This window comes from Mucilaginibacter sp. SG564, from assembly GCF_013149275.1.
Classification (GTDB): domain Bacteria; phylum Bacteroidota; class Bacteroidia; order Sphingobacteriales; family Sphingobacteriaceae; genus Mucilaginibacter.
Genome location: NZ_JABGNA010000004.1, coordinates 173,015 through 230,685, shown reverse-complemented (window position 1 = coordinate 230,685; position 57,671 = coordinate 173,015). Strand labels below are relative to the sequence as shown.

The window sequence follows — 57,671 nt, the reverse complement described above, 5'->3', positions numbered from 1 at the left end:
CCACTTCCAGTGGGTGCATCAGCGAGAAGGTGATGCCATCATTCAATTGCTCGCGGATGGCATCATCAACAGCAGGGTAGGCGTAACCCAACGAAATAGGGCCAATAGCCGAGTTATAATCGATAAATTCATTGCCATCAACATCCCAAACGTGCGAGCCTTTGCCTTTTACCAGGTATTTAGGCGCTACGCCTTTGCTAAACTGACCCGGACCTTTAGCCAGGGTTTGGGTTACCGGTTTTTGAACTTTTAAAGCGCGCTCATATATTTTGTCCGACTCGGTGATGTCGGGATAGTTGTTGCTTAACTGTATTTTATTAGCCATGGTGAAATCTTTTTTATTCTGAAAACTCTGGGGTTAATATGGATGGTTGTGAGTACCCGGTTTGATAGCCTAAGATCCTTTCGGCTATTTGTTTGCCCGAGAAACCTTCGTTTTGTAATACATCGGGTAATAATGCTGGTTTGAACCATCTTTCTTTCAGGGCGATAGGCATAACTTTAGCGGTTGTTTGGTATTGCAGCAAAACCTCCGCAACAATAGTATACAGGCCGCCGGTCAGGAAATGGTCTTCGAGGGTAACAATGAGATTGCTGCTGGCGGCTACCTGTAGAATGATGGCTTCGTCAACCGGTTTAAGGCTGCGCATGTTCACCAGGCCAACGGATAAACCTTCGTTCTGTAATACTTCAACTGCGATAAGTGCCTGCTCAAACATCAAGCCATAGGTTAAAATGGTTACATCGCTGCCTGTACTGATCACTTCGGCTTTGCCTAATTCAAAAGGCTCATGCACGTGACTGGTTTTGCGTGTGTTGATGCGGGTATAGGCCGGGTTTGGCGATTTCCAGATCTCCGGCAGCATTTTTACCAGGTCGTCCTCATCCGCCGGGGCAAAAACGGTTACATTGGGGATACCCCGCATAATAGAAATATCTTCGATAGCCTGGTGGGTAGGGCCATTGGCATCTGATAAAAAGCCGGGAATAAAGCCGCTTAGCTTTGCCGGTAAATTGGCAATCCCCAAATCGGTACGTACAAACTCAAAGGCGCGCATGGTTAAAAAGGCAGCCAGGGCATGTACTACAGGTTTGCGGCCACGCAGGGCCAAACCAGCTGATGCGCCGATCATTGTTTGCTCGGTAATGCCGGTATCAATAAAACGTTTACCCAAAACCGCAGGCAGGTTACGCACCAGTGCCCGGTTCTCGGCTGTCATCACTATTACCTGTTCATCGTTCAGGGCCGTTTCGGTTAATAATTCTTCGTAAGTCATGGGATTATCTGACAATTAAAGTTTCTGATGTTAACGAGGTGGTATGTTCACCATGCAATTCCAATAAAAGCTGCTCAACTTCATCGGCCGAGAAGTTACAGAACCAACGGTCGGCGCGCTCCTGTATGCTGGGCAGGCCTTTACCTCTTACGGTATCGGCTATAACCACATTGAGTTTGCCTTGCTGAAAAGGATAGGCGCTAAAGGCATCATGTAATTCTGTATAGCTATGGCCGTTGATGCGTTTCACCGCCGCGCCAAAGGCTTCAAATTTTTGTGCCAAAGGCTCCAGCGGTATCAGATCCTCGGTGCGCATATTAGCCTGGAAATGGTTACGGTCGATCACAAAGATCAGGTTATCCAAATTGTAAGCATTGGCTACCAATACAGCTTCCCAGCAGGTGCCTTCGTTAAGTTCGCCATCACCCATAATGCAGATCGCTTTGTTATCGCTGCCGCTGATCTTCAGATCCAGAGCCACACCGATAGCTACCGAGGGTAGATGGCCCAATGAGCCTGAATGGAATTCAACTCCCGGGATATGGGTATTGGGGTGCCAGTAAATATGATCGTTCAAAGAAAGATGATTTTCCAGCCGCTCTTTTTCCAGGAAGCCCAGTTCAACCAATGTGCCGTATAAAGCAGGCACATCGTGGCCTTTGGAAAGGAACAGATAATCTCGGTTAACGTCTTTTAAGTTCGAGGGCGTCAGGTTCAGGAATTCGCCATACAGGTAAACAATCATGTCAACTGCCGATAAGGAGGCGCCGGTAAAGCAGCCGCCTGCGGTTGACATACGCACAATATGTTCGCGCACTTTTAGCGCTATGGCCTGTAATTCCTGCTCGCTATGTTTTGTGTTTTCCACGGGGTAATGGTTATAAATTAAATATTTTATTGGCTAACCGGCGCTTGTTTGGTTTGCTCCGGTTGTATGGTTTTTAACTCGTTTAAATGGTTGCGGTACCAGTTTACACCAGCATAACCGGCATTGATCTGGTAGATCTCGGGTTTGCGTTCCAACAGGTCTAGTATGTCGTCACAGGAGAAATTTTTGTTTATCGGGTAAAGCTCCTCAAACACCCTTTTGATAAACAGATAATCCTCCTGATAGTCGATCGTAAAACGATGCGACATGGAATAATCCAAACCCGTTTCCCAGGTAACATTACCAATATTGAACAGTTGCGGGTTTTCCCAGATATAAGGGGTGGTATGTTCCAACTCCAGATTTTTCTCCGCGTTTTCCCAGGCTTGTTTTAAGCAGGCCATAGTCATGATCTCCACATCGTTGCCATCGGGCCAGGTAGCGGGGTGCAGGTTGCTTACATAGTCGGGTGTAACGGTTTGATCAAAAAAGTAAGTAAGCACGCGGTCAATGGCCTGTGGATCTATCAGCGGGCAATCTGAAGGGATTTTTAATACAACATCGGCGTTGTGTTGCAAGGCCGCCTGGTAATGACGATCGAGCAGGTTGTTCTGATCGCCCCGGTAACAGGGGATGTTCAGCGAGTGGGCTTCCTGCTCAATAATATCATCCTCCGGGTTAACAGATGTAGCTATTACCACTGTGGCCTTATGCTGTATCATCTGCAGGCGCTCTATCATCATAGCCAATATAGTTTTACCCAAAACAGGTAACATCACCTTCCCGGGTAAACGGGTCGATGCCATTCGGGCCTGTACGATGATCACCATTTTTTAATTATTGAATTAGTGAGTTAGCGAATTAGTGATTTATTGAATTTGTCTTTGATCCAAAAGCCTTTGTTCCCAAAATCCTTGCTCTTTGCTCCCAAAGTCCTTGTTCCCTTAATAATTAACTACCAGTTGCTCGGTGTAAAAAGGGATACCTTGTGTATTTAAAGCCTTTTGTACATCAAAATTTTCCTGTGCGCCTTTATGGCTGATATATGCCCGGCATAACTGGGCTATTTTATTTGCCGATATACCTCCATTTTGAACGGGAGCGAGTCTTTTAAGCTCATCCACATCAAACCAGGAGTGTACCTTTTTGCCTAAAGCTATACCGGTATACACTACGGTTGAGTATTGGGTGATGAGTTCGCAGCAATTGGCTATCATATGGTTGGTATTACCTGCTTTGAAAATCATGGTACCTGCCGGTGCATATTTCCTGATCTCTTTTTCGGCGCGTTCTGCGTCTTCGTTTGGGTGTAGTTTAAACAGCAGTGGCCGACCGTTTGCTATTTCAACCGCACTTTTGATAAAAGCCGGCCGGTTCTCGAAACGATAGGTTTCACGCATATCGGTAGTTGCTACCATTACGTAATCATGGTGCGGAAAGTCGTTATCCCGAAATTGCTCCAGGTTATCGTAATTAGGCATGCCGGTAACCGCTATTTTATGACTATCCGTGCCGTTTTTAATAAAGTATTGGCGGTAGCCGGATGAGGCAGAACAATAAATGTCGCAAACATTTGCTGAGCCGTTTAATGAGGTGTTACCGCATAGAAAAGTAGGCAGCTTCAAGGTTTTTACTATTTTACTCAGCAGGGTATATTTATCAACCATGCCTTCCTGTACCCATACTGTTTTGGTTTTGCGCATGCGGTGGGGTACCAGTATGTCCGAGCAAAAAACTACCAGGTCGTATTGGTTTAACCGCGCACCATAATCAATTTGCAATCCGTGTTGATGAAGATATTTTTCGGAATTGGTACGGTAATAATTTGAAAGTATGGTGCCGTTAAGTAATGAAGTATGATTGATCAATAAATTTAATATATAGCTATCTGTAAATAGCTGACTAAACCAGCAATCAAACTCGGGCAGCTCGTTTGCTATCTGGTGCATTTGTGATGTTTGGTTTACAGAACCGGTAATGAACAGTATTTTCTGCATTTATAGTTTGATCACTAATTGTTAAGGCAAATGTTGTATGTTCTGGTATGCTTAACTTTATGGATATAAAATATTATAATAAATTATACACTAAATATTAAAACCATCGCAATGGATTAAAAGTATGGCTGTTACTTTTATTAAATGCTAATTTAAAGTTATGAAATAGTTAATTGTGCATTAGCTTAATTTTAACTTAACGCATTATATACTAATGATTTAAGTTTATTTGGCATTTGCCGAAAAAGCTACCCGCCTGGTTAAAAAGTTTTTAAGTTCGGGAAGTTTATCTGTATTGATCAGGTCGACGCCGCAGTCGAGCAATTCGTTCCAAACCGCCGGATTTTCGGGCGAAGCCCAAAGCCTTACTTTTTTACCGTACCGGTGTGCCAGGCTCACATATTTGCACAAACGTTGCTTTTGTAAAACCGGGAAAGCTCCACTGCCATTCCAATTAACCAGCCGGGAGTATTTACAGCTTGCGGTGCGGTAGATATTGGCCGATGAGGTATCCTGCTGAACCTTCATCAGATCTTCGTCAATAAAGGCCAAACGGTTTTGTTGGTTTTTAAGGATCTCCAAAGGTTTGTGTCCGGTTATTACTATCGTGATCTGGCGCTGAACAAATACACCATCCTCGTAACCCGAAAGTATGTTTTTGTATTTTTCGAGCACGGCCGACAGGGCTTGGTATGTTTTAACTGCGTTTGATTTAATATCGATCATCAGCGTAATGGGGTAAACAATACGTGATTCCTGTTCGTTTGAGCCGTTGATGCAGCTGGCCAGCGGATCGAGATAAAGACGTTCCAATGTACGGTGTCTTTTAAAAAACGGGAGCAAATGAGCTACAACGAGCTTTCCGCGCCTTAAATATATATCAGCTTCAATATGGGTATATCCGTTGTCCAAAGCATCGTACAAAGGGCGTTTGTGCCAGTAATCATTATGGGCAAAGGCATTGGCGAGCGGGACATTTTGGGAGTAGGCATTAAAGGCAGTAAATACCAGGAGTGTTACGAACAATAATTTCAGGTGCTTTAGGCAAAAGCTTGCTGCTTGCATCATTAATTGTTTTGTTGCCCGAAGGTACCTTTTAAATATGTTGTAAATATTAGCATATGGTTAACAAATTTTTTATTAATGTTTCTTAAGGAACAAGGATTTTTGGATCAAAGAGCAAAGACTTTGGGAGCAAAGGTTTTTGGATCAAGGAATAAGGACTTTTGGATTGGGGACTCTGGGATAAAGGGTAGGTACAAAAAAGAACAAGGAGCAAAGATTTTTTATCTTTGCTCCTTGTTCTAAAATTATGTATCAGGAAGAGGGAATCCTTGTTCTTTGCTCCCCTCATCCTTGCTCTAAGAATTAATAACCAGGGTTTTGAACCAGGTTAGGATTGGTTTTTAGTTCGGTTGATGGAATAGGGTATAACCTGCGGGTTGGATCTGTGTTCATTTTCAGATCGTCCGTTTTTCCACCCATTACCGGCAGCGGGTATTCTTTTTCAAATAGGCCGTAGCGGATCAGGTCATTACGGCGCCATGCTTCCCATGAAAGTTCGCGTGCACGCTCATCCAACAATCCATCCAGATCAATTGACGAGGCAGCTTGTGCATGCGCGCGGGCACGCAGTTTGTTTACTAAAGTAAGCGGAACTTGTAGGTCGCCGTTTACAGAGGTTGGTGTGGCTCCACGTAATATGGCTTCGGCTTTCATCAGGTAAATATCCGCTAAACGGAATACCGGTACGTCGTTACTGTTTAAACGTGTTGCCTGGATGATGTTAACATCCGGATAATATTTAATAGATCTTACGCCTTCGGCTTGTGAGGTAAGCACGTCGTTACCCAAATCCATAGGTTTCTTTCCGGTAAGGGTTAGTGTAGGTATAATGTTAATTTGTGTATTTGCGGGAACTCCTACAGTTCCTGCAGGATAGTAAACTGGCTGATTAGTAAAGCCGCCATTACCGTCAGGGTAAAATTGTGGACCTGCCAGCCAGGTTTTGGTACGGTCATCTCCAGGGATGTTAAAGCGGTTGTAAAACTCAGGTGTAGTGCTCATGGCAATACTTAAATTTACATTGAAACCGTATGCCTGTACCAGGTAGTAAAAGAAACCAAAACGGGTAAACTGGTTACCTGGTATTTGCTGGTCATAAGGAACAGCAAATATGGTTTCGTTGATCGCAGGGCCGTTGGTTGGTAAAAATATATCCCTGTATTTAGCATCCAGAAAGTAATTGGTGTTAGCCTGTACGCTATCGCACATGGTTACGGTTTCCTGGTAGCGGTTAGTGCCTACATATACCCCGGAGTTCAGGTACATTTTTGCCAATAAGGCAAATACCATCCCTTTTGTTGGGCGGCCGTATTGTGATACGTTTGTTGCCGCGTTACTGCTTTTGGCTGGTAATAAAGGTAAAACAGCTTTTAACTCGCTTTCAATAAAGGCGTATACTTTGGCACGTGGTTGTGTTGCTGGCTGTGTGGTCACCGGGAAATCAGTAATGATAGGTACATTACCGTACAGGTCCATCATGAAATACAGGTACAGGGCACGCATCGCTTTAACCTCGGCAATTGATGATTGTTTTTTTGCCTCAGATGACGGAGATGAGTTAATAACGCTAATGATACGGTTACAAGTGTTGATACCACCAAAACCCCATTGCCATACTCCTATTACATTTGGATGGTCAAAGGTCCAGGTATGGTAATGTAACTGCCTGTATTGACCGCCATCGTCAAAGTTACCATCACGGGCCGGTAAAATAGCCTCGTCTGTTGCCATGTCTTGCATGCGCCAGTACGGCACTGCATAACTTGATGACAGGTTGGAGTAAATAGTACCCAATAATGCGATATAATCTGCATCGGTTACCGGGAAGTTTGATTTTACGTACTGCGATTCAACAGGTACATTTAGTTTTGTACAGGAGAATGTGCCCATCGTCACAACTATCGCGGCACATAATATGAATATCTTTTTCATTTTTGTTTGTTTAACTGTTATTAAAATGATGCGTTTATACCTAAGCTAAAGGTGCGTGTTTTAGGATAAAAGTTCTTGTTATCGATACCCGGGGTTAAACCACCCATATCAATTTCCGGGTCAACACCGCGATATTTGGTGATGATGAAAATGTTATTACCTGAGGCATAAAAACGTAAGCTCTTAATAGCCTGAATGTGTGGTTTAATGGTATAACCCAAAGTAGCATTATCCAAACGCAGATAGGAGCCGCTTTCCAGGAAACGATCCGAGATCAGGTAAGCATTAACATCATTGAAGGATTCGCCTAAGGTAAATCTTGGGATATTTTGCAGTTTAGTGGCGGCAGGGTTATTCAAACCCGCAAGCGTCGCGTTTAAAATTTTATTACCGTATACACCACGAACTAAAAAATTAAGATCAAAGTTTTTATAAAAAAAGCTGTTGCTCCAACCATAAATTAGCTTAGGCTGTGCATCGTATTTAATAAACTGATCGTTGGTAGATGGTTGGGCAGCTATAACCGAGCCATTGGCAGTTTGAAAAGTACTCACACCATTGGCGTTTTTGCCCATATAATGCCACAGGTCAAATGTGCCAATAGCATAATCTGGCTGAATGATCTGGCTATAGTTACCAGATTGCCCTTGACCACCTAATTGGGCGGTTTGAATAAAGTTTAGCCCGAAATTACTGTTTGATATACTCTGTACAACGTTTTTGTTATGTGAAAAGTTTAATGACGTGCGCCAGGTAAAGCTTTGTGATTTTACAGGGATAGCGTTTAGAACAACCTCGATGCCACTGTTTTTTATTTTGCCTACGTTGGCCGTATAAAATGGGTAAAAATATTTTGTGGTTGATACGGGGTATGTATAGATCAAATCGGATGTTTTTTTTATATAATAATCAACAGAACCGGTAATGCGATTGTTGAGTATACCAAAATCCAAACCAATGTTGGTAGTAGCGGTACTTTCCCATTTCAAGTCTGGGTTATCATTACGCACTGGACCTATAGGGTTAACAATATTACCGTTGCTTAAAAATTTACCGCCACCTGGAGGCACACCGTAAATTAACTGGGCAGTAAAGGCGTCGAATCCTAAACTATTACCCGATACACCGTAACCAGCTCTTAATTTCAAATCACTGATAACCGGAACTGATTTCATGAAATCTTCGCTGGTGATCTTCCATCCGGCAGAAACCGCAGGGAAATAACCATGGCGTTGATTAATACCAAATGCTGATGAACCATCTTCACGGATCGACGCTTGTAAAAGATATTTATCTGAGAATTGGTATTGTGCACGTGTATAAAAGGATATTAAGCGTAATGTAGATATATAAGTTGGCGGTGTAGTACCGTTAACATTATAATTAGGGTTAAAAATAATCTGTGAAAGTTGAGTTGGGTTGGAGAATGCTAAATAATTATAAGCCAGGGCGTCATTAGAGAAATTTTGGGTTTGTACACCAAAGCCATCATTATCACGATTTTGTTGATAAGAATAACCGCCTAATAACTTCAATGAATGCTGGCCAAAAGTACGATCGTAATTAAAATAAGCTTCTACAACGTTACTGGTATTGGTATAAGCACTGCGCACGGCTACACCATTTTGGTTAACGTATATGGCCGATTGGCTGTTAGAATAGGTGTTAACGTTGTTTTGTTCTTTTTGGGTTGATCCTGTTATGGTAAACTTTAAACCGTTTATGATATCAACCGAGGCAAAACCATTGATCAGGGTTTTGTTATTTTCTGTTCTGGTAAAGTTATTATCTATTAACGACAATGGGTTTAATGGGCCACTTCCGGTCCTCTTTAGATTTTCTTTATAAGTGCCGTCTGGATTAAAAGGGCTTACTGTTGGTAAATAGAATAATATACCTGGTAATACCTGGCTTTGAAATATATCGTTATTCTTAGTAACGCTATTGGTTAGGGTGATGCCCAGTTTTAAACGATCGTTAAAAAAGCGCTGATTGATATAACCCTTGTAAATAGTGCGTTCAAGGCTGGTATTTTTTAATATACCATTGTTTTTCATATAATTTACACTTGCACCATACTCAGAATTGGTACCTGCGCCACCATAAGAAAGGTTGTGGTTTTGAGAATAGCCGGTTTTTTCGGCTAATTTTTGCCAGTTGGTGTTTGATCCATCGTCATCTATTGGTTTTAATAAGGGAGATACTTTATTGTCAGCTAAATATTTACGTAATTCGTCGCCTGTAAGTACATCAATATTTTTTGATACATTTTCAACGGCTGCATAAGCGCTGTATGTTAAGCGGGTTTGGCCAGCCTTAGCCTTACGTGTAGTAACGATGATTACACCATTAGCTGCGCGCGAACCATAAATAGCCGTTGAAGATGCATCTTTCAATACGTCGATACTTTCGATATCAGCAGGAGCTAAAAGGTCAATGGATGCCCCAGGTACACCATCAATCACATAAAATGGCTGCTGAGCAGCGCCTTCGCGTAAAGTTGATGGCCCTCTTAATATAGTTGATGGTTGTTTGTTGGGGTCGCCGCTTTTGGTAATGTTTAAGCCGGCTACCTTACCTTGTAACAACTCGGCAGGGGTGGTTAATACACCCGCGTTAAAATCTTCGGCTTTTACCGAGGTTATGGCACCGGTAACGTCCTTGCGGCTGGCTGTACCGTAACCAATAACTACCACATCTTTCAACTGTTTGGTATCAGTTACAAGCGTAACGTTAATTGCGGCTTTATCGCCTGTGGTAACCTCTTTAGGTACCGAACCCAGAAATGTGAATTTTAAAACATCATCTGGCCCGCTAACGGTAACCGAATAGCCACCATTGCCATTAGTGGTTGTGGCTTTGCCTGTGCTTTTAACAGTTACAACAACCCCTGGTAAGGGAGCGTTGGTTTCGTCGGTTACGGTTCCTTTCACAAGCCGGCTAGTTTGTGAAAAAGCTTGTAATGCGGTCAATAATATTGCGCAGGCAATGAGCAAGGCATGCCTGGATAAGTGATGTGTTTTCTGGAAAAAACAGTGGTAAATTTTTTTCATAATGTGTGTTTGGGACAATTAATTTAACTAAACTCAGGAATCGCATTTTTCCGCTGCAAAGGAATGATGCGCATGTTAGGAAATCATCAAGTGAACATTAGCTTTTTTCTTTAGGTTAAGGTTAGTGATTTGGTTAATTAGTTATATTTTTTGTATTAATTTATTGATTTTTAGTGTTTTAATACTTAAAATAGATTAGTTGAGCCATAAATTGGTTATATGGGAAAAACTAATTATTAAAATTAGTTTAATATCAGTTTAAACAACTTTAATAAGGTAATAAATAGGTTTTATTGCCTGTAGTTGAAGCTTATAAATTCAGTAAGTTTATTATTGGTTTGCAACGTAATAGTTAAAGAAGTAACCGTTACAATGGATTAAAAATAGATTTTAATTAATTGATTTATCATTTACACTAAATACTTAAACGTTTTTGTTTAAAAGTAATTTCCAATTAGGTTCATCTTGAACCCTATTAGCCTAATTGGAAAAATCGTGGTTTGAGAATATTTCAGGGCTCAATCCGCATTCGCGCAAAGCTTTGGAGTTGTTATAAGCCAGTTGTTTATAAAAAGCTTCATCCTGGTTTACAATTGCGGGGTTATTGATTAATAAGTTTATCGTAAATATCTTTGAAAACTTGTTCCCTGATTTTTCTGTTGCCTGGTTCAGATATTTGAAGTACCCGGGAATGGTATTGTATTCATTGTTAAGAATAGCTTTTTTAATCTTGAGGCTATAAAAGGCTTGTTTCATATATGGCGTAAACAAGCTCTCTTTAGTTTTAAACAACTCAGAAATGTGATCGTTAATAGCTTTAAACTCTTTTACCCTGCCTAATAAAAAGTACGAGTCGGCCATTAATATTTTTAAAAAGAAATTATAACCAACAGCTTCCGTTGAATGTATTTTTTGGAGCGCGTTGATATACCTGATCATTTTCCGGGGTTTCTGGCATATCACAAGGGTAAAGCCTGCCAGTAAATAAGTAAGATCATTCCGTTGACTATAAGGCTGGCTACCGGTTTGTTTTGGTGGGTTAAAATAGAACCGGGTAATGGTTACAAAAAAGTCCTTTTTTATAATGCCGTATTTGAAAAAATAATACACCGTATTAAGGCACTCTAAGGGGCTTATAGTAAATTCCTGATAATCCTCGTGCGAAAAAGCGCTGAGCTTTACCAGGTATGCCTCTAACGAGGGTAGGTCTAGTTGGAGTACCGATATAATAGCTAATGTACTGTAGGTTAATATCTTTTTATAATTAGATAACTCGAATTTTAACAATGATTGTAAAGCTTTTTTATAATCGGTGGTTATCAGTTCAAGCCCCAAAAAATAATAAAACAACCCGTCGTTGCAATCCTGCTTAAAATAATTGGTCATAGCACCTGCACTACTTTGACCCGAATAAGCTTTATGTAGCAGATCACCTAAAAAAACAATCAGATCTGACTTTTCTCTGGGATTAAGATCGACCCCGGAAAGTGCCGAAAAATTTTCCTGCTGCCCATTTTTCATGGCATGCATAACGCACCACTTCATAACGGCAACTTTAAGCTCGTTGTTTGAAAATAATAGGTTAAGGGCTTTAACCAGGTTTTCGTCAAAGATGTTGTTATTGTCGTATAATAATTTTTGTGCTATTGCCAGTTCTAAAAAGTTATTATTTCCGAATTGTACGTGTGTATTAAATTGAGCATCGTTGCTTGTATTGGTTTCTTTTAAAAAACCAATACTTAATAATTCTTTGTAAGCCTGGTTATATTGGCTAAACAGATCATTTACTTTTAATTTGGCCACATCATACTCACGCTTTTTAAAATCCATATTTTCAATAAGGCCTTTTAGTAACAGCGTTTTGTCAGCGGCATGATGCCCCATATAAATTTTATTGAATATAAAATTGGAGATCAGATCGTAAATAGAAGTATGATCAACGTTACTAAGAGAAAAATTATCTTTGTATTGTTTATAATAAAATTGAAAGTACAGTGGATGATTAAAGCTGTTGGCAACATCTACAGGTATTGGTGTCAACACTTCCGGATTGATGTTAAGGCATAGGTCTTTTATCTCCTGTAAATTAAATAAAGGTACATTGCTGTATAATTGCTGATCGGTAATAGCTCCTGTAAACCATTTTGGGTGATCATGATCCAGTACATACCGGTTATTGATCCAGTTGGCCGATCGCATCGTTAAAACCATTTTAAACCATTTGTTCGATTGATAAAATGAAAAAATATCCATTAACTGGTCAAGCAATAACTGGAACCAGTTATTTTTAAACATATGTTCATCCAGGCCATCAATAACCAGGTAAAAATTGCCTTCTTTTGGCTTACTACTATCCAGCAGTGAAAGGATGTCTTCTTCAGTGGTATAACCCAACAGGGCCAATAGCCAATCATTAAAATCCTTGCCACTGATCAAAACGTTCATTAGCGCATTGCTGCTAAAAAACAAGATAATATCATTGCTGCCAGATGTAATGTTTAGGGCCTGTTGTTCATCTATCCAATGGCATAGGGCAATCGTTTTGCCATAAGATGGGGGAGCGACTAAAACGGTAGCCGCGTAATCGCCTTTTAGAAAATCATCAAAATGTTTCTCAAGAAAATTCCTTTTGATACTTTGATTAAACGGAATACCAGATTTGTTTTTTAGGGCCTGTAATGTAAAATTGGTGATTTTGGCCGCTTTTTGACTGAGAGAGTCCCAATCTGCATTTTTATGTTTATTGTTAGTATGCTGTTTGTCCTGTTTTTTGCAAAAGTCATCCCACCCGTTATATCCGCAATAATTTGATAACACATCAATGGTAAACAATGATGGTTTAAACTTACTCAACGCAAAGCCATATATCCGTTTTAATGTAGTTTCACTTACTGTATGATTGGTTTTATCGCTTATGCGCGCTGAAAGTATTTTACAATCACTTGCCTGGATACGGTTAAGGTGTGATATTTCTAAAACATATGATTTTAATAATTCAAATAGCTGTGATGAAAAGGCTGTCATGTTATTAAAAAATATCAGGTATATGGCTTTTAATGACTGCTTTATTGATAATTAAGCACCATAAGGCTGCATTATAAGTTTTAGTTGACTAGTAGGTTAATTATAAGTTTATGAATGTATGTAATTTTATGACCTTACATTTTATTCTCGCTCTTAATGAACGAAATGAATGTTTTCGTTGGTTTTGTTCATTTATTTGATTAAATGAACAATTATCCCTGCTTTTAATTTTTCTGTTTTCTTGTTTAGGGGGAGTATGGGCATTGTGTTGATTGGAGGGTAAGTTACTTATAGGTTAATTTATTGCTGAACGCGCTGTTTATTACAGAAGCGAAAAAATAGACACGGCGCAGATCAATACATGAAAAATACCTATCACCAACAGATCCGACTGTTCGTCTGTCAATAGCTTTCCTGGTGCTTTAATACTTAGTTTTTTGAGTTTCACAAAGCCATAGATGCCCGCTATGACAGCTAAGATCACGGTAAGTGCCGCGGTCTTATCGTTTATAATGTTGTACATCATAAGTCGTTTTTTAGGTTTAATTCGCTTGTGGGGGCTTGTAGCGTATACATAGTTATGTATAATGCCCATATATGAGGTTTGTTTATTTTGTTCATTATTATATAATTGTTCACATTGTTCATTCTGATAGTTTCCCCTTTAAGCCAGCATTTTGGACTTAACTTTCCTATAGCTAAACCCGTATTACTTTACAATTTGATACCTGCCTCCGGATCAATAATTCCGGGGCTTTAACAAATAAAAAAGAACACCTTAAACACCTTGTACTTATATTAAAATAGACAAATGGATAACACAGACATTTTGGCCGAAAAACTTGATTTTACATACAAAAAAGAAGAGGGGCCCAGCGATGTAAGAGGGTTGATCGCTTTGTGCCTTAATTATTGGTATGTATTTGCATTAAGTATTATTGCCTGCCTAATAGCCGGATTCGTTTATATTCAATACAGCCCGAATCAATGGAGTATATTGGGTAAGGTTATTGTTGAGGACGAGCAAGGTACCCCCGAAAAAGCGCTGACCAATGGACTTAATGCCGATCTGGCTTCCCTGTTTGATGTAAAAAGTAATGCCGATAATGAGGTTAAAATATTAAAATCAACAAGTTTAATAAACCGTACTGTTACCACGCTCAACTTGAATGTTCATATCCTGGACAACAATGGCTGGAAAAGCTATGAAATATATGATAATTCGCCAATTGCCGTATTTGTTGATTATAAAAAGAAGGATATCCGCTTAAGCAAGTTTAAAATTGCTATCCTTAGCAACACCACTTTCCGGATGAAGAACAGTAAAGAGGATCTGGACGTAACCGGTGAGTTTGGAAAGCCAATCCAGCTTAGTCAATACAACCTTACCATAAACAAAACGGATAAGTTTAAACCTTCCGGATATTACAAGTTAAATATCCAGTCAAAAAAACAAGCGGCAAAGGATCTGAATGATAATCTGGCTGCCGGGCTTGATGATAAACAGGCTACAGTGATAAACCTGCAGCTGAGTTATGAGAACCCGGATCATGGCGAGTTGATTTTACAAACGCTGATGCAGATGTATCTGCAAAGTAACTTATCAAACAAGATCCGTAAGGCCGATAGTACCATGAAATTCATCAATGCCCGCTTGTTGGTTGTGGGTGATGAGCTGGGTAAGGTTGAAAAAAACCTGGAGCAATATAAAGTTCAGAATAAGATTTCAGATATCAACGCGCAATCAAAAGCGCTTATTGAAGGAGCTAACCAGTACCAAAGCAAACTGAACGATAACTCCGTACAATTAGCAGTGGTAAATGACCTGTACAAATACGTAAATGATGCCAATAACCCTCAGGTTGTACCCAGCTCATTGATAACTAAGGACGTTGCCTTTGGTACGGCCATAAATGCCTATAATGAAATGCTTTTACGTAAGGAGCAGTTGAAGTTAAACCTTACCGATAACAGCACCATTATCCAAAACCTTAATCAGCAGATTGAACTGGCCCGCAGATCATTGATGGCCAGTATCAAAAACTATCGCAATAGTTTAGAGGTTTCACAACTGGCTTTCAGAAAGCAAAATTCAACTATTGAAAACAAAATATCCGATGCCCCGGTAAAAGAAAGGATATACCTTGATTATTCGCGGCAGCAAAGCTTAAAACAGGATCTTTATTTATTCCTGCTGCAGAAAAAAGAAGAAACGGCCATCTCGCAAAACGCTACCATGTCAAGCGTGCGTATATTGGATAATGCCGAGAGCAGCGAAAAACCATTCGCGCCGAAACAATCGTTGATATACCTTATCGCATTATTCGCGGGTATATTTTTACCGGCCACCGGCTTAAGCATAAAAGAGATGCTCAATATCCGTATCAACAGTAAGGCCGATATTGAAAAACATACCAGTGTGCCTTTACTGGGCGAGATAAGCCGGAATACCAACCGTAACAAACTTTTAATATATAATGATTTCCGTTCTATAGTTTCGGAAGAGATCAGGGCGGTGCGTACCAATCTGAAATATGTTACGGAGAAAGGGAAATCGAACGTGATTTTGTTTACTTCGAGCATGAGCGGTGAGGGTAAATCATTTATATCCCTTAACCTGGGTAATTCTATTGCTATGTCTGGCAAAAAAGTAGTATTGCTTGAGTTGGATTTGCGTAAACCCAGGTTGCTGAAAAATATTGGTGTGGAGAATGATCATGGTTTTACCAACTATGTAATTTCAAGCGAAGAGGAGAGTATCGATAATTTGATCAAGCCTTCTACTTTTAATGAAAACTTCTTTTTCATATCCTCAGGGCCGATCCCGCCTAACCCAACCGAACTGTTAATGCACGACAGGCTAAAAACTTTGATCGAGGAACTGCGTACCAGGTTTGATTATGTGATCATCGATAGCGCGCCGGTAGGCCTGGTTTCTGATGCCCTGATCATTGAAGAGTTTGTAGATATCACTTGCTATGTAGTGCGTCAAAATTATACCTATAAATCACAACTGGGTATCGTGAACGATTTGCACAAGTCAAAAAAGGCTAAACATCTTTACCTCATCGTAAATGATATTGAGCTTAAAAAGAATAGCATTACCGGTTACGGGCATGGTTATGGTAACTATGGTTACGGTTATGAAGGCATCGAAGAAAAAAGTAACGGATTAGCCTCCATCTTTAATAAAACAAAAGAACCTACCTCATAAAATAGTAGTCAATAATTTATGCTGCAGGCTATACAAACTCATGTTCAGCGCTTTTTTACAAAAGGACACGAGCGTTCTTTGAAAACCAAAAAAAACATCATCCAGTCGGTTTTACTGAAAGGGGGGAGTGTTGCTATTTCGTTATTGCTCATTCCGCTTACCATCAAGTATATCAACCCAACTCAATACGGTATCTGGCTCACCCTAAGCTCCATCATAACCTGGGCAGGTTTATTTGATATGGGGCTTGGAAACGGGCTGCGGAATAAGCTGGCGGCCATGATATCATTGGGCGATGTTTCGGCGGCAAAAAGTTATGTGAGCTCAACCTACGCACTGTTGCTCATCATATCAAGCATCATGTTTGTGGTTTTTTATTTTGTTAACCCTTACATCCAGTGGCAGCAAATATTAAACGCGCATAACACACCCGCAGGCTATCTGAGCATGATTGTATTGATCGTGTTCGCGTTTTTTTGTTTTCAGTTTGTAATCCAGCTGATCAATAATGTTTTAACAGCCAATCAGGCTCCTGCCAAAACCGCTTTTTTAAACCTGCTGGGGCAAATATTGTCGCTATTAGCGGTATTGTTTCTAATGAGGGTTAAACAGGGCGAATTGCTTGATGTGGTAGTTATTATAGCGGGTTTACCTTTAATAGTATTGGTTGCAGGCAGTATCTGGTACTACAACGGAAGCTATAAAGAGCTTGCGCCTGGTTTCGGATCTATCAATTTAAAACACGCTAAAGAGCTGTTGGGTGTAGGCGGAGGATTTTTCATTATCCAAATAAACGCCCTTGTACTTTACGAAACTGATAATATCGTGATCACCCAGCTATTTGGCCCCAAAGAGGTAACTACTTTTAATGTGGCTTATAAGCTGTTTTCGATTATCCTGATGTTCTTTGTTATTGTGATTACACCATTTTGGAGCGCTTTTACCGAAGCCTACACCAAAAACGACCTGGAATGGATCAAAAACGCGGTGGCCAAAATAAATAAGCTATGGGTGGCCCTTAGTGTTTGCGCTATTTGCCTGCTCATAGTGTCGTCCTGGTTATATCGGCTTTGGTTGGGTAAAACCATAACGGTACCGGTTATGCTGTCCATTGCCATGTGTTTGTATACTATAACCATTATATGGCAGGCCATACACGTACAGCTTTTAAACGGGATAGGTAAAATAAAACTACAGCTGTATGTAGGTATTATAGGTTCTATTGTAAATGTACCCTTATCCGTTTTTTTAGGTAAACAGATAGGAGTAGCGGGGGTAACATTATCAAATGTTATTTTATTTATCATTATGGGAGTGCTGTTTTCCATACAAACAAAAAGAATAATCAATAAAACGGCTACAGGCATTTTTAATGCCTGATACGCCCAGGGGTGGAATATAATTATCAGGTTGATCATGTATTATATCAGGAAATTTTACAGGTTGTTACGGGTGCTTTACTATCAAATAGCACGCGGCTACTCGTGGCTTATCAGCAGTTTTAAATTTTACTTAAACAACGTAAAATATCACCGCGATTTTGTTGGCTTCGGCATACCCATATTAGACATTAACCTGCAGGGGAGTTTTTCTATTGGTAAAAAATTTTGGTTCAATAGTGGTAAATATCATGCCATGGGCGGGCGGCAGCAGCAATGCTATTTTGTGGTGGCAAAAGGTGGCGAATTAACCATTGGTGATCATGTAGGTGTTACGTCGATAGCCATTATTTGTCATAATAAAATAAGCATTGGTAATCATGTAAAAATAGGCATCAATACGGTTATTTATGATACCGACTTCCACTCGCTTGATGCCCGGATGAGGAACAGTTACCCCGAAAGGTTGGATGGCGTAAAAACAAAACCGGTTACTATTCGTGATGGCGCTTTTATAGGCGGGCACAGCACTATTTTAAAAGGGGTAACCATTGGCAAAAATTCAATAGTAGGAGCAGGCTCTGTGGTGTTTGAGGACGTACCCGACGAGCAGGTTTGGGCAGGAAACCCAGCCCGCTATGTACGTGACAACTTTGTTTATGCAACAACGGCTTAAATAATTAAAAAAAATGATCAATCGTGTATTTCCACTTTTATTGCTGATACTCATTGTGGCATCGTTTTTTCACATGCAGGCCATTGTGATAGCTATTGCCCTGTTGATCATTTTTATGCCTTTGAAACATCGTTTAGCCGCTATAAAGGTTGCCCGTGTTTTTGCCATTTTATTGCTGCCTGTGCTATTTGCCTTGATAGTTGGTTATCAGAACGACAATTATCTTATCCTCAAAGATTTCTATTACTTCTGTATACCTGTGCTATTTATACTATCGGGTATTGTACTGGCCTGTCGCCTCGATATTGAGAAATTCCTGAAAACCCTGGTTTATGCGGGCCTGATCACATCAGTATTGGTAACAGCTATATCGGTATCCTACATGGGCGTCAGCGCTTTGTTTGATCCGTACTCGGCTCATTATGCTATGGGTATAGTAGGAGCACCCGGTCCGCCAATGGGCCTGGCCTGTTTATTATTTACCTGGAAGTTTAATATCCGGTTGTTTAAGCCCCATTGGTTTAAGCTGTTTATGGCAGTAAACGCGTTTGGTATTTATATGTGTGCCTCCCGTACTTACTTTATTATTATGGTATGTTTTGCCTTGCTCATGGTGGCTGATAAGGTTAAAAGGATATGGATAATTCCCACTGTATTTTTCCTGGTGGTGATCTTCGCGCTGATACCTACTGATATTTTCCAGGCAACCTCCTCCGAAACCTTTATGAGCAAATTGCTGGGCTCATTTAATGAGCTAAAAATGGGTGATTATAATACCGAGCAGGATATCAATATGAAATACCGCGGGTATGAATCGTTTATGGCATTGAAGAGTTATATGGAGGGTGATACCAAAGACTGGATATTTGGTGGTTTGGGTAAAACTGTCGACCTGAAAACTTTTGTGCGCTTGGGTGAGGATACTGATTTTCAGTTTATCCCGGTTTTGCATAACGGCTGGTTGTACCTGCTGGTAAAAATGGGTATAGCTGGTGTGCTCACCTACATTGTGATATTTTTTGGATTGATTATCAAAAACTGGCGGAAGTATGCTGATAGTACGGCTAAACCTGCTATCAGGTTGTTTGCTGCTTTAAGTATTGGTTGCATATTTAGCCTGCTGCTTACCAATTATATTGTTACCGCTTTGTTTAATGCCGAGATGTGTATTGTGATGATAACCCTGGGCTATAGTTATCTCAATTTTAACGCGCTGGTTTTTAAACAAGAGCAACGTGAAAAAGAAAAAGTGCAGGCCTATCAATTTGAAGCGGCCTAATGGATATGAAAATGGAAACACATTTAAATACCCCTAAAGTTACCATTATTACGGTTGTATATAATGCGGTTGCTACTATTGAAGACACCATTCTGAGTGTTATCAATCAAACCTACAGCAATATCGAATATATTATTGTTGATGGGGGCTCAACCGATGGTACTTTAAAGGTGATCAATATGTATCTGGAGCGGATAACCCGCTTTATCAGTGAGCCCGATAAAGGCATAGCCGATGGCTTTAACAAAGGTATTGCTATGGCTACCGGCGACTGGATAGGGATGATCAATGCTGATGACTGGTATGCTTTAGATGCGGTAGAGATAATGATGAACAATGGTTCAGCCATAGATGATGTGCGCTGCGGCAACATTATGCTGATAGGGAAAAACGGGTTTGAGCGTGAAAAAAAGAGTAAAGTTGGTTGGTTAAACTTTGGCATGTACATTATGCATCCCACTTGCTTTATCCGCAAAGAGGTTTACCAAAAAACGGGCAAATACGATATCAGCCTGAAAATAGCGATGGATTTTGATATGTTCCTGCGGATAAAATATAACGGTTTTGAAATCGCTTATATCGACAAAACCATAGCTTTTATGCGTATGGATGGCGTAAGTAATGATACCGTGAAAATGCATCATGAAGAGCTTGCCGTAATGCGCAGGCACTTAAAGGGTCTCAATTATTTTAACTCCTGGCTGTTTAATTATTTGAATCGCTTGCGCTGGAAATATTTTTATAAAGATCCGCTTAGAACGCAGTTAAATTGAGATAAGCTAAAAACCTAATACCCCTGTCATGAAAAAAAAGATACTCATATCGGCTTATGCAATATCCCCTTTTAGGGGGTCTGAGTATGGTGCTGCCTGGAATACGGTAACTCACCTGGCCAGTCAGCATGAGGTATGGGTACTTTATGGCATGTCTGATAATTTCATGGGCGATACCCAAACCATGAGAAAATATGTACAGGATAATCCTTTAGCCCCTGTTCATTTTATTGAAGTACAGCCCGGGCGGTTGGCAAAAGCGATCACGTTATTAGATAAAGCGGGCCTGGGTTGGTTTTTCTATTTTGCCTATTATTTATGGCAAAAAAAGGCGTTGAGAGTTGCCCGTGAAGTTTTAAGAACCGTTGATATTGATGTAGTGCACCAGTTAGGGCCTATCGGTTACCGGGAGCCGGGCTTTTTGTGGAAATTGAATAAACCTACCGTTTGGGGCCCAATAGGTGGTATGAATATCATCAACCCGGAGTTATTGAAAGGGAAGCCTTTTTCAACTAAGCTGAAATTCAGAGTGAAAAATGCTATCAACCATATCCAGCTAAATTATTCAAAACGTATCAGGGAAGCGTTTTTGCAGGCCGATGTGCTGGTGGCGGCTACATCTGCAGGGCAGCAAACCATTCGCGAAAAGTTCGGTGTGGATAGTTATTATCTGTCTGAACAAGGCATTGTTAGTCAAGCTTTTTTGGACGAATCAAAATTTGATCACATCAACCAACAAGTTCAGCTGGTATGGTCGGGTTCACTTATTGAGCGTAAAAACTTCAGTATGTGCCTTGATGTGCTGGCAAAGGTTAAACAAAATAACTGGAAGCTGCATGTATTGGGTAATGGTCCGCTGAAAGAAAAATTACAGCAAAAAGCTGCTGAGTTAAACCTAACCGATCACCTGGTATGGCATGGGCATATACCCCGACCAGATGCTATCCGTGTAATGTCAGGCGCGCATCTGCACATCATCACCAGTATAGCTGAGGATAATCCGGCGGTGATATTTGAAGCCTTAACTTATGGTGTACCTACTTTAACCATAGATCATTGTGGTATGGGTAATGTGATCAGTAACCAATGCGGCATCAAAATAAAACTAGGCACCTATGCCAGCATTGTATATGATATGAGCGCTGTGCTGCAAGATGTACTCACCAATCCACATAAATTGGTTGATCTGGCCCAAACTACCATAGTCTGTGCTGCTGATCATGGCTGGGATAAGCGACTTGTTCAGTTAAACAATGTGTATGACGAGGCTATCCAATTGCGCGAAAGACGTTATAATTCATCACCCAAATTAACCACATTAACTGCCTGATATGCTTGCCGACGGTCAACATAAAACAATCAAATTAGGTATTGATGCCAAGTGGTTTTTCAAAGGACCGCCGAGTGGCAACATGGTAGTAAAAAACCTGGTAAACGAGATGGTGAATAATCCCAACGATCAGTTTCAGCTTTACCTGCTCATCACCCGCGATTGTAAGAAACAAGCACTAGCGTACTTTCCATCATCGGTAAAACTTATCTTTTTACCGGTTATTCCCAATATGTTATCCAATATGCTGTTGGTGCCCCTAATAGCCCGGATATATGGTTTGCAGGCGGTGCTTTTTCAAAACTTTAGCAGTTTGTGGCCCAATAAATTGCGCAAGATAGTTTATATACATGATGTCTTGTTTTTGGATTATCCACAATATTACACAGCATCTGAACTGGCATATTTTACTAAAATGAAGCGTTTGGCAACTAAGGCGGATATGATCATTACTATATCCCATTCAGAGAAAGATCGATTGATCAAAAATAATGTGGCTAGTGAAGATAGAATAGCGGTAGTTTATCATGGGATCAATAACGCGTTCAAGACCTTGGCAAATTATACCGACGATAATGTAAGCGGTTTTATGCAAAGGTATAACCTGCCTGCCAGGTATCTGCTGTACGTAGGGCGTGTTAATATCCGCAAAAATATATTTCATTTGGTTAGCTCATTAAACCAGTTGGATGACAAAGCCATTAAATTGGTTGTTGCTGGTGAGTTAGGCAGTGACATTAATTTACTGAAAGATCATATCCGGGCCGAAGGTGTTTCGCACCGGGTGATATTTACCGGGCATGTACCCGAGGAAGATCTGTACCTGATTTATGCCAATGCTACAGTTTTTTGCTTCCCGTCATACGCTGAAGGTTTTGGCTTGCCACCATTGGAGGCCATGCAGTGCGGAGTGCCGGTTGTCGTATCGCAGCGCACAGCAATGCCCGAGGTTTGCGGCGACGCGGCGATGTATATTAATCCTGACCATCCTGAAGATATTGCCGAAAAGATCAATTTTTTACTGAATGATACCGTATTGTATCAGAAAAAGGTGTCGGAAGGGATTGATCATGCCCGGAAATTTTCATGGCAGGTATCGGCAAATGGAATATTAAAATTAATAGGCGATGCATACATTAATTGAAAAGGTAATACGCAGGCTTAAAAATAACCCCGACTATAAATTTGAGAACGATTATAGTTTGCGGGAGTTGTCGGTTATTTTGTGGGGCAGGTGCCGGCAATTATCCCGTGGTGTATGGAAACGGATGTTTTTTAAAAGGTCAGAAGGTTTGGTGTTTATAGGCTCGCACGTCAATATCAAGCATTCTTACCTGTTTTCGGCGGGTAAAAACCTTATTATTGAAGATCATGTTTACATCAATGCTTTATCATCTGATGGTATCCGGATTAAAAATAATGTTTCCATTGCCCGTAATTGCACCCTGATCTGTACAGGTGTTATCGCGCAAAAAGGTAAAGGGATCATTGTGGGTAATTGCAGTGGTATTAACGCGGGTACTTATCTGGGGGGGCAGGGTGGTATTGAAATTGGCGATAATGTGATCATTGGCCCAGGGGTTAAAATATTCTCAGAGAACCACAACTTTGCCGACTTTAACATCAATATTAAAGATCAGGGCGTAACCCGTAACGGCGTATTTATTCATGATAACTGCTGGATAGGTGCCGGGGTAACCATATTGGCTGGCGTAACTATAGGCGAGGGGTGTGTAATTGCCGCCGGCAGCATTGTTACTAAAACTGTTGCACCGCATTCGGTAGTAGCCGGAGTACCCGCTAAAATTTTAAAGAAACGGGGCGAATTGCTTAGTCAGGAAGTACCGGTATAAGATCAATAAATTCTAAATCAAAATTATGCCCGCAAATAATATGGCAAAACTCAAAGGTTCGGTACTTTACATGATATGTAGTATCATAGGCTGGCTGCCATTTCATACTTTACGTATTTTTTTACTGCGGATGTTAAAAGCAAAAATAAACTGGCGTGTGGGGTTGTACAGGGGATTTGAAGTAAGGAGTCCGTGGAAATTAAGTATTGGCCACGGTACCATTGTTGGGCACAACGCCCTGCTGGATGCACGCATGGGATTAAGTATTGGTAATAATGTGAACATCAGTAACGAGGTCATGATCTGGACTTTGCATCATGATTATAACAGTCCCGATTTTGCGCAGACAGGCCAGCCGGTAATTATTGAAGATTACGTTTGGTTATGCTCCCGTACCGTTATTTTGCCAGGCGTAACCATTGGGAAAGGAGCGGTTGTTGCTGCCGGCGCGGTAGTTACCCGCAATGTGCAGCCCTACACCGTAGTTGGTGGAGTACCCGCCAAACCTATAGCCAAGCGCAATGAAAACCTTAATTATGATTTGAGCGATGCGGTTTTACCCATTATTTAATACCACCATTTAATTCCTGTTTTTAATACCCGCATAGGATTACCTCCAAAAATAGAGTTTTCACCATCCAGCTTTTTAGTTACCATGGAGTTGGCAGCTACCACACTACCAGATGGTATAATGGCCCCTTTGAGTATGGTGCATTTGCAGCCTACCCAAACATTATCGCCAATGATGATCTCTTTCGGATGGTTAAAAACTTCGCCGGTAGTTTGGTCGGCTATATGATGAAAATCGGTATCCATTACTAATGATTCCCATGATATGCCGCTGTGATCACCAATTACTATCTTTTTAGCAGCAACAATGGCGCATTCGGTGCTCATATTGAAATCATCGCCAAAAATAAGTTCGGCGTTTTTAAAAACGTTGATCTTGCAGCCGTGCATAATAAATGCCCTGCCGTTAAACACAACATCCCCATCCACTTCCCACACAGCCCTTGATCTTTTAAAATCGGTAATTCCAATAGCACCATAACCAATTTGTATTAAGGCTGTTCTGATAGGCGCATTGATAATTACCCTGCCTTTTGTTTTGTGCAGAAACACATTACTTGATATTAGAACCGGGAACTTAATAGCTGTTTTAAAAGGGAAATATCTGAAATTAAAAATGATGCTCTTTAAATTGATCCTGCTCAGGAATTTGAAAACTTTGATCATTGTTAAATTATTATTTTGGGGACGTAATACATATAAGTATAATAATTTTCAATGGAAAAATACAATGTTTTTCCATAATCACCTTTACTTTCTTGTTTATTTTGTTCACTCATGATTTTTACGGTCTGTTTGTTCACATAGTCTTTAAACGAAGCTTTTACCTGTGTTTCTACGTATAATTATACATGGTTCGATCAGAGGATATAACTGATGACCAGAGCCCTAAAATATTGATCAATTATTGATTAAAATATTAAATATATATTATTATGCGTATAGCTATCATTGGAACCAGGGGTATTCCGAACCATTACGGAGGTTTTGAACAGTGCGCTGAGTACCTGGCCGCAGGCTTAGTCAAAAAAGGTTATGAGGTAGTTGTTTATAACTCTCATAACCACCCATACCAGGAAAAAACCTGGAACTCTGTTGAGATATGCCATTGCTATGACCCGGAGTTCAAACTGGGAACGGCAGGACAATTCTTATACGACTATAATTGCATAAAAGATTTAAAGAAAAAGAAATTCGATATCATTCTTCAACTGGGGTATACCAGCAGTTCTGTTTGGGGTTGGCTTTTACCCAGGAATACCATAGTAACTACCAATATGGACGGATTGGAATGGAAAAGATCTAAATATTCCAAACCTGTTCAGTCATTTTTGAAATTTGCCGAAAAGCTGGCTGTACGCTATAGTGATCATTTAATAGCCGACTCGGTAGAGATACAAAGGTATCTGGAGCACAAGTACAACAAGAAATCAACCTATATAGCTTACGGCGCCGATATTTTTGACCAGCCCGATCCGGCGTTGCTTAGTGAATTTAAGCTGGAGCCATATCAGTATGATATGCTGATTGCCCGCATGGAGCCGGAAAATAATATCGAAACTATTTTAGATGGTGTGGTTAAAGCAGATACTAACCGCGAGTTTTTAGTAGTAGGTAGTACAGATAACGATTTTGGTACTTATTTAAGTGCAAAATTTGCTTATTATCCTAATATTAAGTTTTGTGGTGGCATATATAATATGAATAAACTCAATAATTTGAGATATTACTCCAATTTATACTTTCATGGCCATACCGTAGGTGGTACCAATCCTTCATTGTTGGAAGCCATGGCATCCAACAGCCTTATTTGCTCAAATGATAATAAATTTAACAGGGCTATCCTGGAAAACGACGCTTTGTATTTTAGTGATGCTGATGATGTTGTTTTTCACCTGCTTACGGGTAATAAAAACGAGAGCCGATATACCCAACTAATGGAGAATAACAAACAAAAAATAATGGAGCTTTACACTTGCGACAGGATCATAGATCAATATGCCGAACATTTTGAATCTATTCTGGCCGAACGCGGAAAAGCTTATCAACCCAAAACAGTTAATCCTGAAGTATCATTCCTTTTAGAAAATTTATAGATCAATGCGAATTAATAGATTAATAAGTTATTTACCGTTACTTTTTACGGTAAGCGCCCTTGCTATGCTTTTAGGTTCATGTTCATATAAGCAAAACCAGGCCTATTTTGAACAAAACTCCAAGTCTCAGGCCGCTCCGGTGAAAATGGACGATTATAAGATATCGGACTATAAGATTAAGGCCGGTGATATTTTACGGATAAGGAATTTGCAAAGCATTAAGTTGATCACGGATGAGGCCAGCACAACCAATACTACCGATCAGGCATCAGCAGGTGGCGGTTCACAGGCATTGGATTACCAGGTTGAAAGTGACGGCACTATTGCTTTACCCGTAATTGGAAGGGTAGAGGTAGTTGGTTTATCGAGATTGGAAACTTCAAAAAAACTGGATGACCTGTACAAGAAAAATGTACTTAAAAACCCCATTATGGAGGTGAAAGTGATCAATTTAAAGGCTACATTGGTAGGAGAGGTAAAAAGACCGGGTAATTATCCATTACTTAAAGACGAAACCACGCTCATGGAAATATTGGGCGAAGCCGGTGGACTGACCGAAAAAGGCAATGAAAAAAAGGTAAGAATAGTGAGGGGCGGAGGACTGCAAGCCAAGCAGATTATTGACGTTGATCTGGATGATGTAGCATCTTTAACAAATCCCGAAACGATTATTCAGAACCAGGATATCATTTATGTGGAACAAAACAGACGCGCAATACGTAATGATAAGTTACAAAACATTACAACCATTGCCCAACCGGCTTTGCTGTTGTTGAATACGGCTCTGATCATCCTTACATTAAGGAAATAGTTTAGCCCTACATCTTAAACCTGATTACTGTTTGCAGTACTTACAAAACATGATCCCCGGGTATATACCCGGGGATCTGTTGTTTTAAAATCTACTTAAATTAATTTTAAGCTTTAAGCGCAACTTTTTTCTTTCTCGTTTCCAGGTTAGGTAAAAATGCCGTAAGTATACCGATTAGTGGCAGATAAGCGCATACATGGAAAACATAGCTTATGCTAGTACTATCGGCCAGTTTACCCAATATGGCTGACCCCAACCCTCCCATACCAAATGCGAAGCCAAAAAATAAACCGGCTATCATCCCCACTTTACCTGGCATCAGTTCCTGGGCATAAACCAAAATGGCCGAGAATGCTGATGATATGATCACACCGATAATTACGGATAGGATGCTTGTCCAGAATAAATTGGCGTAAGGTAGCATCAGGGTAAACGGTGCTACTCCCAGTATCGAGATCCAGATGATGTATTTACGGCCGAAACGATCACCCAGTGGGCCACCTAAAAGGGTACCTGCTGCCACCGCTGCCAGGAATATAAACAAATAAAGCTGAGAGCTTTGCACGCCCAGATGGAATTTATCGATCAGGAAGAATGTATAATAGCTGGTGATGCTGGCCAGATAAAAGTATTTGGAAAAAATAAGTACAATAAGAATAGCCAGCGAAAAGCCAATACGCCTGGATGATAGCTTATGGTGTGCCACAGCTGTATGAGCTGATTTAGTTTTGGGTAAGGCAAATGCTTTATACCAGTTACCAATGTAAATTAAAATGATAATGGCTAATAAAGCGACCAGCGAAAACCACATTACGCTGCTTTGGCCAAACGGTACCACAATTAAGGCTGCCAGTAATGGCCCAAGCGCGCTGCCTGCATTACCGCCTAATTGAAAAATAGATTGTGCCAGCCCGCGTTTACCACCCGATGCCATGTGTGCAACCCTTGATGATTCCGGGTGAAATATGGAGGAGCCAACACCTATTAGTGCCACTGCCAGCAGTATAGAATAAAAACCCGGTGCAAATGCAAGGCATGCCAAACCGGTTAAAGTGAACGCCATACCCACAGGTAGCGAATAAGGTTTGGGTCTTTTATCGGTATACATCCCCACAAAAGGCTGGAGTAGCGAGGCCGATAGCTGGTAAGTTAGCGTCACCAGACCAATGTCACTAAAACTCAGATGATAGCTGGTTTTGATGAGTGGGTAAATAGATGGAATAACCGACTGCAGCATATCGTTGAGCAAATGCGACAGGCTTATGGTAAAAAGAATGGAGTAAACCGTTTTTTCGGCTATGGTTTTGGTTTGGTCCAAAGGTTCTGCTAAAGATTCATTCATCATATCATCTGATGTTATATAGTAAAAAAATTATCTCATGATTATTTGGGTGATACAATTCCACGCTTTTTTCTCATCGCGGTTTTTGATGCTTTCATAAAGTTCTTCGTGAAGCGTATCCTGGAATATGGTAGTATCGGGATATAGTTTCAAAAACCAGCCTTTGAGCTGGATGCAAAATGATTGGTACAGATCGGCCAGGATGGGGTTACGCGCCGCTTCCGCAATACTCATGTGGAACTCGATATCGGCATTGATACATTCCTCCATGGTTCCGCCGTAAGCCATAGCCGTACGTTTATCCAATTTTGCCTTGATGTTTTCCAAGTCTTTTTCGGTGCGGTTGGCGGCGGCTTTTTCGGCTATCTTCATTTCAAGCAACTGCCTCACCTCGTCAAGGTCATGTGCATCGGCACGTTTTAAACGCTGATGAAAGGGCTCGTTGATGCCGGCCGGAGCTTCTATAAAAGTACCCACGCCCTGCTGTACCCGCAGTAAACCTGAATTGGCCAGAATACGGATAGCCTCGCGTACGGATGACCGCCCGACGCCAAACTGCTTCATCAGTTCGGGTTCGATAGGCAGCTGTTCACCTGTTTTGTACTTTCCTTCGGCAATAGCTTTTCGCAATTGATCAGCAACTTCCTCGGCAAGTGATCTTTTATGTATAACGGTCATCATCATATCATCTGATGATAAAGGTAGAGTATATATTTAAAATAAGGAAATTTTGTTAAAAAAAAGAGTGAGCTGCGTCAGAATAAATGGATTAGAGATAGGTATAAATCACCTTATTTGGGTATAGTTTAGCTTTAAGTTTATGCGGCTTTTATACTAACTTTACGGCCGGCATTTTTACCCTATTGATAATTTAACGTTTTACCCGATATTTAAACACTTAAAACACTATATCAACCCACACCAACAAAAATGAAAAAAGTAATACTTGTAACCGGAGCATCATCTGGTTTAGGCTTAGCTACGGCCAACGCACTATCAGCTCAGGGACATACAGTATATGGCACCAGCCGCGATATAAACCGTATTAAAGATGTACCGTTTACTCCGCTGCAGCTTGATGTTACCGATGATGCATCTGTTAGCGCAGGGATTGAAAAAATTATCAAAGCCGAAGGGCGTATTGATGTGGTAGTGAATAACGCTGGTAATGGAATAGCTGCACCCCTATATACCGTGCGGGTTGAAGATGCCAAAAAGCAATTTGAGGTAAACTTTTTTGGGGTGGTGCGGGTAAACAGCGCTGTGCTGCCCGGTATGATCGAAAAGAAACAAGGTTTGGTTATCAACATCAGCTCATTGGCTGGCTTGTTTGGATTGCCTTACCAGGGACTGTACGCTGCTTCAAAATTTGCTATTGAAGGATACTCGCAAAGCTTGCGTATGGAACTGCAAAATACAGGCGTTAAAGTTGCAGTAGTAAATCCAGGCGATTTTAAAACCGATTTTACCGGCAGTCGTGAAAAGGTGCCTTTTACATTAGCTAACGAGCAACTGAAAAAAGAGTTTGAAGCAGCGGTAGCCAGTATGGAAAAAGACGAAAGCATTGGCGGCGAAGCCAGCAAAGTGGCTGACCAGGTTTGTAAAATTGTAGCCAAATCAAAACCGGCGCATAACTACCTGGTAGGGGCATTGGGGCAAACCATTGTACCTACGCTTAAAGCCATATTGCCGGGCTCGTTATTTGTAAAATTGATGAATGATCATTACGGAATAAAGTAAAGTTGATTGGTTGATTGAGTTGATTAAGTGAATGGTTAGTTACCGGCATCCAATTAACTCAATCAACCAATCACATAATCAACCAATCAACTTCATTGTGGAAGCAGTAAAAAACAATAAAAAAACCATCTGGGCCTGGGCCATGTTTGATTGGGCCAACCAGGCTTATAACATGGTGATCCTGTCAACTATATTCCCGGCATATTACGTGGCTATTACGCAGGATAACAATCCGGGTGGCATGGTTACCTTTTTTGGCCATAGGTATATTAATACGGTGCTATCAACTTATGTGCTGGGTTTGTCATATCTCATTATCGTATTCCTGTTGCCGATACTTACCTCCATTGCCGATTATAAGGGGCATAAAAAGCTATACATGCAGTTGTTTACCTGGATGGGGAGCCTGGCCTGTGCGGGTATGTTCTTTTTTACCATGCATACTTTTACGTTTAGCATGATTTGTTATGGTTTGGCATCTATAGGTTATTGTGGTGGATTTGTGTTTTATAATTCGTACCTGCCGCAAATAGCCACGCTCGATCAGCAGGACGCCGTGAGTGCAAAAGGTTTTATTTATGGCTTCGCCGGTAGCATTGTAGTACAGGTGCTTTGCTTCGTGTTTGTATTATCGCCCAAAACGTTTGGCATTACCGATGATGTGGCGGCACGTTTGTCGTTCCTGATTGTAGGTATCTGGTGGATAGGTTTTTCGTTCATTGCCTTTTATATGCTGCCTAAAGGACAGCCGAATTCAGGTTCGCATGAATATAATGTATTAACCGGCGGCTTTAAAGAGCTGGGCAAAGTTTGGCGAAAAGTAAAACAGCTGCCTTTATTAAAACGGTTTCTGCCTGCCTTTTTCTTTTATTCGGTAGGAGTGCAAACCATTTTACTGGTGGCCGCCAATTTCGGGGCCAAAGAACTCAAGATGCCTGAAGAAGACCTGATCGTTATTATTTTGTTGATACAAATAGTAGCGATCATCGGCGCTGCTATAACCGCGAAATTATCTGCTAAATACGGCAACACCAAGGTGCTGGCAGGCATAGTAGGTATCTGGTGCCTGATATGTGGTAGTGTTTATTTTGTGGCCAACGCGCACCAGTTTTATGCTGCCGCGGTAGTGGTGGGACTGGTTATGGGGGGCGTACAATCATTATCACGATCAACTTTTTCTAAATATATTCCAGCAAACATCCCTGATACGGCGTCTTATTTTAGCTTTTATGATGTTACCGAAAAGCTGTCTATCGTAGTAGGCCTGTTCGCATTCGGTTTTGTAGAATCTGTGACCCATGAAATGCGCGACTCGGCACTGATGCTCGACGGCTTTTTTGCCATGGGGTTGATCCTGCTGGTATCGCTGATCGTACTGGAGGGGAGGGTAAGATCGACGGAGTCTGTAGCGGTGTAGATGTTCTGAATCAGAATTTCCAGAATTAAATTTCCTTTAATTCTGTTAATTAAAAAATTCTGTAAATTCTGATTCAGACAAAATTACACATTCAAAAGACACATCATCGCCCAAAACTAAGTACATTTGCGGCTTGTTAATTGACTACCATGGCTAAAGTTTCTATCAACCTGGCAACGGGTTCCATACAAAAAGAAGATATTATTGTGGGTATCGATCTGGGTACCACCAATTCCTTAGTGGCGTTCATCAACCCCGATAAAAATCCGTTGGTTATCAATGATACTGGTAAAGGTGTGTTGGTGCCATCTGTAGTGCATTTTGGGCCAAGCGGCGATGTTTTGGTGGGTAATGAAGCCAAAGAGTTTCTGATCACCGATCCGCAGAATACCGTTTTCTCGGTAAAACGCCTGCTCGGCCGCAGTTATCATGATATTGAAAATTATAAGGATTTTTTCTCGTACAAGGTTATCGATGACGATACCGAAAGCCTGGTAAAAATTAAGGTTGGCGATAAATTTTATACACCGATAGAATTATCGGCCCTGATATTAAAAGAATTAAAAGCCCGCGCCGAACATGCGCTAAAGACACCGGTAAACCGTGCGGTGATCACCGTGCCGGCCTATTTTAACGATTCGCAGCGCCAGGCTACCCGTGATGCCGGTAAACTGGCCGGATTGGATGTATTGCGCATCGTGAACGAGCCAACAGCCGCGAGTCTGGCCTATGGTATCGGCTTAAATCCGGAGGAAACCAAAACCATTGCTGTATATGATTTAGGTGGTGGTACTTTTGATGTATCCATACTGCAAATACAGAATGGCATTTTTGAAGTGCTGGCTACCAATGGCGATACTTTTTTAGGAGGTGACGATTTTGACCGCCTGATTGTTGATTACTGGATAGAAAAGAACCAGCTGAACAAAGCCGATGTTGTTGCCAATAACGAGCTGGCGCAGCAGTTACGTTTAAAAGCCGAGGAAGCTAAAAAATCCTTTGCGCACCAAAGCCTGTTTAATGATAAAATAGGGGAGATTTGGTGCACGCTTGATCGTACTATGTTTGAGGAACTGATTGCGCCTAAAGTGCAGCAAACTATTACCGCCTGCCAGAATGCATTGAAAGATGCTAAACTAACCATCAAAGAGATAGATGAAGTGGTGATGGTTGGTGGATCTACCCGTACCGCGCTGGTTAAAAAAATGGTGGCCGAATTTTTTGGCCGCGAGGTGCATGCCGAATTGAATCCGGACGAAGTAGTAGCGCTTGGCGCCGCTATACAGGCCGATATTTTGGCCGGTAACCGTAAAGATATTTTATTGCTGGATGTTACCCCGCTGTCTTTAGGTATCGAAACCATGGGCGGCCTGATGGATGTGATCATCCCCCGTAACTCTAAAGTACCAACTAAAGGTGGTCGTCAATATACTACATCCATCGACGGGCAGGTGAATATGAAGATAGCCGTTTACCAGGGAGAGCGAGACCTGATCAAAGAGAACCGGAAACTGGCTGAGTTTAATCTCAAAGGTATCCCATCTATGCCAGCAGGCTTCCCGAAGGTAGATATCAACTTTTTACTGAATGCCGATGGCATACTCACCATACAGGCTATTGAACTGCGTTCGGGCGTAAAACAGGAGATCGAAGTAAAACCTACTTACGGCATTACCGATGAGCAGGTGGAGCAAATGTTGATGGACAGTATAACCCACGCTAAAGACGATGTGAGCCAGCGTATGTTGATAGAAGCCCGTACCGAGGGCGAGCAGATGCTATACACTGTGGAACGCTTTTTGCAAAAGAACGGCGATTACGTTACGGTTACAGAATCTGCCGAAACACACAAACACCTGGTGGCCCTGAGAGAATCGCTGACGTCTGGTGATAAGGACCTGATCCTGAAACGTATTGACGAGATCAATGAATTTACCCGGCCATTTGCCGAGCGCCTGATGGATCAGGCCATCAGCACCGCCATGAAGGGTAAGAGTATTGAATAATAGACATTTTATTAGAAGCAGGAATCAAGAAAGAAGCACGAAAAGTTGTTGCTTAATATCATGTCAGCATGTTTTCATGGGTTTCTTAATTCTTGGCTCTACATATACATCATAAATAAATTATATCAGTTTGAAGATAATTACCAGGGTATTCGTATTGTTAGCCATCGCGGCTGTTTGTTTAGCAGGCTCATTTGATAAAGCTCACGCGATAAATTCGTTGCGTTTATATAAAGACACCACGTTAAAAAGCGCCACCACGCTGGATACCCTGCAATATGATTCGCTGATGAAGCGGCTGGCCAACGGCGACCAAACCGGCAGATGGCCTGTGAAAAAAGCACCATATCCATTGCCTGGTGCTATTTTGCCTTTCAGCCGCATTGTGGCATACTATGGTAACATGTACTCCAAAAATATGGGTGTATTGGGCGAATACGCGCCAAAAGACATGCTGGCCAAGCTTAAAGGCGAGGTGAAAGTATGGGAAAAAGCCGATACCCTTACACCAGTGGTACCTGCGCTGCACTACATTTGTGTTACTGCTCAGGCCGATGCCGGCAGAAATGGTTTGCATAATTTACGGATGCCTTTCAGAGAGATTGATAAAGTGCTGGATATGGCCAAACAGATCAACGCTATCGTGTTCCTGGATATTCAGGTAGGCTTCAGTACGGTACAAACCGAATTGCCTTTGTTGGAGAAATATATGAAAATGCCAAACGTTCACCTGGGCATCGATCCGGAATTTTCCATGAAAGAGGGGAGTGTACCGGGCAAACGCATAGGTACTTTTGATGCTGATGATATTAACTATGTAACAGGCTATTTAAGTGGATTGGTGAAAAAGAACAATCTGCCACCCAAAATATTTGTGATACACCGCTTTACCAAACGCATGGTAACCAATTATAAGGATATAAAACTACGCAACGAAGTGCAGGTAGTTATGGACATGGATGGTTGGGGCGGACCTGATCTCAAGAAAGGTACCTACAAATATTTCATTTCACAGGAGCCCGTGCAGTTTACAGGTTTTAAGTTATTCTATAAAAACGATATCAAGAACGCACCTCACCGCATGCTTACCCCCAAAGAGGTTTTGAGTTTGAAGCCTGCGCCTATTTATATACAATACCAGTAGGGAATTATACCGAAAATGTCATCTCGAACGATAGTGAGAGATCTTTTGCGCGCGATGAAGTCGCTTGTAAAGATCTCTCCTCGTACCCCGTTCGGGATGACATTTTGTATGTCCTGATTCTTGACTCTTACTTCTTGTTTCTTCTCTTCTAAAACAGCATTTCCTGTGGTGGCGTTACGCCTTTTAAGCGCAGGTAAACAGTGGCTTGCCCGCGGTGATGGGTCTGATGTTCAAAGCCCTTATTTAGAACAATAAATTTGGAAAATTCCTTTCCACTCACCTTCATCGTTTCCTGTAGTTGTGCCGGTGTCATACCCTGTATAGTACTGATCGCGAAATCATAACTATCCATTACTGCTTTAATAGTTGCCGCTTTGGTGGGGCCAACTGTTTTTTCGAGGGATGTTTTTCCGAGTGGATTGGTTTTGCCGCTTACCCAGCAAGTGAAAAAATAGTTGTCATCAGCCAGGTGCAGCATTTGCCCGGCAAACGACCGCATTTCGGGGGTTGGTTTTAAGCCGTAACCATCATCGGGCATCGCATCCAGATAGGCTTTAGTGTAGTTTTTGGCGCGCTGCCATTCGGCAACTATTTGGTCGTTTGTAGCCTGCGCGTATACCGTTGTGCAGGCGAAAACCATTACCATAAAGGTAAACAGAAAGGTTAGCTTTTTCATCATTGAATAGTTTTAAGATTGGTTTATAATTGGTTTTACTAAGTTATTAAATTCCATTGTTATGTAGAATGTAGGGGGTATCTATTTTGTAATAGATACTGCTTGTCGGAGACCTGTGGGCAGAGTCCTCCTATACACTATGGTTCGACGATGATTATCCATAACACTCGTTGTTAAACCATACGAGATCAACCCGTGGCAGCAATAACAGTTATTATTTAGCGGTTGATATCAGATTTCAGCTTAACAAGCTCACCAAGTAACTTTGTACGTTCAACCAAATGCGCTTTGCCAAACTTTTCAGCAATTTTTACGATCGCGAAATTCAATGTTTCTATTTCTGTTGGTCGTTTGCGGTTAATATCCTGCAGGGTAGATATCAGCTGACCGTCCGAAGCTTTGCTAATAGCCAGTAAGTTGGTCATCACTTCATTGGGTTCCAGCAGTACACCGGTCTCTCGGGCTATCTGTACACATTCCATAACTACCTCACGGGCTATCGCCTGCGCCTGCTCATTCCGGTGATATATGCCATTATCAATATTTAACAATGGGCATACCGAATTGTAAACACTGTTGATGATTGCTTTTTTCCAGATCAGCTGTTGAATATTTTCTTCGGCACGAAACAAGAACTGTGGGGTGCTTAGTTCAGCAACAATATCATGAAGAGGAGTAGTATCGCCACTGATGCCACCGATAGGACACTCGAATGCAGGTTTAAAGCTCACCCGGCCATCCGTACCCACCTGACTGGTTACAAAAAGCACACACCGATAAACCCCGGGAAACTCGTGATCGGTAAATACCTGCTCCACGCCCAATCCGTTTTGCAGGATAACCAAAGGTGATGTGTTGATTTTAGATTTCAGTGCCGGGGCCAGATCGCCATTACCAAAAGATTTATTGGTTAAAACCACGATGCCATCCAGTTTATCATAATGGCTTAAAGTGGTTATTTCGATATCCGCTTCCAATGTACTTTGATCGGCAAGCACTACAGCTATTTTTTCAATAACGCTGCTGCCATCATCCACGCTTCCGCGGAGTATCACCACGTTTTTGCCTTGCAGTTTCAGAAAAACAGCTAAAGCTTTTCCGATAGCTCCGTTACCAACAATAAATATCGACTGATTCATAAGATAGAAATTTTCGCCAAAGTTAATCGGCTGACTTTATCTTTTGTCATAGATGGGTAAAAGAGGCCGATCGGAGTTGTATGCAACAAAATTTGCTTATATACGATTAAAAATGCAGCTTTAGGCCTTCTAAACTTTATCACATGAAACCACTGTATACTCGTTTTGCCCTTGTCATACTAATCCTGTTCGCCCAGAAGGCATCCGCACAAAATATGAATGCGAGAATGAATGCCGTTAATAATATGTGGAACAAGCAGTTTACTCAATCACAAATGCAAAACAGGATGAACATGGGTTTTTTGAGCGAGAAGGGAGGGGGTAGAAGTTACAATTTTGATTATGTTTATGTGATAACAATGGCTGATAGCTCAAAAAGGCAGGTATATTCTAAAATATATTTAGATACTACAAAGCATAAAACCTATGTTTTATTTTTAGACAGGAACCTCCCCAAAAATGATCCCAATAAAATCAAAAAAATATACTCTGATGAAACCCTGAGCCTCGAACGTAATCTTGCCGAAGGTGAGGTTGAAGATAAATGGTATAAAGGAATGGCAAAAGATAGCTGTTGGATGTTCAAAGTAATTTCTGGGCCTATTAATGCTTATTCGCTTTTAAGTGAAGAGGATAACACTAAATTTATGCCCGAAACATTGGTCGGTATACAAAAAGGAGATGGACCTATATTGAAGGTATCTGCTGAAAATTTAATGCCCATGGTTGAGCAAAACGCTGATGCTTTTGAATACGCTAAAACAAAAAACTATTACGAAGCCATTAAAAAATACAACCAGGATATTAAAGAGAATAGAAAAAAGTAGCCATATCGCCGATCTGCGCCTCCATTAGCCATAGGCAGAAAAGGAAAAAAAAATCCCCGTTTCCGGGGATTCAAGTTTTATAATTTGTTGATGGCGTCTTGTTCTTTCAGCGCCTGAATGTTGTTGTTATCGCTAAAATTACTGGTTTGCTGGGCAAAGTCTTCCAGGATACTGGTGATATTGTCCAGGTTGTCGGCTACGCGCTGATGCATATCCGGAAGGTCCTTTTCCAGTCTTTTGTCGCCAAGCTCTATATTGTCTACTTCAATTTTGGCCAGCTTGGTAATAATGGCCTGCTGACTATTCTTCAAGTCTTCCAATTCATGGACAATTTTCTCCATCAGTTCAAACTTCTTTAACTTATCCATACTGTTGTGTTTTTTAATTTAAAGTATATCTCATTAACCCCGGGAAATAAAAATTGTTTGGAATTTGGATTATTGATATATAACTAATAGTTTAGTTTAACTAAATAATTAGTTATATGAAAAACCTTATATTATTCTTTCTCCTTGTTTTTTGTTGTTCGGCAGGTGTAGAGGCCCAGCAGCAACCGGCTGTAAACGATTCCCTATTACTTGATTATTATCAGAACCAGCGCTTTGCCGAAGCTGCGGATTATCTTAAAAAAACATATCCAGAACCAGTGAGCAATATCCGGGTATTGGGCAAACTGGCTTATACATCGCAAATGGCCGGTCGGCTGCCCGATGCGGAGGGGTATTATCAACGTATTTACGATGCTGACTCAACCAATACCATGGCCTTATTTAGCCTGGGCACTGTTAACCTGCGCCGGGGTAATAATTTGAAAGCCGAAACTTATTATAAATTGATAGCCCGAAAGGACAGTAGCAATTTTATAGTGTACAAACAATTGGGTAAAATAGCGGGTGATAAATCTGATTTTGGTAGCATGATCTATTACTTACAAAAAGCTAATAAATTGAATCCTGCCGAGCCAGATGTAGCATCCGATTTGAGCGATCTTTATGTAAACCTGAAACAGTACCCTGTGGCCGAAAAAGTATTGAATGGAGCCATTGCTAAGGATCCTGACAATATGATTTTGTTGCAAAGTCTGCTCAAACTGGTTTCATCGCAGGACAAATTCGAGGAAACTAAAACCACTTGTTTAAAACTGATAGATCTAGGCAATCGTTCCGGGTATGTATTAACCAAGCTTGGAGTGGCTTACTACAATCTCAAAAACTATACTTGCAGTGTGGAAACCTTTGCCGACCTCAATATGATGGAACAAACAGAAACCAGCTTTTACGTAGCCGCCCTGGCCTACAAAGCGCTTAAAGATCAACCCAAAGCCATTCAAAATCTGGATAATGCCATTAAAGAGGGCATCTCATCCAACATTGGCGATTATTATGCTGAAATGGCCGACAGTTACGAGGTGCGCAAAAAATACCAAAAGGCGGTTTGGGCGTATCAAAAAGCTATGCAATTTTCAGAGAAACCGATCCTCTATTACCTGTTGGCATCAGTTTATGATACCGGGCTGAGAAACAAACAAATGGCTTCAAAATATTATAAGAAATACACCAACAGCAAGCCACCCGAAAAACAGCAGAAATATGTAGCTTATTCCAAATCGCGGCTGGACGAACTGGCCCGTTAGCGCTGCATGAGCCTGGCTACATACTTGCCAATGATATCAAACTCCAGGTTAACTACTGATCCTTCGCGTACATTGTGCAGGTTGGTATGCTCAAAAGTATAGGGGATAATAGCCACTGAAAAACTATTGACTTTGGAGTTAACTACGGTTAAACTGATGCCGTTGACACATACAGATCCTTTTTCGACGGTGACATTACCGGTAGAGGAATCGTACTCAAAAGTGTACTCCCAGCTTCCATCGAGCTCCTTGAAGGCGGTGCAAACAGCAGTCTGATCAACATGACCCTGAACAATGTGTCCATCAAGCCGAGCATTCATTTGCATACAGCGTTCCAGGTTTACAGGTTCGCCAACTTTCAGATGACCCAGGCTGCTTTTGTTCAGCGTTTCTTCAATGGCGGTAACCACGTGCAAGCCATCGGCCAGCGCTACTACTGTTAAGCAAACCCCGTTATGCGCCACCGATTGGTCGATCTTTAATTCGTGCGAAATAGCTGATTCAATAGTGATATGTAAGTTGCCCTGATCTTGCTGCAGATCGGTCACTTTACCCAAAGTTTCTATAATTCCTGTAAACATATGCCCCCCAACCCCCTAAAGGGGGAGTTTTTGATTGGTGTCAAAGCTAAAAAATATTATAGATGTTTTTTGTCAGCGGAAAATGAAAAAACGATAAGCATCTTCGTTTGTCATCCTGATAAACGAAGGATCTATTAATGAATTATGCGTATTGAGTAATAGATGCTTCACTCCATTCAGCATGACAAAATCAAATAATCCTCTCAATCCTCTAATCTGGTTAATCAAGGTTCAGACAAATTATTTAAAACTGGTAAACAAATCTACTCTTTTATTTCGCAGATCCTTACCACCTTCGATCACCGATTTCAGATTGGTGAGATAAAAAGTCCACCCAAGCTGACATTGTACATACAGATTTTTTGCCGGGTCATCTTCCAGGGGGATATTTTCCTGGGTAAGTTCGATGAGGGTAAGGCCGTATTTGTTCTGGATATCAATGGTTACTACGCTGCCACCGGTAAAGGTGAATTTGAGCAGATCGGCGCCATTGTTTTCCAGTACCTGGCCGTTCTCTACGGTGTCGTCGTCAAAACCATGCCAGTACCAGGAATAGGTATCTTCTTTGCTGATGAATTCGTTTTTTTCGCGCTGTCGACCAACTATGGTATAAAAATCAGCCTGGCGTAAAAACCAGCTTTCGAGTCCGGCAGGAGTGGCCCAGGCCTCATAAATATGACGGACGTTGGTGTTAAAATCGGCAGTTAGTTTAAAGCTTGTCCAGGGGTTATCGGTCATATACGGTAGCATTGTTTGTTATAAAAATAATCATAATACCTTACCCTTTTATTAACTTGCTTTTAAATATTAACCATGGGTAAACAAAGCGCAGGAATACTACTATACCGGAAAACCGAAGGTAATTTGGAGGCTTTTTTGGTGCATCCGGGCGGGCCGTTCTTTAAAAATAAGGACAACGGCAGTTGGTCGGTACCCAAGGGGGAGTTTTTGGATGACGAAGACCCCTTGGAGGCTGCCAAACGGGAGTTTGAGGAAGAAACGGGGCAGGCGATTATCGGTGAATTCATCAGTCTTAGCCCAATTACACAAAAAGGTGGCAAAAAAGTATATGTGTGGGCCGTAGAAGGCGACATAGATCATTTGGCCATCAGAAGCAATCACTTTGAAATAGAGTGGCCACCGCGCTGTGGCAAGCAACAATCGTTCCCCGAGGTGGACAGAGCCGCATGGTTTGATATCGATACAGCCAAGGTGAAGATAAATCCGGCGCAGACAGCACTAATAGATGAGTTGAGCAAGGCACAATAGCAGGCATCACCAAATGTGGGGATATTGGTCAAACTAATTTCACCTTTTGCCGTTCTGCTGTTACTTTTATAGGCAATTACATAACTTAGTAAAATGAAGTTTTTTAAATATCTACCCATAGCATTTTTATTGATCGCGATTGTATCGTGCAAACCCAAACCCAAGTCGACGGCTGTCCCTGTAGTGGGTTTTGTGGATGCCTTTGAAGATGCCACTATAGCACAGGCTCGCACCGGTTTTACAGATGCCTTAAAGAAAGAAGGTTTTAGCGAGGCTAAAAAAACAGTACAGATAGAATACAGCAATGCGCAAGGCAATATCCCTACGCTAACCCAGATCGTAAACCATTTTGTTTCTGAAAATGTTGATCTGCTGGCTACCTGTACCACTTTATCGACAGTTACCGCGATTCAAAAAACCAAAGCCATACCCATTTTTGCTATGGTATCGCCGGTGCCCGAACGTATGAAAGTACTTGATGGCAGTGGCAAAGCCCCAGCCAATCTTTTTGGTGCGGTAGAGGACCTGAATTATATAGATACCTCATTCGCCATCATCCCTAAATTACTAAAACCCAAAGGAGCAAAGCTGGTGATCGGGATGATCTATAATCAATCGGAACCACAATCTACCGATGCGCTGAACCGTATCAAATCACTGGCCGAAAAGCAAAATGTAACCATTGTTGCCTTACCCTTAAATTCTTCTGCAGATGCTCAATTAGTTACACAATCACTGTTGAATAAGAATATTGATGCCTTTTTTGCCAACCCAGACAATACTGTTTTCGCTGCTTTTGAGACCATTTTGAAAAGCTGCAACCAAAAAAATGTGCCCATATTTACCAGCGAGGCCGGTTTAGTACAACGCGGTGCGGTAGCTGCTTTTGGTGCCGATATTTATCAATGGGGTTACCAGGCGGGCGAACAGGCTGCTTACTTCCTGAAAAATCATAAAACTGATGGCCTGGCGCCGCAGATGGTGAAGATCAGGAAACGGGTGTATAATCCTGCCGCTGCCAAAAAATATAACATTACTGTACCCTCAGATTTTGAGGCTGTTAAATAAATGGATTTTTATCTCACCACGGTAACACTGGGATTTTGCTACGCGGCTTTGGCGCTGGGTATTTTTATCTCTATGAAGATATTTAATATCCCGGACATTACTACCGATGGCAGTTATACGCTGGGTGGCGCTGTTACGGCTGTGATGCTTACACACCACCAGTCGCCATATATTATTTTGCCGGCGGTGATCATTGCCGGCGGGATAGCTGGTGCATTAACAGGCCTGATCCATACCAAGCTTAAAATAAACGCTTTGCTGGCCGGTATTTTGGTTATGACTGCCCTGTATTCGGTAAATCTCACTATTATGGGTCGCTCCAATATACCTTTGAGTAACCTGGTTTCGCTGTTTTCGTCGATACAGATAGTGACGGATGCTAACCAGAATACCTTTTGGATATTATTGGTATTTGTTATTCTGATCACTTTTTTGATCGGTTACTTGCTCAAAACAGATTTTGGCATAGCCATGCGGGCAACAGGCAACAGCGAGTCTATGATCAGGGCACTGGGGGTTAATACCGACCGGATGAAGATCACCGGTTTGGCCTTAGCCAACGCTCTAACAGCCCTGAGCGGCTACTTTTTTGTACAATCGCAGGACTTTGCCGATATCAATATGGGTATAGGTATTGTGATCGTTGGCCTGGGCTCGGTTATTATTGCCGAGTCAATCATTAATTGGTTACGGATTACCAGTGTTTGGCTCAGTTTAATTTTGGTGTTGGCCGGGGCCGTGGTATTTCAACTGGTGCTGGCGGTTACCCTGGCCATCGGCGTCGATCCGAATATGCTCAAAATAGTTACCGCTGTTTTCGTATTGTTGATAGTTAGTTTACCCCGTTTATCATCACTCCGATCATCATGATAACGATAAACGATATACATAAGACTTTTAATAAAGGTAAGGCCAACCAGGTTAACGCTGTTAATGGAATCACACTAACCATTGCAGAAGGAGAATTCCTGGTGATCGTAGGCTCTAACGGGTCTGGTAAAACCACTTTGCTTAACCTCGTAGCCGGGAGCGTATTCCCGGATGCAGGTAGCATCAGCATTGATGAAAACAATGTAAGTAAACTACCTGATTACCGCCGTAGCCAATGGATCGCGCGTGTTTTCCAGAACCCGGTGAGTGGTACGGCATCTGATCTGAGTATTCTGGATAATTTTAGGCTGGCTGCTATACGCACAAAAGCCAAAGGTTTATCTGTCGGTATCAACAATAAGTTCAAGCAGGAGGTTAAAGAAAAAATAGCCTCGCTGGGCATGGGCCTGGAAAATAAAGTAGAGCAATCCATGGGGACACTATCGGGAGGCCAGCGCCAGGCTTTAACCTTGCTGATGAGTGTGATGGATAGCTGCAAGGTACTGTTACTGGACGAGCCTACTGCTGCGCTTGATCCTCGATCGGCAGAGGTTGTGATGCGTACGGCTGATAAACTGATCGCAGATTTTAAACTGACTGCCATACTGATCACCCATAATCTTAAAGACGCCTACAATTATGGCACACGGATCATACAAATGAGCGAAGGGCTGGTATTGCGCGATCTGAACAACAAACAAAAGTCAGATTTAAAGCAAAATGACCTTTTCGACTGGTTCGGCTAAAAAAATGGCAAAGTAATTGTATAGTGTTGTGCACTATGAAGACTAATAACTTTGAACCCATACTCGACGCTTACCAGTTAGTGAGCGGCGCCAAGATAAAAGGAAAAAAACAAGACGAAATATTTGAACTGGGCGTATACGATGCTTTAAAAAGAGGATACACCTTGTATCCTTTGGAGCATGGCGTAAAATATGATGATTTCAGCGTGATCATTTCCGAAAAGGAATTAAAGAACAATTTTTTGATCGAAGGTGTTAAAGCTGCTATAGCTGCTTAAGCTCTTTAAATTTGGAGACGCAAATATGCGTCTCCACGTTTTCTTTTTTATGTAGAGACGCATATTTGCGTCTCCCTTACGGTATTCGCCCTCCATTTTGCAATTCCAATCAATAAGCGTAAATTTGTAAAAAAATAAATGATGCTGTTTAATAATTCGTTCTGCTTTAAAAATATGATGTGGCCTATGGTGGCCCGGCAGAAGGGTTGTGCATCAATGATACTCTTCTCCAGTCCGTTTTAGAAAAATATCATCACCACGGACAGAATTTATTACATCATTATTTATTCAATTATGCTTGCCAAAAGTGAGCTTTTGCAATTTTAAAATTTATGAACACTTACTATACTATCGAGGAGAAGTATCTGCAGGCCATCGATAAAATATCATATGGGAAAACGCCCAAAGCCCTTAAATTACTGAACGAGATAATCAGCAACGACCCATTATATGCACGTGCCCATCACCAGTTGGGGATGATATATTATTACGAGATTAAGGATTACCAAACAGCAGGTTACCATTTTAAAACCTGCATGGAGCTGGAACCAGCCTTCCCGGATAACTATATCCATTATCTTGATCTGTTGGTTTTTCTGAACATGGAAAAACAGGTGAGCGTTATCTCAACCAAAGCCCTAAATACACAGGGGGCCGACACGGCAGGCATCTATGATTTGCTGGGTTTATTCTATGAAAAGAATAAGCAATGGGCAAAGGCACTGGACGCTTATCAGAAAGCTTTCATGGAAGTAACCGAAAATAAGGAAAAGTCGGATATTGAACTGAGTATAAAACGCGTACAGTCAAAAATGAAACAAACGTTGGCTTATACTTATCAGATAACGGAGTAAAGAGCCTCACCTATCCTCTCCAAAGGAGAGCACTTTAAGAAAGCTAAAACAACAAAAGCCAGGGCATGCCCTCGCTTTTGTTGTTTTAGCCTTTAGCCTTTAGCCTTTAGCCTTTAGCCTTTAGCCTTTAGCCTTTAGCCTTTAGCCTTTAGTCTTTAGCCTTTAGCTCTTTTTGTTAGTCGCCCGTACGGTTTTTACCTGGGCGGCGGTAATAGCTGGGGCTTTGTTGCCGAAGCTGTTACGTACAAAAGTGAGTACATCGGCAATTTCCTGGTCTTTCAGGAAATCGTGCGAAGCCATACTGTTGGAGTAGGTTTCGCCATTGATCTCTACATCTTCGTTAAAGCCATTCAGCACAATTTTGATGAGCCTGGTTTTATCGCCCAAAACATAAGTTGTTTTTACCAGCGGCGGGTTCATGTGCGGCACACCCAGGGCATCAGCCTGGTGGCATGATACACAATACTGGGTAAATACTTTTTGACCTGCATCTATGGAGGCTTTTAAGCCGCCTGTAGTACGTTTTACGGGCGGCTTGGCCTTATGTTTGGTTTGAGCCTGCAAACCTGTTACGGCGAATAATAGGGATGCGAATAGGATTAGCGGGGCTTTTTTAAAGTCCATTATTTTTTATAAGTTATTTTGTAAATAGTTCCCTGGTTATCATCAGTTACATAAAGCGAGCCATCGGGGCCTTGGGCTAACCCGCATGGGCGGTGTTCTGCACGACCAGATGCTGTTTGTGCGGCGGTACCTGCAAAGCCATCGGCAAATACTTCCCACTCGCCGCTTGGCTTGCCATCTTTAAACGGCTGAAATACGACAAAGTAGCCTGCCTGTGGTTCGGGGGCCCGGTTCCAGGAACCATGAAAAGCGATGAAAGCGCCATTCTTATATTTCTCCGGAAATTGGTTGCCGGTATAAAATAATAAGCCGTTAGGCGCAAGGTGACCCGGGAAAGCTGCAATCGGATCAATAGCATCCTGGCCGCCTTCTTTTTTGCCATCACCGCCATACTCGGGCATTAATATCTTTTTATGCTGTTCCTGATCATAATACATATAAGGCCAGCCGGCGTTATCTCCTTTTTTAAGGGCATACATACATTCGGCAGGTAATACGGCCGATTGCTGGGTAGTAAACATATCCGGGAAAAGATCATGCAACTGATCGCGGCCATGCTGCATTACATATAATTGGTTGTTTTGCTGGTTCCAGTCGAAACCTACCACATTACGAAGGCCTGTAGCGTAACGTACGCCGTCGCCATAATGCTGGTTAAGCTTGTCGGCTTTAAACTGCCATATACCGCCTGCAGAATCTAAAATAGGGCATCCTTTTTGGCCGGGTGACCCTTTTTTGCGGTCATCTACCTGGCAGGCGTTGGAGTACGCGCCGATGTTTACGTACAGATTGCCATCATTATCAAGGGTAATGGCTTTGGCTTCATGCTCACGGCGGTTCAGCAAGCCGGTCACAATTTTCTCGGGTTGGTCAGAGTTGATCACTTCGTTTTGAGCGTTCAGTTTATAACGGAAGACTTCTTCATCAGATGAGGCGTACAAATATCCGTTTTTAACATAAACACCGGTACCTCCAAAGGTTCCAAAACCGGTTTTTACGGTAGCTTTATCGCCTTCCTGGTGTAAAAACAAAATGCCTTTACCGTTTTTTGCGCGATTAAGTTTTACATAAATATCGCCCTGTGGGGTTACCGCAATTTCACGGGTGCCACCCAATTTATCGGCAACAATAGCCGCGTTAAAACCTTCTGGTAATTTCAATCCGGCTCCTCCATCAGTAATTGGGGTGGTAGTCGTGACGGAATCTTTGCTGTTATTGGCGGGTTCGCCGCTTTTACAGGCATTAAATAATATGAACCCCACTATTGCCGCAACAGGCAGCAATACGGAAAGTGATTTTCTGTTCTTCATGGCTTTGATTAATGGTTATCAAATTAAATAAATATACGGGGAATATAGAAATCTGTTTTGTTTAATATCATGACAAAATCAGCCGATTTTGGAGTAAGGAACAAAGAGCAAGGACTTCCGATCCTTACTTCTTGTTCCAAAAATAGTTGCTCTGTTAAACCATTTCCATTAGCTATCGTCCTAACTGTATAAAATTTAACAATTATGAAGAAGCTTATCATATTATCAGCAATAGCAGCAAGCGGATTATTTTATACTAAAGCCGCCGATGCGCAAGTATCCATCCATCTGGGTATTAATATCCCGGTGCGCCACGTTTATGTACCCGCTCCTCAACCTGTTGTTGTGCAAGATGAGCCTGTTTATGACGACGATAACATACCTGCAAGTTATGATGATGACTACTATTATCTGCCCGAGGTTGAAGCCTATTATTCCGTACCAAGGCATTGTTATTACTATAACGATGGCAGTTCATGGGTAACCGCAGCTTATTTGCCAGGTGCTTACCGTAACTATAACTGGCGCACTGCTGTAAGATATGAGGTACGTGCTCCAAGACCATACATGCATCATGATTTTTACAGGTCAAGGTGGGGTGGTTATGCCGGTGGTCGTGCCAATTGGGGCCGTCGTTTTGATAATCGCTACAACGGTGGTTATGCATACTCAAGCCGCGATAACCGCGGATGGGGCCGTGGGGATTATGGTCGGGGTAATTGGGGTGGTAATGATAACCGGGGATGGAACAGAGGTAACCAGGACCGTGGCAACTGGGGCAACAGGGATAACAACAATGATAACCGTAACCGTGGTAATTGGGGTGGTCAACGTTCTGAAAACCGAGGCGACGGAGGTAACCGTGGAGGGAACTGGGGGCAACGCTTTGCCGAAAACAGAGGTTATGGACGTCACTAAAATAGCCAGTTTATAGATTTAATATCCCGATATATATATTAATAAAAGGATCACCTGTTACAGGTGATCCTTTTTGTTTGGGGGGTAGCAAGATAAAAGAACTACCAGAAATAACTCGATTTAGCATTTATTTGTGCCTATAGCTAACTTATCAGGCCAAAGGCTCTTTTGTGTTATTATTTATGTTATATATTTGGATAAACAACACTAAAAAATTTGAAGAAGAAATTATCTATCGTTGATATTGCCAACAGCCTGAACATATCTAAAACCACTGTATCCTTTATTTTAAATGGCAGGGCACGCGAAAAACGGATAAGCGAAGAACTGGTTGAACGTGTTTTAAAATATGTAAAGGAAGTTGGCTATAAACCAAACTCACTGGCCAAAAGCCTGCGCACCGGCAAATCAAATATTATAGGTTTATTGGTGCAGGATATATCCAATAACTTTTTTGCTACTATAGCCCGCCAAATTGAGGATAGGGCATACAAAAACGGGTATAAAATTATTTACAGCAGTACCGATAACGATACCCAAAAAACCCAGGAACTGATAGCTATGTTTCGCGACAGGCATGTTGATGGATATATCATTGTTCCGCCTGAGGGTATTGAGGAGGATATTAGCAGTCTGATTAAGGATGGACTACCTGTGGTGTTGTTTGACAGGTACCTGCCTGGGGTAGAAACTGATTATGTAGTAGTTGATAATTTGTTCAGTACCTACAATGCAACAAGGTACCTTATTGATAAGGGGTATAAAAATATTGCTTTTATCAGTTTTAATAATCAGCAAACGCAGATGGCCGACAGGTTGAATGGCTATAAAAAAGCCATTACCCAAAGTAACCTTAAAACCAATATCAAAGAAGTTGATTTTTACCAGGATGAAAAACTGATGACCGAGCCGATACAGGCTTTTCTGAATGAACATCAGGAAATCGACGCGATATTATTTGGTAATAATCATTTGGGAACCTGCGGACTTAAAGTGCTGCGGAATTTGGATAAAAAGATACCGGAAGACGTTGCCCTGATATGTTTTGATGATTATGAAGTTTTTGAACTTTGTAACCCTCCTGTAACGGCGATAGCGCAACCTATTGATGCCATTGCCGATAAGGTGATCACATTGTTGCTCAACAGGCTCAATACTTCGGTAGAGAACGGTGTAAAGCAACAAGTGATACTAACAACCGATCTGAGAGTCAGAAAATCTACTAAATAATGCACATCCTCAATCAGATCAAAGCTGCTATTTAATTATTGATGATGAAGAAGATATCGCTGTTTTTATTACTCCTTGGTGCTGGCTTAGGTATCTATGCGCAGGGTGTTACCTTGCAGGTTGGCAACCCGGTATCAGAAAAGTTTTCTGTTGAAAGGTTACAGCGTATTGATCATCTGATAGAAAGTAATATCGACTCTGGGTACATTAACGGAGCGGTTGCCCTTATTGCCCGCAATGGTAAAATTGTATACAATAAGTCATTCGGTATTGCCGATGTGGAGCAAAAAAAACTGATGGAAAATGATAATATATTCCGTATAGCTTCGCAAACCAAGGCCATTACCAGTGTCGCGGTCATGATGTTGTTTGAGGAAGGGAAGTTTTTACTGGATGAACCTATCTCTAAGTATATTCCTGCTTTCGCGCACCCTAAAGTGATTGATTTGTATAACGAAAAGGATACTACTTACACCACCGTTCCAGCCAAACGGGAAATAACCATCCGCGATCTGCTTACACATACCTCGGGTATCGAATACGCGCAGATCGGTTCTCCAAGAATGAATGCCATTTATGCCAAATCAAAAATACCCGGAGGATTTGTGGCCGATAAAATACGTTTGGCCGACGCCATGGACAGATTAGGCAAATTGCCATTAACCCATCAGCCTGGTGAAAAGTGGACCTACGGATTAAATATAGATGTACTGGGGTACCTGGTTGAAAAAGTTTCGGGCAAAACCCTGGATCAGTTTTTTAAGGAACGCATATTTGATCCGCTGGGCATGAAAGATACTTATTTTTATATACCAGCTGCTAAGCAAAACAGGTTAGTAGCCGTTTATACACCCGATAAACAAGGACATCTTGTAAAGTGGAGCGCTTCCACACTTCCAGGGATAGATTTTGATTATCCAAAGACAGCAGGTACATATTTTTCTGGAGGTGCCGGTTTAAGCTCGACTATTAAGGATTATGCTATTTTTTTACAAATGATGCTGAATGGAGGCGTCTACAACGGTCAGCGTTTACTTGCCCGGCATACGGTTGAAATGATGACCGAAAACCAGATAGGCGATCTGTATATCAACCCGGATAAAGACAAATTTGGTTTAGGCTTTGGTATTACTACCCCAACAAGTTCGGCCAAATTAGGTGTAAGTCCGGGCTCATTTGCATGGGGCGGATTTTACGGTACTTTGTATTGGGTAGATCCGAAAGAACATTTGGTTTGTCTGCTCTTTATACAGAACTGGCCATTGCCGCATAATGCTATACAGGATAAATTTCGCGCACTGGTTTACCAGGCTTTAGTCGATTGATTTTTTACAAAATACCTTTTAAAACTTCCCAAACATTATTGGCGGCTATTTTTGCCCCCTGTGGGGTAGGGTGGATACCATCCGCCTGGTTTAACGTCGGTATACCAGCTACGCCTTGTAAAAAGAAGGGCACCAGTTGGGTATGATTTTTAGTTGCCAGATCGGGGAAAACAGCTTTAAATTTGCTGGCATAATCGGCACCCATATTAGGCGGAACCTGCATGCCTAACAATACGATCTTTACCTCCGGATACTTAGCTTTTACCTTGTCAATAATGCTCTGTAGATTTTTATGGGTTTCATTTACAGGGATACCGCGCAGGCCATCATTTGCACCAAGTTCCAGTATAAAAACATCCACCTTTTGTTTCAGCAGCCAGTCTAAACGCGCGTTGCCGCCTGCCGTAGTCTCGCCGCTTAAACCCGCGTTAACTACTTTATAGGGTAGTTTCAGCGAATCGATCTTATCCTTGATCACCCCCGGGAAAGCCTCAGATGGATCGTCCAATCCATAACCGGCGGTCAAGCTGTCGCCAAAAAACAAAACGGTTTTTGATGCAGCCGCGGCATCAGGCTGTGCTGCTGTACTGCTTTTTGTACTTTCGTCGGCAGTAGGTTTTTTATTTTGATCACACGCAGCAAAAATCAGCGCGGTAAGTAACAGGAACGTTAATTTGAATTTGTACATGGTACTAAGCGTTATTGCGTAATATTTCGAGCGGCGGTTTATTTAAAACGCCCCTGCTATTTAACAAACCAATAATAACGGTTAGTATGGATATAATGAAAAATAATATCAACGCCGGCAGAAAGTTAACCGTGTAGGGAATCTCAAAACTGTATTTAGCCAGTAACCAGGTACCACCAAAAGCGATCACGATACCGGTAAGGGCCGATAATGAACCCAGGAACCAGTACTCCAGCGCGGTAATGGCAAAAATTTGCTTACGGCTTGCACCTAATGTACGTAACAATACGCTCTCCTGTATGCGTTGATATTTGCTGATACGCACCGAAGCTACCAATACCACCACGCCGGTTATAATACTGAATGCACTCATAAAACGAATTACATAGCTTATTTTATTCAGCAGCTCATCCAATACGCTTAAAACCAAACCGAGGTCAATAATAGAAACATTGGGAAAGCTGCTTACAATGGCCCGTTGAAATAAAGCAGACACCTTATTGGAGGGCACATGCGTCAGCAATACCTGAAACTGCGGGGCATCTTCCAAAATACCCGTTGGGAAAACTACCTGGAAGTTGGTTTGTACTTTACCCCAGTTTACTTTACGGATGCTGGCTACATAAGCAGGCATTTCTACCCCCTGAACGTTAAAAACTATTTTGTCGCCAATTTTAAGGTTTGCCCGGTGCGACAGATTTTCTTCTACAGAAACTGGAATGTCTTTTCCGGGTGTTGCTTTGCCTATCCACGTACCATCGGTCAGCTTTTCAGAGTCGGAAAGGGAATCGCGAAAAGTAACGCGATATTCATAGGCAAATACCCCATGCGGAATTTTTATGGTCGAATCTTTTTGCAGGTCAGCGGCTGTTTTGCCATTGATCTGTTCTATCCGCAAAGTCACAATAGGCACCTGCTGTAATACCGGCAATCCCTGCTGGCGGGTTAAACGGGCCACGGAATCTTTCTGACTGTTCTGTATATCAAACAGGATCATGTTGGATTGATTGCCGCTACTCGACAAGGTAACCTGGCCAATGAGTAAATTCTGTACAAGAAACAATATACAAATGAACATGGTACTTAAACCTATGGACACCATGAGGATAAGCGTTTGGTTGTTGGGCCGGTATAAATTGGCAAAACCTTGCCGCCATAAATAACTCCATGACCCATTGATCAGCAATTTTGTGAAGCGCATCAATAGCCACGCTACCCCTGATAATATGATAAAAGCACCCAATATGCCCAGCGTAAAGAACAGGCTCCCCAACCAGCTATCCAATTGTAAATAAGTAAAAGTGACAATGAACAGCAGGATCAGCAGGTATACCAGCCAACGCAAAGGATCACGGGACAATACCGCGTCATCAAACGATAATCGTAAAGTATTTAAAGGAGATACATTACGAACGGATATCAACGGCAACAAAGCAAAAAGCAGGGAAATGATCACCCCCAACAAAATACCCTGACCAATAGCCATCCACGAAATTTGAACGGATATGGTAAAGGGGATGAAATCTTTAAATACTACAGGCAGCAAATGCTGTATCGCCGTACCCAAAGCAGCCCCAATAACAGAGCCGATGAGACCAATGCCTACAATCTGGATGAGATAGATCAGAAATGCCTCCGATGCTTTTACACCCAGACAGCGCATGATGGCAATAGACGCGATCTTCTCACGTACATAAATATGAACGGCACTGGCCACACCCACACAACCCAATAATAAGGCAACAAAGCCCACCAGGGATAAAAAACGACTTAGATCGCCAAAATTACGGCCGGTGTTTTCCTTCCTTCCTTCAATAGTTTCATACCGCATGCCAGCTTTATCCAGCATGGGATCGAGCTTTTTGGTGAGTTTATCTAGGTTTACCGGTTTAGTGAATTTATAGTAAAAGCTATAGTTTACCCGGCTGCCAATTTTAACCAGGCCGGTTTGCTCCAGATATTGCATGGGGATATAAACCACCGGCGCTATTCCCGCTAATGCACCCGCCTGTCCGGGAGCCCGGTTTAAAATGCCTGTTATTAAAAAGAGGCTGTTACCGATCTTGATCGAATCGCCCACATGCGCGTTGAATTGCAGCATCAGTGTTTTATCAACCACCGCCATCTGGCCTTTTCTGAAAGTTGTGCCCGCTTGTTCGGGTGTGGTTTCAATGGCCCCGTAATAGGGGAAGTTGCCCTGTAGTGCTCGCACTTGTACCAGTCTTGTGCCTTTACTTTTTGGGAAATAGGCCATGGAGGCAAAGCTGCGTTCCTGTGAGCGTTCATCACCTAACGAATCCAATAATTTTTTCAGATGCACATCTGCAGGTTTATTACCTGATACGGAAAGATCGGCACCGATCAATGTTGCCGCCTGTCCGTTGATGTCGTTTTGAACATTGTACTTGAACGCGTAAATAGCTACTAATGCAGCTATCCCGAATACGATGGCGGATATGAATAGGAATAACCTTGAGCGGTTTTTACGGCTATCGCGCCAGGCCATATTAAACAGCCAGGGGATATTCATTTTTCGGTGGTAATTAACGGGATTGGTTTCCATAAAGCCTAACCGTTAATTGTTTTTTCATCAGCTATCAGCTGGCCACCTTTTATCCGGATGATGCGCTGTGTTTTCGCGGCTAAATCAAGGTCGTGGGTTACCAATACCAGTGTGGTTCCGGCTTCTTTATTCAGGTCAAAAAGAAGTTTTACCACCTTTTCGCTGGTTTCAGCATCCAGGTTGCCTGTGGGCTCATCGGCAAAGAGTATTTTGGGCGAGTTGGAAAAGGCGCGTGCCAGCGAAACACGCTGCTGCTCACCACCCGATAATTGATTAGGGTAATGGTGCCCGCGGTCGGCCAGGCCTACTTTATCCAGCAGATCCAATGCTCTTGCCCGTATATTTTTTTCATTACGAAGCTCTAAAGGAACCATTACATTCTCCAGGGCAGTTAGCGTAGGCAATAGTTGAAAATTCTGGAATATAAATCCCACATACTGGTTGCGTACCTGCGCGCGTTGGTCTTCTGTTAAATTTCCGAGGTTAATGCCGTTGAGTTCTACCGCGCCTGCACTGGAACGATCAAGGCCGGCACATAAGCCCAGCAAAGTAGTTTTACCACTGCCCGAAGGTCCTACAATAGCATTGGTGGAGCCGGCGGCAATGCTGAAATTAATATTATGAAGCACGGTAAGCGTACGCCCTGCGCTTTGGTAGGTTTTGCCCAGATCTGCAATATTGAGTATAGTTTCCAAACGGTGTGTTTTTTATGATATAGATGCAGCGGGCTATCAATTGTTACCCCGCCGGTTTGCATAAATATCCATGAATCATGCCGTTTGCAATATAAAAGCGGATGTGGTTTTATTAAATGACTTTAAAAATACAATTATAACTTAGCTTTCAGCATTTCTTTCACGCTATCAAACCATTCGTGTTGTAAAATGCTTAACAGAATAGAATGGCGCCGGGTACCGTCGGGAAGTGGCATGTGGCTACGGATAATGCCTTCTACCGTACAACCTATACTTTTCATAGCCGCGATGCTGCGCTCATTCCGGGCATCGGCACGAAAACCTACCCGTTTCATATTTAGTTGTTCAAAGGCCAGTTGCAGCAATAGAAACTTACAGTGTTTGTTAAGGCCTGTACCCCTGAATTTTTCGCCATACCAGGTATAGCCTATTTCAAGTGCCTGATTGCCGGTTTGTATATCATAAAAACGGCTACTGCCCGCATATTCGCCTGTCTTTTTATCGTATATAATAAAAGGATATTCTTTTCCCTCAAGCCTGGCTTTAAGTGCCTGGTCGATATAATTACGCATACCGTCGGCGCCTTTTGCACTTACTTGCGAATAGCTCCAGATGTTAGGCTCATACAAGGCAAATGGCAATAAATTCTGATAATCGTCGGCGTTTAATGGTTTGATCAGCAACCAGTCGTCTTCTAAAATATAATCAGCCTCTGGCGAAAATTTTGAACTCATAACGGTAAAGCATTTAACCTAACACATCAAATATAGAAGTGTTTTGTAAATCCAGGGCTTTATTGCTCCATAACCCGCGCGTACATCTGCGGAAATGGTTTGTTTTTTAATTCAACGGCTAATGCCGAGTTGTGTTGCGCGCAATGTTCAAGCATCTCATTACAATCAATTAAAACGTCATCGCTCATACCTTTAAACATCATCGCTGTGGCTGTGGCTGATATTTTATAATACTCGCTAAGTGTAATTATGCCTTTTTCGGTTATCTTGATCAGTTTGGCGCGCTTATCGTCGGGCGAAGTGCGTTCTGTTATCTTTTTCTCCCGGATGAGTTTATTAATGATCTCCATGCCGGTGGTTGTTTCGGCAAACATATCGTTAATCAAATCACTTTTTTTTACTTCACCCAATTGATTCAGACTGTGTAGGTAATAAAAGTTTTCGGGAGTAGGCATCTCCGCATGGCTAACTGCCGAACGGAAATATAGGGAGTAGGATTTCAAAATGCGCCCAATGGTTTTAAGCAAATTCACCCCATTCATGATATGCTTATCCGAATGTTTGGATTTAGGCTGCTGTTTTTGAAGATAATACCGGCAAAACGCTTCTACCGAATGCTCCTCGCTGGTTTCCTCAAAAGCGCTCCATTCTTCTATTAGCTGTACAACTGGTTTCATATTAGTGCTGTTTAGATGTAAAATTAAAAAACTATTTCCAAAACGTTTTAATTATTCCATAATAGGAATATATTTGCATTGATATTCCTGTATCGTAGTATTATAAAGGGCCGGAAATATTTATACCGCGACAAAATGTTTTACTTTAACAATCGTCATCAGTATAAAGGCGTACTTTTATTAAGCCTTAAACTTTAAAACATCTTTTAGTAGATGAATTTCTGAAAATATGAAAACTGATACTCAAAAACCTGATAAAAAACCACCTGGCGTTTTTAGCTTACTAAAGCCTTACATGGGATTGGTTTCGCTGCTTTTGTTATTTGCTTTGCTTAGTAACGGTGTAAATCTTTGGTTGCCCAAGATCATAGCCAACGGGATAGATGATTATACTAAACAGCACTTTGTGTTTGGTGATATTATTAAGAAATTCTCCCTGGCCGTTCTGATTATTTTTATTTTTGGCTATCTGCAAACTATTATTCAAACCTATGCATCGGAGCGCGTAGCCCGCGATTTGCGGCAAAAGCTGGCCGATAAGATATCAAGACAAAGCCACGCTTTTATTGAAAAGGCAAACCCGGCCAAGCTGCTCACCAATTTAACCGCCGATGTAGATTCTATTAAATTGTTTGTATCGCAGGCATTGGTATCCATCGTGTCGTCATTGTTCATCATCATTGGTGCAAGCATATTGCTGTTTACTATTAACTGGAAACTGGCCCTGGCCGTGGTCATGATTATCCCGATCATAGGTGGTACATTTTTTTATGTATTGAAGAATGTGCGGGCGCTGTTTATAAAAAGCAGGGGAGTGATTGACCAGCTGAACAAAGTAATTAATGAAAGTATTCTGGGTGCCGCGCTTGTTCGTGTGATCAACTCCCAGCAGTTGGAGTATCATAAGTTTTTAGAGGCCAACACCGAGGCAAAGCGATACGGCCTGAAGATACTGAGCTTTTTTGCCGGACTGATCCCTATTGTAACCTTCACGGCCAATATGGCGGCATTAACCATTTTAATGATGGGTGGTCATTTTGTGATCAATGGCAGTATGAGCTTGGGTAGTTTTGCGGCCTTTAACAGTTATCTATCGTTACTTATATTTCCCATTTTTGTACTGGGTTTTATGAGTAACCTTATTGCGCAGGCTTCGGCCTCATTTACCCGTATCAGTGTGGTATTGGATGCTCCGGATATTGTTGATGGCGGAACTTTAAAGGAAACATTGCGTGGTGATGTGGAACTTGGTGATGTATCACTGATTTATGGTCAAAAGCCGGCGCTCAAAAATGTATCGCTTTCGGTAGCAGCTGGTTCAAAAATAGCCATCATCGGCCCTACAGCCGCGGGTAAAACGCAGCTGCTCTATTTGCTTACCAACCTCATCAAGCCAACATCCGGATATGTGCATTATGACGGGCGCAGCATAGATAGTTATGACAGCGAATCGTTCCATAGCCAGGTAGGTTTTGTTTTTCAGGATAGCATCATTTTTAACATGAGTATACGCGAAAACATTGCTTTTAGTGATACGGTTACTGATGAATCGTTGGAAAAAGCCATTGAAACGGCCGAATTGCGGGACTTTATCGATGGCCTGCCCGATAAGCTGAATACCGTCGTTTCCGAACGAGGATCGAGCCTTTCTGGCGGGCAAAAACAACGTATCATGCTGGCCCGGGCCCTGGCGGTTAACCCCAAAGTTTTATTATTGGACGATTTTACTGCCCGGGTTGATACCAATACCGAGAAAAAGATATTGACCAATATTCAGAAAAATTATCCCGGATTAACGCTGATATCTGTTACCCAGAAAATAGCATCGGTGGAGCATTACGACCAGATACTGCTACTTACCCAGGGCGAAATTGTTGCCCGTGGCGTGCATGAGGAATTAATGCGATCCAGCCCCGATTATGTACAAATATTTAACTCGCAGCAAAGCACCAGTAATTACGAACACGGTGTTGCTCACTGAAAATAGATGTGCAGATGTATAAATTTCAAATGTGCGGATGTGTGAATATGCAGATGTGCAAATGAAGTTTATTGGACACTCACGAAAAGATGAAATCACTAATTCAATAAAGCACTAATTCAATAATTATTCATGAATT

At 41.7% G+C, this 57,671-nt stretch carries 53 protein-coding genes (2 of these 53 running past the window's edge); 28 read left to right on the top strand and 25 right to left on the bottom strand.

The window, feature by feature from the left end; all coding sequences use genetic code 11:
• The 10 genes from FHW89_RS10920 to FHW89_RS10875 all read right to left on the bottom strand — a co-directional run.
• Positions 1 to 325, bottom strand: partial view of an aminotransferase class III-fold pyridoxal phosphate-dependent enzyme gene (locus tag FHW89_RS10920; RefSeq protein ID WP_172335070.1) — the 5' end (the start) only. 1,019 nt of this gene lie to the left of the window's left edge; only the first 325 of its 1,344 coding nucleotides appear in the window; its start codon is at positions 323 to 325; its stop codon lies beyond the left edge, outside the window.
• Between the two features lie 13 nt (positions 326 to 338).
• Positions 339 to 1,277, bottom strand: coding sequence for a transketolase family protein (locus FHW89_RS10915; RefSeq protein WP_172335069.1), 939 nt, complete (start codon positions 1,275 to 1,277; stop codon positions 339 to 341).
• A gap of 4 nt (positions 1,278 to 1,281) precedes the next feature.
• A complete protein-coding gene (locus tag FHW89_RS10910) occupies positions 1,282 to 2,145 on the bottom strand; it encodes a transketolase (RefSeq protein ID WP_371742444.1) in 864 nt (287 codons plus the stop codon).
• A 26-nt stretch (positions 2,146 to 2,171) separates the two neighbouring features.
• Positions 2,172 to 2,975 carry a cytidylyltransferase domain-containing protein gene (locus FHW89_RS10905; protein WP_172335068.1) on the bottom strand — a complete coding sequence of 268 codons (804 nt, stop codon included), beginning with the start codon at positions 2,973 to 2,975 and terminating at the stop codon, positions 2,172 to 2,174.
• Positions 2,976 to 3,089: 114 nt separating this feature from the next.
• Positions 3,090 to 4,142 (bottom strand): hypothetical protein, encoded by a 1,053-nt coding sequence (locus tag FHW89_RS10900; RefSeq protein ID WP_172335067.1) that lies wholly within the window; start codon positions 4,140 to 4,142, stop codon positions 3,090 to 3,092.
• A 225-nt stretch (positions 4,143 to 4,367) separates the two neighbouring features.
• Positions 4,368 to 5,210, bottom strand: a complete 843-nt coding sequence (locus FHW89_RS10895; protein WP_253952218.1) for a phosphatidylinositol-specific phospholipase C/glycerophosphodiester phosphodiesterase family protein — start codon at positions 5,208 to 5,210, stop codon at positions 4,368 to 4,370.
• A 300-nt stretch (positions 5,211 to 5,510) separates the two neighbouring features.
• Positions 5,511 to 7,139, bottom strand: a complete 1,629-nt coding sequence (locus FHW89_RS10890; protein ID WP_172335066.1) for a RagB/SusD family nutrient uptake outer membrane protein — start codon at positions 7,137 to 7,139, stop codon at positions 5,511 to 5,513.
• A 20-nt stretch (positions 7,140 to 7,159) separates the two neighbouring features.
• A complete protein-coding gene (locus FHW89_RS10885) occupies positions 7,160 to 10,192 on the bottom strand; it encodes a SusC/RagA family TonB-linked outer membrane protein (RefSeq protein ID WP_172335065.1) in 3,033 nt (1,010 codons plus the stop codon).
• Positions 10,193 to 10,672: 480 nt separating this feature from the next.
• Positions 10,673 to 13,216 (bottom strand): hypothetical protein, encoded by a 2,544-nt coding sequence (locus tag FHW89_RS10880; RefSeq protein WP_172335064.1) that lies wholly within the window; start codon positions 13,214 to 13,216, stop codon positions 10,673 to 10,675.
• 322 nt (positions 13,217 to 13,538) lie between these two features.
• A complete protein-coding gene (locus tag FHW89_RS10875; protein WP_172335063.1) occupies positions 13,539 to 13,742 on the bottom strand; it encodes a hypothetical protein in 204 nt (67 codons plus the stop codon).
• A gap of 285 nt (positions 13,743 to 14,027) precedes the next feature.
• On the opposite strand from FHW89_RS10875, the gene FHW89_RS10870 reads away from it, so the two are divergent.
• The 9 genes from FHW89_RS10870 to FHW89_RS10830 all read left to right on the top strand — a co-directional run bounded on the left by FHW89_RS10870 (position 14,028) and on the right by FHW89_RS10830 (position 24,291).
• Complete coding sequence (locus FHW89_RS10870) at positions 14,028 to 16,430, top strand: polysaccharide biosynthesis tyrosine autokinase (RefSeq protein ID WP_172335062.1); 2,403 nt, start codon at positions 14,028 to 14,030, stop codon at positions 16,428 to 16,430.
• A 78-nt stretch (positions 16,431 to 16,508) separates the two neighbouring features.
• On the top strand, positions 16,509 to 17,810 hold the full coding sequence (locus FHW89_RS10865; RefSeq protein ID WP_172335061.1) for a lipopolysaccharide biosynthesis protein: 1,302 nt from the start codon (positions 16,509 to 16,511) through the stop codon (positions 17,808 to 17,810).
• A gap of 36 nt (positions 17,811 to 17,846) precedes the next feature.
• Complete coding sequence (locus FHW89_RS10860) at positions 17,847 to 18,485, top strand: DapH/DapD/GlmU-related protein (protein ID WP_172335060.1); 639 nt, start codon at positions 17,847 to 17,849, stop codon at positions 18,483 to 18,485.
• Between the two features lie 13 nt (positions 18,486 to 18,498).
• Entirely contained in the window at positions 18,499 to 19,764 is a 1,266-nt protein-coding gene (locus FHW89_RS10855) for a hypothetical protein (RefSeq protein WP_172335059.1), read from the top strand.
• Between the two features lie 11 nt (positions 19,765 to 19,775).
• Positions 19,776 to 20,537, top strand: coding sequence for a glycosyltransferase family 2 protein (locus tag FHW89_RS10850; protein ID WP_172335058.1), 762 nt, complete (start codon positions 19,776 to 19,778; stop codon positions 20,535 to 20,537).
• A 28-nt stretch (positions 20,538 to 20,565) separates the two neighbouring features.
• Positions 20,566 to 21,867 carry a glycosyltransferase gene (locus tag FHW89_RS10845; RefSeq protein ID WP_172335057.1) on the top strand — a complete coding sequence of 434 codons (1,302 nt, stop codon included), beginning with the start codon at positions 20,566 to 20,568 and terminating at the stop codon, positions 21,865 to 21,867.
• 1 nt (position 21,868) lies between these two features.
• Positions 21,869 to 23,011 (top strand): glycosyltransferase family 1 protein, encoded by a 1,143-nt coding sequence (locus FHW89_RS10840; RefSeq protein WP_172335056.1) that lies wholly within the window; start codon positions 21,869 to 21,871, stop codon positions 23,009 to 23,011.
• Positions 22,995 to 23,720: a DapH/DapD/GlmU-related protein gene (locus tag FHW89_RS10835; RefSeq protein WP_253952217.1), complete on the top strand. Its 726-nt coding sequence runs from the start codon at positions 22,995 to 22,997 to the stop codon at positions 23,718 to 23,720. The genes FHW89_RS10840 and FHW89_RS10835 overlap by 17 nt, the downstream gene beginning before the upstream one ends.
• Before the next feature lie 25 nt (positions 23,721 to 23,745).
• A complete protein-coding gene (locus FHW89_RS10830) occupies positions 23,746 to 24,291 on the top strand; it encodes a DapH/DapD/GlmU-related protein (RefSeq protein ID WP_216650539.1) in 546 nt (181 codons plus the stop codon).
• Here FHW89_RS10830 and FHW89_RS10825 read toward each other — a convergent pair.
• Positions 24,288 to 24,956, bottom strand: a complete 669-nt coding sequence (locus tag FHW89_RS10825; protein ID WP_172335055.1) for an acyltransferase — start codon at positions 24,954 to 24,956, stop codon at positions 24,288 to 24,290. The genes FHW89_RS10830 and FHW89_RS10825 overlap by 4 nt on opposite strands.
• Before the next feature lie 269 nt (positions 24,957 to 25,225).
• On the opposite strand from FHW89_RS10825, the gene FHW89_RS10820 reads away from it, so the two are divergent.
• Both FHW89_RS10820 and FHW89_RS10815 read left to right on the top strand, forming a co-directional pair.
• Positions 25,226 to 26,386 carry a DUF1972 domain-containing protein gene (locus tag FHW89_RS10820; protein WP_172335054.1) on the top strand — a complete coding sequence of 387 codons (1,161 nt, stop codon included), beginning with the start codon at positions 25,226 to 25,228 and terminating at the stop codon, positions 26,384 to 26,386.
• A gap of 4 nt (positions 26,387 to 26,390) precedes the next feature.
• Positions 26,391 to 27,197 carry a polysaccharide biosynthesis/export family protein gene (locus tag FHW89_RS10815; protein WP_172335053.1) on the top strand — a complete coding sequence of 269 codons (807 nt, stop codon included), beginning with the start codon at positions 26,391 to 26,393 and terminating at the stop codon, positions 27,195 to 27,197.
• Positions 27,198 to 27,303: 106 nt separating this feature from the next.
• Here the strand turns inward: FHW89_RS10815 and FHW89_RS10810 are convergent, their stop codons facing one another.
• Both FHW89_RS10810 and FHW89_RS10805 read right to left on the bottom strand, forming a co-directional pair.
• Entirely contained in the window at positions 27,304 to 28,542 is a 1,239-nt protein-coding gene (locus tag FHW89_RS10810) for an MFS transporter (protein WP_172335052.1), read from the bottom strand.
• 27 nt (positions 28,543 to 28,569) lie between these two features.
• Entirely contained in the window at positions 28,570 to 29,223 is a 654-nt protein-coding gene (locus FHW89_RS10805) for a FadR/GntR family transcriptional regulator (RefSeq protein ID WP_172335051.1), read from the bottom strand.
• Positions 29,224 to 29,469: 246 nt separating this feature from the next.
• Between FHW89_RS10805 and FHW89_RS10800 the strand changes: the two genes are divergently transcribed.
• From FHW89_RS10800 to FHW89_RS10785, 4 genes are all read left to right on the top strand, one after another.
• Positions 29,470 to 30,279: an SDR family oxidoreductase gene (locus FHW89_RS10800; protein WP_172335050.1), complete on the top strand. Its 810-nt coding sequence runs from the start codon at positions 29,470 to 29,472 to the stop codon at positions 30,277 to 30,279.
• A 97-nt stretch (positions 30,280 to 30,376) separates the two neighbouring features.
• The gene (locus FHW89_RS10795) at positions 30,377 to 31,696 is read left to right on the top strand and encodes an MFS transporter (RefSeq protein ID WP_371742442.1); all 1,320 of its coding nucleotides are present in this window, start codon (positions 30,377 to 30,379) and stop codon (positions 31,694 to 31,696) included.
• A gap of 149 nt (positions 31,697 to 31,845) precedes the next feature.
• Positions 31,846 to 33,702, top strand: coding sequence for a Fe-S protein assembly chaperone HscA (gene hscA / locus FHW89_RS10790; protein ID WP_172335048.1), 1,857 nt, complete (start codon positions 31,846 to 31,848; stop codon positions 33,700 to 33,702).
• A gap of 130 nt (positions 33,703 to 33,832) precedes the next feature.
• Complete coding sequence (locus FHW89_RS10785) at positions 33,833 to 34,846, top strand: hypothetical protein (protein ID WP_216650538.1); 1,014 nt, start codon at positions 33,833 to 33,835, stop codon at positions 34,844 to 34,846.
• A 148-nt stretch (positions 34,847 to 34,994) separates the two neighbouring features.
• On the opposite strand, the gene FHW89_RS10780 is transcribed toward FHW89_RS10785, so the two are convergent.
• Together FHW89_RS10780 and FHW89_RS10775 are read right to left on the bottom strand one after the other, a co-directional pair.
• Positions 34,995 to 35,525: a DinB family protein gene (locus FHW89_RS10780; RefSeq protein WP_253952216.1), complete on the bottom strand. Its 531-nt coding sequence runs from the start codon at positions 35,523 to 35,525 to the stop codon at positions 34,995 to 34,997.
• A gap of 215 nt (positions 35,526 to 35,740) precedes the next feature.
• Positions 35,741 to 36,661, bottom strand: a complete 921-nt coding sequence (locus FHW89_RS10775; RefSeq protein WP_172335047.1) for a ketopantoate reductase family protein — start codon at positions 36,659 to 36,661, stop codon at positions 35,741 to 35,743.
• 143 nt (positions 36,662 to 36,804) lie between these two features.
• On the opposite strand from FHW89_RS10775, the gene FHW89_RS10770 reads away from it, so the two are divergent.
• Positions 36,805 to 37,488, top strand: coding sequence for a hypothetical protein (locus FHW89_RS10770; RefSeq protein ID WP_172335046.1), 684 nt, complete (start codon positions 36,805 to 36,807; stop codon positions 37,486 to 37,488).
• Positions 37,489 to 37,565: 77 nt separating this feature from the next.
• Here FHW89_RS10770 and FHW89_RS10765 read toward each other — a convergent pair whose 3' ends face one another.
• Entirely contained in the window at positions 37,566 to 37,856 is a 291-nt protein-coding gene (locus FHW89_RS10765; RefSeq protein ID WP_172335045.1) for a hypothetical protein, read from the bottom strand.
• 116 nt (positions 37,857 to 37,972) lie between these two features.
• On the opposite strand from FHW89_RS10765, the gene FHW89_RS10760 reads away from it, so the two are divergent.
• Positions 37,973 to 39,121 carry a tetratricopeptide repeat protein gene (locus FHW89_RS10760; RefSeq protein ID WP_172335044.1) on the top strand — a complete coding sequence of 383 codons (1,149 nt, stop codon included), beginning with the start codon at positions 37,973 to 37,975 and terminating at the stop codon, positions 39,119 to 39,121.
• Here FHW89_RS10760 and FHW89_RS10755 read toward each other — a convergent pair.
• Together FHW89_RS10755 and FHW89_RS10750 are read right to left on the bottom strand one after the other, a co-directional pair.
• Complete coding sequence (locus tag FHW89_RS10755) at positions 39,118 to 39,702, bottom strand: riboflavin synthase (RefSeq protein ID WP_172335043.1); 585 nt, start codon at positions 39,700 to 39,702, stop codon at positions 39,118 to 39,120. The two genes, FHW89_RS10760 and FHW89_RS10755, sit on opposite strands and share 4 nt — an antisense overlap.
• Positions 39,703 to 39,942: 240 nt before the next feature.
• Entirely contained in the window at positions 39,943 to 40,440 is a 498-nt protein-coding gene (locus tag FHW89_RS10750) for an SRPBCC domain-containing protein (protein ID WP_172335042.1), read from the bottom strand.
• Between the two features lie 75 nt (positions 40,441 to 40,515).
• Between FHW89_RS10750 and FHW89_RS10745 the strand changes: the two genes are divergently transcribed.
• The 6 genes from FHW89_RS10745 to FHW89_RS10720 all read left to right on the top strand — a co-directional run bounded on the left by FHW89_RS10745 (position 40,516) and on the right by FHW89_RS10720 (position 44,787).
• Positions 40,516 to 40,971 (top strand): NUDIX domain-containing protein, encoded by a 456-nt coding sequence (locus FHW89_RS10745; protein WP_172335041.1) that lies wholly within the window; start codon positions 40,516 to 40,518, stop codon positions 40,969 to 40,971.
• Positions 40,972 to 41,064: 93 nt separating this feature from the next.
• Complete coding sequence (locus FHW89_RS10740; protein WP_172335040.1) at positions 41,065 to 42,039, top strand: ABC transporter substrate-binding protein; 975 nt, start codon at positions 41,065 to 41,067, stop codon at positions 42,037 to 42,039.
• Positions 42,040 to 42,909 (top strand): ABC transporter permease, encoded by an 870-nt coding sequence (locus FHW89_RS10735; protein ID WP_172335039.1) that lies wholly within the window; start codon positions 42,040 to 42,042, stop codon positions 42,907 to 42,909.
• Positions 42,906 to 43,655, top strand: a complete 750-nt coding sequence (locus FHW89_RS10730; RefSeq protein WP_172335038.1) for an ABC transporter ATP-binding protein — start codon at positions 42,906 to 42,908, stop codon at positions 43,653 to 43,655. The genes FHW89_RS10735 and FHW89_RS10730 overlap by 4 nt, the downstream gene beginning before the upstream one ends.
• Positions 43,656 to 43,690: 35 nt before the next feature.
• Positions 43,691 to 43,933 carry a hypothetical protein gene (locus tag FHW89_RS10725; protein ID WP_172335037.1) on the top strand — a complete coding sequence of 81 codons (243 nt, stop codon included), beginning with the start codon at positions 43,691 to 43,693 and terminating at the stop codon, positions 43,931 to 43,933.
• 332 nt (positions 43,934 to 44,265) lie between these two features.
• Positions 44,266 to 44,787: a M48 family metallopeptidase gene (locus tag FHW89_RS10720; RefSeq protein WP_172335036.1), complete on the top strand. Its 522-nt coding sequence runs from the start codon at positions 44,266 to 44,268 to the stop codon at positions 44,785 to 44,787.
• A gap of 162 nt (positions 44,788 to 44,949) precedes the next feature.
• Here the strand turns inward: FHW89_RS10720 and FHW89_RS10715 are convergent, their stop codons facing one another.
• Both FHW89_RS10715 and FHW89_RS10710 read right to left on the bottom strand, forming a co-directional pair.
• A complete protein-coding gene (locus tag FHW89_RS10715) occupies positions 44,950 to 45,411 on the bottom strand; it encodes a cytochrome c (protein WP_172335035.1) in 462 nt (153 codons plus the stop codon).
• On the bottom strand, positions 45,411 to 46,721 hold the full coding sequence (locus tag FHW89_RS10710; RefSeq protein WP_172335034.1) for a sorbosone dehydrogenase family protein: 1,311 nt from the start codon (positions 46,719 to 46,721) through the stop codon (positions 45,411 to 45,413). Before FHW89_RS10710 ends, FHW89_RS10715 begins: the two co-directional genes overlap by 1 nt.
• A gap of 204 nt (positions 46,722 to 46,925) precedes the next feature.
• On the opposite strand from FHW89_RS10710, the gene FHW89_RS10705 reads away from it, so the two are divergent.
• The 3 genes from FHW89_RS10705 to FHW89_RS10695 all read left to right on the top strand — a co-directional run bounded on the left by FHW89_RS10705 (position 46,926) and on the right by FHW89_RS10695 (position 50,194).
• Entirely contained in the window at positions 46,926 to 47,639 is a 714-nt protein-coding gene (locus FHW89_RS10705; protein WP_172335033.1) for a hypothetical protein, read from the top strand.
• Positions 47,640 to 47,855: 216 nt separating this feature from the next.
• A complete protein-coding gene (locus FHW89_RS10700) occupies positions 47,856 to 48,869 on the top strand; it encodes a LacI family DNA-binding transcriptional regulator (RefSeq protein WP_172335032.1) in 1,014 nt (337 codons plus the stop codon).
• 41 nt (positions 48,870 to 48,910) lie between these two features.
• A complete protein-coding gene (locus FHW89_RS10695) occupies positions 48,911 to 50,194 on the top strand; it encodes a serine hydrolase (protein WP_216650537.1) in 1,284 nt (427 codons plus the stop codon).
• Between the two features lie 4 nt (positions 50,195 to 50,198).
• Here the strand turns inward: FHW89_RS10695 and FHW89_RS10690 are convergent, their stop codons facing one another.
• The 5 genes from FHW89_RS10690 to FHW89_RS10670 form a co-directional block, all read right to left on the bottom strand.
• A complete protein-coding gene (locus FHW89_RS10690; RefSeq protein WP_172335031.1) occupies positions 50,199 to 50,882 on the bottom strand; it encodes an arylesterase in 684 nt (227 codons plus the stop codon).
• Positions 50,883 to 50,886: 4 nt separating this feature from the next.
• The gene (locus FHW89_RS10685; RefSeq protein WP_216650536.1) at positions 50,887 to 53,445 is read right to left on the bottom strand and encodes an ABC transporter permease; all 2,559 of its coding nucleotides are present in this window, start codon (positions 53,443 to 53,445) and stop codon (positions 50,887 to 50,889) included.
• Positions 53,446 to 53,450: 5 nt separating this feature from the next.
• Positions 53,451 to 54,140 (bottom strand): ABC transporter ATP-binding protein, encoded by a 690-nt coding sequence (locus FHW89_RS10680; RefSeq protein WP_172335030.1) that lies wholly within the window; start codon positions 54,138 to 54,140, stop codon positions 53,451 to 53,453.
• A 134-nt stretch (positions 54,141 to 54,274) separates the two neighbouring features.
• On the bottom strand, positions 54,275 to 54,874 hold the full coding sequence (locus FHW89_RS10675) for a GNAT family N-acetyltransferase (protein WP_172335029.1): 600 nt from the start codon (positions 54,872 to 54,874) through the stop codon (positions 54,275 to 54,277).
• Between the two features lie 59 nt (positions 54,875 to 54,933).
• On the bottom strand, positions 54,934 to 55,551 hold the full coding sequence (locus tag FHW89_RS10670; protein WP_172335028.1) for a MarR family winged helix-turn-helix transcriptional regulator: 618 nt from the start codon (positions 55,549 to 55,551) through the stop codon (positions 54,934 to 54,936).
• Positions 55,552 to 55,780: 229 nt separating this feature from the next.
• On the opposite strand from FHW89_RS10670, the gene FHW89_RS10665 reads away from it, so the two are divergent.
• A complete protein-coding gene (locus FHW89_RS10665; protein WP_172335027.1) occupies positions 55,781 to 57,532 on the top strand; it encodes an ABC transporter ATP-binding protein in 1,752 nt (583 codons plus the stop codon).
• A gap of 132 nt (positions 57,533 to 57,664) precedes the next feature.
• Positions 57,665 to 57,671, top strand: the 5' end (the start) of a protein-coding gene (locus FHW89_RS10660) for an ABC transporter ATP-binding protein (RefSeq protein WP_172335026.1). Its footprint extends 1,754 nt past the window's final position; 7 of the gene's 1,761 nt are visible here — the first part of the coding sequence; the start codon lies at positions 57,665 to 57,667; its stop codon lies beyond the right edge, outside the window.

Bases quoted from the DNA above. Each gene is read 5' to 3' on its own strand.
- FHW89_RS10915 (WP_172335069.1), bottom strand. From the start codon at position 1,277: ATGACTTACGAAGAATTATTAACCGAAACGGCCCTGAACGATGAACAG.
- FHW89_RS10905 (WP_172335068.1), bottom strand. From the start codon at position 2,975: ATGGTGATCATCGTACAGGCCCGAATGGCATCGACCCGTTTACCCGGG.
- FHW89_RS10900 (WP_172335067.1), bottom strand. From the start codon at position 4,142: ATGCAGAAAATACTGTTCATTACCGGTTCTGTAAACCAAACATCACAA.
- FHW89_RS10895 (WP_253952218.1), bottom strand. From the start codon at position 5,210: ATGATGCAAGCAGCAAGCTTTTGCCTAAAGCACCTGAAATTATTGTTC.
- FHW89_RS10890 (WP_172335066.1), bottom strand. From the start codon at position 7,139: ATGAAAAAGATATTCATATTATGTGCCGCGATAGTTGTGACGATGGGC.
- FHW89_RS10885 (WP_172335065.1), bottom strand. From the start codon at position 10,192: ATGAAAAAAATTTACCACTGTTTTTTCCAGAAAACACATCACTTATCC.
- FHW89_RS10880 (WP_172335064.1), bottom strand. From the start codon at position 13,216: ATGACAGCCTTTTCATCACAGCTATTTGAATTATTAAAATCATATGTT.
- FHW89_RS10875 (WP_172335063.1), bottom strand. From the start codon at position 13,742: ATGATGTACAACATTATAAACGATAAGACCGCGGCACTTACCGTGATC.
- FHW89_RS10870 (WP_172335062.1), top strand. From the start codon at position 14,028: ATGGATAACACAGACATTTTGGCCGAAAAACTTGATTTTACATACAAA.
- FHW89_RS10860 (WP_172335060.1), top strand. From the start codon at position 17,847: ATGTATTATATCAGGAAATTTTACAGGTTGTTACGGGTGCTTTACTAT.
- FHW89_RS10855 (WP_172335059.1), top strand. From the start codon at position 18,499: ATGATCAATCGTGTATTTCCACTTTTATTGCTGATACTCATTGTGGCA.
- FHW89_RS10850 (WP_172335058.1), top strand. From the start codon at position 19,776: ATGGAAACACATTTAAATACCCCTAAAGTTACCATTATTACGGTTGTA.
- FHW89_RS10845 (WP_172335057.1), top strand. From the start codon at position 20,566: ATGAAAAAAAAGATACTCATATCGGCTTATGCAATATCCCCTTTTAGG.
- FHW89_RS10840 (WP_172335056.1), top strand. From the start codon at position 21,869: ATGCTTGCCGACGGTCAACATAAAACAATCAAATTAGGTATTGATGCC.
- FHW89_RS10835 (WP_253952217.1), top strand. From the start codon at position 22,995: ATGCATACATTAATTGAAAAGGTAATACGCAGGCTTAAAAATAACCCC.
- FHW89_RS10830 (WP_216650539.1), top strand. From the start codon at position 23,746: ATGCCCGCAAATAATATGGCAAAACTCAAAGGTTCGGTACTTTACATG.
- FHW89_RS10825 (WP_172335055.1), bottom strand. From the start codon at position 24,956: ATGATCAAAGTTTTCAAATTCCTGAGCAGGATCAATTTAAAGAGCATC.
- FHW89_RS10820 (WP_172335054.1), top strand. From the start codon at position 25,226: ATGCGTATAGCTATCATTGGAACCAGGGGTATTCCGAACCATTACGGA.
- FHW89_RS10815 (WP_172335053.1), top strand. From the start codon at position 26,391: ATGCGAATTAATAGATTAATAAGTTATTTACCGTTACTTTTTACGGTA.
- FHW89_RS10810 (WP_172335052.1), bottom strand. From the start codon at position 28,542: ATGATGAATGAATCTTTAGCAGAACCTTTGGACCAAACCAAAACCATA.
- FHW89_RS10805 (WP_172335051.1), bottom strand. From the start codon at position 29,223: ATGATGATGACCGTTATACATAAAAGATCACTTGCCGAGGAAGTTGCT.
- FHW89_RS10800 (WP_172335050.1), top strand. From the start codon at position 29,470: ATGAAAAAAGTAATACTTGTAACCGGAGCATCATCTGGTTTAGGCTTA.
- hscA (WP_172335048.1), top strand. From the start codon at position 31,846: ATGGCTAAAGTTTCTATCAACCTGGCAACGGGTTCCATACAAAAAGAA.
- FHW89_RS10780 (WP_253952216.1), bottom strand. From the start codon at position 35,525: ATGATGAAAAAGCTAACCTTTCTGTTTACCTTTATGGTAATGGTTTTC.
- FHW89_RS10775 (WP_172335047.1), bottom strand. From the start codon at position 36,661: ATGAATCAGTCGATATTTATTGTTGGTAACGGAGCTATCGGAAAAGCT.
- FHW89_RS10770 (WP_172335046.1), top strand. From the start codon at position 36,805: ATGAAACCACTGTATACTCGTTTTGCCCTTGTCATACTAATCCTGTTC.
- FHW89_RS10765 (WP_172335045.1), bottom strand. From the start codon at position 37,856: ATGGATAAGTTAAAGAAGTTTGAACTGATGGAGAAAATTGTCCATGAA.
- FHW89_RS10760 (WP_172335044.1), top strand. From the start codon at position 37,973: ATGAAAAACCTTATATTATTCTTTCTCCTTGTTTTTTGTTGTTCGGCA.
- FHW89_RS10755 (WP_172335043.1), bottom strand. From the start codon at position 39,702: ATGTTTACAGGAATTATAGAAACTTTGGGTAAAGTGACCGATCTGCAG.
- FHW89_RS10750 (WP_172335042.1), bottom strand. From the start codon at position 40,440: ATGACCGATAACCCCTGGACAAGCTTTAAACTAACTGCCGATTTTAAC.
- FHW89_RS10745 (WP_172335041.1), top strand. From the start codon at position 40,516: ATGGGTAAACAAAGCGCAGGAATACTACTATACCGGAAAACCGAAGGT.
- FHW89_RS10740 (WP_172335040.1), top strand. From the start codon at position 41,065: ATGAAGTTTTTTAAATATCTACCCATAGCATTTTTATTGATCGCGATT.
- FHW89_RS10735 (WP_172335039.1), top strand. From the start codon at position 42,040: ATGGATTTTTATCTCACCACGGTAACACTGGGATTTTGCTACGCGGCT.
- FHW89_RS10730 (WP_172335038.1), top strand. From the start codon at position 42,906: ATGATAACGATAAACGATATACATAAGACTTTTAATAAAGGTAAGGCC.
- FHW89_RS10725 (WP_172335037.1), top strand. From the start codon at position 43,691: ATGAAGACTAATAACTTTGAACCCATACTCGACGCTTACCAGTTAGTG.
- FHW89_RS10720 (WP_172335036.1), top strand. From the start codon at position 44,266: ATGAACACTTACTATACTATCGAGGAGAAGTATCTGCAGGCCATCGAT.
- FHW89_RS10715 (WP_172335035.1), bottom strand. From the start codon at position 45,411: ATGGACTTTAAAAAAGCCCCGCTAATCCTATTCGCATCCCTATTATTC.
- FHW89_RS10710 (WP_172335034.1), bottom strand. From the start codon at position 46,721: ATGAAGAACAGAAAATCACTTTCCGTATTGCTGCCTGTTGCGGCAATA.
- FHW89_RS10705 (WP_172335033.1), top strand. From the start codon at position 46,926: ATGAAGAAGCTTATCATATTATCAGCAATAGCAGCAAGCGGATTATTT.
- FHW89_RS10695 (WP_216650537.1), top strand. From the start codon at position 48,911: ATGATGAAGAAGATATCGCTGTTTTTATTACTCCTTGGTGCTGGCTTA.
- FHW89_RS10690 (WP_172335031.1), bottom strand. From the start codon at position 50,882: ATGTACAAATTCAAATTAACGTTCCTGTTACTTACCGCGCTGATTTTT.
- FHW89_RS10685 (WP_216650536.1), bottom strand. From the start codon at position 53,445: ATGGAAACCAATCCCGTTAATTACCACCGAAAAATGAATATCCCCTGG.
- FHW89_RS10675 (WP_172335029.1), bottom strand. From the start codon at position 54,874: ATGAGTTCAAAATTTTCGCCAGAGGCTGATTATATTTTAGAAGACGAC.
- FHW89_RS10670 (WP_172335028.1), bottom strand. From the start codon at position 55,551: ATGAAACCAGTTGTACAGCTAATAGAAGAATGGAGCGCTTTTGAGGAA.
- FHW89_RS10665 (WP_172335027.1), top strand. From the start codon at position 55,781: ATGAAAACTGATACTCAAAAACCTGATAAAAAACCACCTGGCGTTTTT.